This is a genomic window from Vibrio sp. TRT 1302 (genome assembly GCF_050113875.1).
In the GTDB taxonomy this organism is placed as follows: Bacteria; Pseudomonadota; Gammaproteobacteria; order Enterobacterales; family Vibrionaceae; genus Vibrio.
The window spans coordinates 1-51940 of sequence record NZ_JBNJOF010000027.1; the positions used below are offsets into that span (position 1 = coordinate 1).

The window sequence follows — 51940 nt, forward strand, 5'->3', positions numbered from 1 at the left end:
ATGAGTTATTGCGGGGTGACGGCTATCTCGTTGTAAGCGTCCGTATCGACATAGGCAAGAAAGTTATTCTCCCATAGTCGATACAGCTCTTTGGCATCATGGCTACCTTGCATTGGTAGCCAGCCACGATAAGCAACAAAGAACTGTCCAACTCGAAAATCAAAATCCAAGTTGCGCTCTAGCTCTGGGTAGTAGTTGCCCATATAAGCAAAGTCAGTGATGTACTCAATACTCCATTCCCCTGTTGAAGTTTGGCAAATCGCCATCTCAACCGGATGGAAGCCGCCTTCTTCCGCGCTGTAACTTTTATCACGAAAGTTAAACACCAGATAACGGCTGGTGGTCAGTGCTTCATTACTCAGCAAATGAGCGGTGAATCGCTCGCTTAGCAGCTTATGCAGTTTCTTCGATACAGGTAGTGTGGATGTTGTGAAGGTTAATTTGGACATAGTGAGTCCTCCTTGTTTCAGGATTCAAATAAGAAATGAGACAGATAGAATTATTGGAATGTGCCGACCATCGTCAGTTGCACATCATCAAAGACGTTTCGAGATAGGTGACGAGCAAAGGCTTTCATCCATACCGAGAGCAGTTCTTGTACCTCTGGGTGGGATAAATCCGTGCTCCCCACATCAGGTTGATAGCACCAGCGATTAGCAAGGTGAAAGTACAATTCAGGCTCAACAGTTGTGCTGTTGTCATCGGGATAAGAGAAGCTGGCAAAGAACACCACCAGCCAAGGGCTTGAGGCTGACTCTCGTTTAAACTGTACCTCTATAGGATGCAAACCTTGTCGATGTCGGTAGTAACTCATTTGGCGGCAGTTCAGCACGAGTCGTTCAGCGTTCTCTGGGAGAGTGTATCGATTCAAAAGTGCTTCCAGTGACACATGTAATGCATCATCAATAGAAAGCTCATCATAATGTTGCTCAATCATAGCCATCCCCTTTCAGCAAATGAGGTGCAGGTATCACCTGTCACGATATGGTCGAGAACGCGAACATCCACCAGCGCTAAAGCGTCCTTGAGTCTTTCTGTTATGCGTCTATCGGCTTGAGACGGCGTTGAGTCACCGGATGGATGATTATGGGCAAAGATTACCGCTGCGGCATTCACTTCTAATACCGCTTTCACCACTTCTCGCGGGTAGACGCTGGCTGCATCCACCGTTCCTTGAAACAGCTCTTTAAACTCAATCAGTCGGTTTTGGTTATCCAGTAGCAATAAGGCAAACACTTCACGTTCATAGCTGCCTAGCTTACAGCGCACATACTCTTTGGTGGCATCAGGATTGGTTAGGGCATCGCCACGCACGTAGCGGTTAGCTAGTATCTCAGCGGCATGCTCTAGGATTTCATTTTCCTGATAGCGTTGCTGCTTTTGGTAATCGGAAGTTTTGGGATTCATTTTAGGCTCCTGTCGGAATCAATGATGGGGTTTCACATTGATGACATATGCCTGAAGATTTTTGGATTGTGGGGAGGTATGAGTATGTAGATCTAACATTCCCATGTCGCTAGTGAAGCTAAGCTGTCGTTTGCTGTTTGAATGGAATAGGTTGCATACAGGGGTTGCTCCTCTTTGTATATTACAGACAAACGCTTTTCTATCTATAACGATAAATTGCGCATCTGGTTTCATTTGGATTGGAACTGATAACACATTAGTATTAGAGTGGTTAAAAAATTGCGAGAGAAAGACGGAACTTTCAATGTGTTGCTGTGATTTAGTTAGTGGTTAGATACTGATGGATACGATAGAGAAACATAGTCTTTGGGAGTTGGAGGTTGAGAATTTTGATCGAGTAGTACTTGCGAGTGAGCTCATAGATTTCATGAGTTCTGATACTTCCGATGCAGATGTTTCTCAATCGATTTTGAAGAGCTTTATTGCCAAGAGTCTTGCTGAAAGTGGTGTTTACGCAAAGTGTAGCAATTGTGGGTGTCCTGTACATTTTATTGCTCGTAATGCGACCACAGAAGCGTATTTCCGGCATATACCCAGTCGTGCTCCATCTATAGAAAAAATGCAGCGATGCTCTTTCTATTCAAACTCGGAGACTTTTTTTGGCAAAGGTCAAATTTACAAGGGTGAAGGGAAGTGGCACTTCGAGACAAAGCACTTCCTTGCGGAACACTTAAAAGCGATTGGCTACAAACACGTTTATGTCGAGAAGTTTATTTTTTCTAAAGATCCTGAAACTGATAAAAGACGCAAACCCGATATCAGCTTTGTGGATATAGACGGAAATCGTTTTGTCATTGAGTTAACCCGCTGGTGGATGAGCCCTGAAGTTGTTTACGAGCGAGAAAAATTCTTTAGAACTGAAGGGTATAATCTCATTTGGTTATTCAGTCCCAATTGTGAAGACGCCAATCCCGTAACGTTAAATATGATCCTGTATGGCTCCGCAGCATCTAGAGAAGAAGCATCTGCCGATGTGCTATCAAAGGTTGAATGCAATGCTTTTGTACTGTCCGATGAAGCAATACGTAGAATGATAGTGCATCGTAATCTGACATTCGAAGTGATGTATCCTGTTCCTACGTATAACTCAACCCTGCAACGCATTGATATTCATAAACACAGTCAGTGGGCTCTTTTGGAAGAGCTTAATCTAGATCCTAAACACAGGCTTCCATTTGCTGTGAAAACGTCCAAGAGCTTTAAAGATGCCATGGATGAAAAACGGTTTAGTGAACGTCGTGCTCTCGCAGGAAAAATAAGACAACTAAGACAATGGGCACTCGCCGAGCCGACGTTTGTAAGCGAAGGTGAGCATGACGATAAGATGCAGCAAGTTCGTAGTATGTCGAGTTATAACGGTAATATACGATGTGCTCGGCGTTTAATGGCTTATGAGCAAATGGCGATTAAGAATCTTGATAACGCTTACGCGAAATTCATGGCAAGTAAAACGCGTAGGCAGGCGGCAAAAGAGATTCGTTTTGTTCGCAGCGCAATCAGGGAGCACTTGCTTGATATCGAACGACTTCAATCGGAGAATTTTCTTCAAGCTCGATATAGTCGCATAACAAAGATTGCGGATAGCGTGAAGCAATATCAATCTTTGCAGTTGGTTACGTTTATCAATAAATCTCTTACTAAAGTAGAAAAACAGTTACAGGAGATCAGAGCAAAACGCACGGCAGTTACGCGAGCCGAACAAGCCAGTAAGCAAAAATCACTTGATAATCACATAAAAGAACGGGAGACATTTATAGAGGAATTGAGACGCGGTTTTTCTGATATACCGGAAGATTTGTCGGTGCTTCAAATGAAAAAAGAACGCATTGTACGCAAGGCGAAGGAGTACGGATTTCTTGGCAGAGCCGATGAACTAGAGCTGATATTCAATACAGCAGTCAAAAATGCTTACCACGATTATGAGATTAAGAATTACCCCAACTTGTCAAAGGGGTGGTCGCCAGAGTTGAGATACAAAACTGAGCTAGATGCGGCTTTTACGTTATGTGCGAAGACTCTACATAAACGAGATCCCCAAAAGAAAAAAGTGGACTCATATCAGCAAGCAACACGAAGGCTACTTTCTCAGTTTCGAGTCAGTTTGAATGAGCAAATAGGGCGTTTTTATCAAGATTTACAATATGCTGATCAACCTACCTTTTCTGCATTATTGCGAAAGAACGCAGCAACCGTGAATAGGATGAGAGAGTGCTTCTTTTACATGCAGTCTCATGGATACCGAAACAACAGTGATATACATACACAGTTGGAAATTATGGGTGGATCTATAGAGCAGTTTCATCGAGGAGTGGATCTTCGTACGATAGTGAGACTTTTTTCTGACGAAAACCGCAGGCATTTTGGTTTGGATGAACAGACTGGACAATCTGTTTAGTCGATGTGTGTACAAAAACTAGGAAGCGAAACATGACTGAGAGATTTTATGTACCAGCGGAAGGGCCAGATGTTGAAGCCTTAAATATTGCCCTATATAGCGCATCGATTTTGGCGAGTGAGCGTGATTCGGAAATTATCTTAGTTGTGCCTGCCTTGAAGTACGCAAGTGGAACGATTCTAAATCAATGTATCACAGAAGCGGCGTTAAAAAAGCTCACTAAAGGTGAAGTTCTTCAGTATCAAAAAGTACCCATTCGAATGACGTCTTTGAAAACGCTGAATCCTTATCGTGATAACGGTGTGATATTGGCACTGTGGGCTGGCGATAAAATGCTTTCTAAGATAGATGAAAGTCCGGATACGATTGGTGTTATAGCATTGCGATGGGTAGGAGACGATGTTGAAAAGTGGGCAAAGAAACATGGTGCCAGACAACTGCCAACCAAGATGCGTTCCTAGAGAGTGAGATGGTAATTAATTATATTAATCTCAGTGAGTTATTTTAATGAATTCTCATGTTTAAATTTAGTTAAAAATAATGGTAAGTAATCAGAATGAGTAATGATGTATCAATAGCGGAGATAGTGGTTGGCGAGGCAAGAATTCGCTTTGAAGTCCCGACCAACCTTTACGAGATTATCTCTGAGCACGCGAAGTCACAAGAGCTTAAGTTATATAGTTACAATGCAGAATCAATCATCGATATGTTGAGAAGCTTTGTTCCTAACGACAAAAAGCCCCCAACCCATCGCCAAGAGTCTTACGCAAAAACCATCGCGAACGCATTGAACATCGAGCTTACTGATGAGGTATTGATTTCAAGTGAATCTTGTAGCGAATTCCTAGATAAGTATTCAGTTCAATATCAGGAGCATAAGTCAAGGATTGCCGAGTTTCGTTCTAGAAACAAATACCTAATTTCTACGGCCAACAGTGTTGGTCGTTGGCAATCGGCCAAAATATTATTGGATCAAGGCACACCGATCGACCAAGTCGCTGATAAGTTTAAAGTGAAGCCTCCAACGATCGAAAAATACGTACATCAATTTTTCGAATGGCAACAAAACGCTTTGGAGGATGGGACTTATGAAACCGTTCAAAAGCTAATACAAAGACAGAAAAATGGTGAAGACATCTATGCGTTATATGATGAGCCTTTAGCGTAATGACCGTGAGTGTCTCACTGTTGGAATGAACCTTTTAAATTTGGCTGTATGAATCTTATAGCGTTCATACATGATGTGTAAGGAGTTATGAGATTTGGATTTTTCTCGGCACAAACAAAAAAATGGTGTGGTTAAGTGTTATGCCTACTATGAGTATGAAACGCTTCCTGAATCAAAAAGAAATAAGCAGAAAGGTGAGTTGTACTGCTATGGCTGTCATGCTCCGACCAAGTTTTCTAAATCCTCTATAGATGGTAAACAGGCATGCTTTGGGTTAATGCCTGGCAGAAAACATGAAAAGCATTGTGAAGAAATAAAAAAAACACATGCAGGAGCGACGAAAAGAAGAAAGCTTGAAGAAAAACACTATGTTGAAGCCGTAGAGAAAATTCAAAATTCGACCGATGAAATTGAAATTGATTCATCATCATTAGCGCTTTTTGAAAAAATAGAAACCAAAGAGGTCAAAACTGGCGAAAGTAAAAGCCCTCGTCAGAATTCGTCAAAAGCCGTGGGGTCAAGCAAAAGGCACGTTATCGATAGTGAGCAAATTAGCAGTTCACGTAAGAACTTAGTTCAGTTGCTGAAGTTTTGCCTTTACTCATCCCGCTTCCTCAAAGGGAAAGGTCTTACTTTAAAGTTTAAGGGGCGGAGCTATATATCAGTTGATAGGATTAAACAGTTTTTTCAAGCGAGTAGTATTTCAAATACAAAAATACCGTACTTCTTTTATGGTTCGATCCGATGGATTGATGATTCTTTAACGTTCATTCACGTTGGCGCAGAAAAAGTTCAAGTCATTATCGATGAATCTATACGAGCTCATTTTTGGAATGCTTTGGAGGTTGATAAATATTGGCAACTTCTAGATGCTCAAATGATTTGTTTTGGGTGGCTGAGCCGCAGGGAAAATGGAAACTGTTTCATCAAGATTAAAGATATATGTGATATCGCAATTATTGATGTCAAAGTGAATCCTGATTTTAAGCCACATAGCATTGTTGCTAGCCCAAATGTTGAAGTTGTTAGTAAGCTTACCGTTACACCGGAAACATCGGTCCAAGACGATGTGCAGGATGAACGAAATAAGCTAGTGTCTGAAGATGTTGTTGGGGAAGCGAAGAATATCAAATATCCTAAAACTACCATGATAGATTCGGTGCAAGATGAAAGCGACATTCCTTTAAAACAGCAGCTGTCTATGCCATCTCAACAGTTGAATCAGAAGGAATCGCCCAAAAGATCATGGTTGGAGACAATACTATCATTTTTCAAAAATTAGTAAGCAGCTCTTGCGTTGCATCGAGTAAGCATAGTTCTCAATATGAAGATTTTTGATTGAAACTTTTCTTTAGTTTTAGTTATTTCAAAGACACTTTGAATGGCTTAAGAGTATGAAATTTTTACTTTTTATCTTGGTAGGATAGAAAGTGTAACCTGATAGATATATCTATGTTTAAAGACACCGTAACGAATCCTATATTTTCGCATTTGACTGGAGAGCAAGTCCGCGAATGCTATGAAATGTACCGTAACAATGAACTCAAAAACTCTGAAATAATAGAGTTATACGATCTTGGTGATTTAGCGCCAAATGCACTTGTCAGCCAGTTTCCATTGCTCCAAACGGGTATTGCATGCCAGCTTTGCTCAAATGATGTGTTAGAAAGGCCTACATCTAAGTCGGGTAGATTACGAGAGTATGTATGTCCTAAATGTAGTCATCAGGCCAGTGAAACAAGAGCTGACCCAATGTGCCCTTGTGATCACTGTGAATCTGGAAGGCAGGAAACAAGGCGTAAAGAAAGAGAAGCGCTTGAACTGCGATACAAAGAGAATTTAGGCAAACTGAAAGAGATGTACCCAGCACCATCGGTTAAGTTGCCTTACGATGCTTTATCTTTACTTGATAAAGTTTATCTTGCGAGTTTAATCCCGTTAGGGAACCGTGAGTTCTTGCCGTCACAAATAGTAGCTAGTGCCAATTCAATACTTTCACCTGCTGGGGTTCTTGATAAAGCAATCTATTCGCACTTGCTTGATAAGGGGATAATTTTTCCTGTCTTAGAACGTTTGCCAACTGAAGTTGTTTTGAACCCTTCTGAGAGAATGATTACGAGTAGTCAGGTTTATCAAGCAAATATAGACTTAAACGCCTCTGAGCCTTTTACTAATGCAGTGATTTACCGCCATATTCTTTCTGATTTTGAGCAGATTATGAATGGTAAAATCGATGTGCAAAAAAATGATATTGAACAACTATGTAGTCTAGTGGAGCATATTGAAGTAGCAGAAGCTATGGTCTTTTTAAGCTATTTTTGTCAAGAAGCTGATTTGGCAGAGCCTCCCCAAAAAACATATGATGTAATACGTAAAATGCTAACTCAGATGAGTGTTGCTCAGTTAGCCCCTCATATCAGAAAAAGCGTAAAAGATGCTGCGTACTTTTATATGACAGGAAAGTCTCAAGGGAAATCACACGCAACGAATACAATCCCTTCTAAAATCGAATCATCAGTCGCTTACTACCAGAAGCAAGGGTGGGAAGTAAATAAATGGGATCGGCCATACAATACAGAAAAATCAAACTTGTCAAACGTCGTATACGATAAACTGTTGGTACACTTGAACTTAGGCTTTTACCAGTCAGTTGGTGACATTGTTCAGACTATAGTGCAGTTTTTTGATCAGCTACTCATGCTTGATAAGCAGAGTGTCAGTGCTATCCCAGATAAAACAGGATTAAATGTAAAACGTTGCGCAAAGTGTGACAGCCACAACATAGAGTTACTTGAATCACGTAAAGGGATATTAGCACTCTGCCTTGATTGCAATGAATCGTTACTTCTTCAACCCGCTGTGGAGAACTAGTTCATTGTGCATGTAGCAAAATTAGGGCTAGCCATAGCAAGAATCTTTTGAGTTGTTTCGGTGTAATTTGAGCGGCGATTAAGTCATACAACCAAATCAAAATTGTCAGATCGTATATGAACAGCACATTTACAAAGAGGATGCCACTGGCATCCTCTTTTTTTGCTTATGTGTATGTCTAAATGACAATGTGATTCTTAACCAGATCGGTGACTTTTTCCAGTGCTTCTTTGCGCTCTTCCAAATAGTCATACCGATCATAGATACCCTCGACTCCTTTCAGCTTATGATTTAAACAGCGCTCTGCGATATGGCTAGGAACTTTTACCGAAGCGAGTAGGCTACGGCAGGTGCGGCGTAGATCGTGAACCGCAAAATGTTTGATATCGCCCATTTTATTTGGTGGTTGTACCTTACGACCGGGCTCTCGACCAAATAGCTTTGAAATAGCTCTGTTCAGTGTGTCTTTGCCCATGTGCGGTACTTTGCTTTCCCTTCTGTTTGGGAAGACGTACTCTGAACGACAAGCTCGCATATGCAGTTCTTTAAACCACTCTACGCACAGCTCCGGAAGCGGAATAGTGAAACCTGTCCCAGATTTGCTTCGCTCCGCTGGTAGGTGCCATAAAGCATTATCTAGATCGAATTCAGCCCACTTTGCTTCTGTTAGCTCTGATTTACGAACGCCAAGACAAAGAAGCAGTGCACAAGCTAGGTAGTTGTCTCGATTGAAACTATAAATGTTTTGGTTGAAAACGGAAAAAACATGTTTAATCTCTTCAAGCTCTAAGACCCGATCTCGGCTCTCTTCAATGCCACCAGCATCATAGTTAGAAAATGCTAGTGCAGGGTTAGACTCAATAACACCTATCTTCATACCGTGTTTAAAAAGCTGCTTACAATACATTAGCGTGTCGTTAGCTGTGGTTGGACGGCCACTGTCAGCGACTATTTGGATGATGTTACGAATATCTAAAGGTGTGACACGTTTCAACGTGTATTGACCAATTTGCGGAGAGATCTCTTTCTGGTAGATACGCTTAGGTATATTGGGGTGCTTGAGCCTTTTGGACAAATCCTTGTACCAGTCTTCGAAGAGATCATCGATTATTTGTATATCGGCTTGCTTACTCCGTTTTCTTTCTGCAATTGGGTTAATCCCTTCGCTTATTTGCTTTCGAAGCTCAGATGCTTTCAACCTTGCATCTGCAAGAGAAATCTCATCGACCTTGCCAATAGTCACCTCCTTTCTTTTCTTAAAAAGGGTGTACCTTAGCATCCAGTATGGTCGACCTATTCTAGGAATCATTAGATAGAAACCATCACCATCGGCATGACGACCCGTTTTTTGATCTTTTACTATCGCCTTAACTTGGTTGACGGTGAGATTCCCCATCTCTATCTCCTTGAATTTATAGCTCTAATCGAAGTTATCATTACATCACCCTCCAGAAGTGGGGAGTATGTTGTGATATTTATACTACGGTGGGGAGTAAATAGCAAAGTGCTACCCACGATACTCCCCGTTTGTTCATGGCTGTTGATGAATTTGATGGATGTATAGGGATGGAAAAAATAACAAAGCCCTTATCAATAAGGGCTTTGTGGAAGTGTGTGGAGGAGGGGGGAATCTATTCGATATTCTGGATCTGTTCGCGCATCTGTTCGATAAGCACTTTAAGTTCAACACCAGAAGCAGTGATATCGGTACTGATAGACTTCGACGCTAGCGTGTTTGATTCACGGTTAAACTCTTGCATCATAAAGTCTAAACGACGACCACAAGCGCCCCCTTTCTTAAGGATGTTTGTTGCTTCTTTTACGTGAGAATCCAGGCGATCGAGTTCTTCTGCGACATCTGATTTTTGCGCAAGTAAAATCAGTTCTTGTTCAACGCGAGAGGCATCAAGTTCGATTTTGGCTTCTTCAAATTTTGACAGCAGGCGTTCGCGTTGCCATTCAAGGATCTCAGGCATGCGAGCGCGTACTTTGACCACTTCTTCTGTGATAGCATCTAAGCGCTGAACTATCAGGTCTTTCATGTTTTCGCCTTCGCGCCCACGAGCCTCGATAAACTCGTCCACAGCCCCATCAAATCCAGCAAGTAGGTCTTTGTTTACGGCATCCATATCTTGTTCAGATGTTTCCATCACACCTGGCCAGTTCATAATCTGGAAAGGGTTCAGACGGCTATCTTCGCCGGTCATTTTCATCACTTGGTTAGCGGCGTCGATTACTTGCTTTGCCAAGCTTTCATTGATGCTCAGTTCGCCTTTTGCTGAAGGGTTTGCTTCAAAGCGTAAAGCACACTCTACTTTGCCGCGAGCAAGACGTTTACGGAAGCGTTCACGAAGTACTGGCTCTAAGCCACGGAACTGTTCTGGTAAGCGGAAGTAGGTTTCCAAGTAGCGTTGGTTAACACTGCGGATTTCCCATACGGCTGTACCCCAATCGCCTTTCACTTCTTGGCGTGCGTAGGCTGTCATACTATAGATCATCGAATTTTCCTGTTTAATCATCTTTGAAAATAACGCGAGGCAATAGTAGCACAAATCCTAGCTGCGATAGGCGAATAGCTTGCTGGTTGAGCTTCTCGTTACTCGAAACTATGAGCTTGCGACTAACTATGCTATCATCCTGCCCCAACCTAAAACGTCTCCCCCTTCATATAAGGTAGATGCCCATGCGTCCAAACGATCGCAAGGCGGATCAAGTTCGCCCAATCAAAATTACTCGTAACTACACAGCTTATGCAGAAGGTTCTGTATTGGTTGAATTCGGCAATACAAAAGTGCTTTGTAATGCGACCGTTGAAGAGAACGTTCCACGCTGGCTAAAAGGTCAGGGTAAAGGCTGGGTAACGGCTGAATACGGCATGCTGCCACGCTCAACACACTCACGTATGCGTCGTGAAGCAACGAGTGGCAAGCAAGGTGGTCGTACGATGGAAATCCAACGTCTGATTGCACGTAGCTTGCGTGCCGTTGTTGATCTAGAGGCGATGGGTGAAATCATGGTCACTGTTGACTGTGACGTTATTCAGGCTGATGGCGGTACACGTACGGCGTCTATTTCTGGTGCAAGTGTAGCGATGGCAGATGCATTTCAACACTTGGTTGAAAAGGGCAAGCTAAAAGCGAATCCAATGAAAGGCCATGTAGCGGCTGTTTCTGTGGGCATACTGGGTGAGGATATTCTTTGTGACCTTGAGTACACGGAAGATTCAGCAGCAGATACGGATATGAACGTTGTAATGACCGAAGATGGTCGTATGATTGAAGTTCAAGGTACCGCAGAGGGCGAACCGTTCACCCATGCAGAGCTGATGAAGTTACTCGAGTCGGCAACCAAAGGTATTACCGAGATCGTAGCGGCGCAGAAGGCGGCGTTAGAAAATTGATTTTATTAAATAGCTTCCATTTGGAAGCTATTTTTTTATCAAAATTTGGCCGAGGCTAAGTTTTGAACTGTTTATAAACCGTCTAGAAAACTAGACCTTTTATTTAGAGAGAAAGTAATGAAAGCATACCAGCGTGAATTTATTGAGTTTGCATTAGAAAAGGAAGTACTGAAGTTTGGTGAGTTTACTCTGAAGTCCGGTCGTAAGAGCCCATACTTCTTTAACGCTGGTCTTTTCAATACAGGTCGTGACTTAGCACGTTTAGGCCGTTTCTACGCAGCTGCGTTGGCAGATTCTGGTATTGAGTTTGACGTACTGTTTGGTCCAGCATACAAAGGTATCCCGATTGCAACAACAACCGCGGTAGCACTAGCGGATCACCATGACGTGGATACGCCATATTGTTTCAACCGTAAAGAAGCAAAAGATCACGGTGAAGGTGGCAATCTAGTGGGTAGTGCACTAGAAGGCCGTATCATGTTAGTTGACGATGTCATTACGGCAGGTACTGCAATTCGTGAGTCGATGGAAATCATTCAGGCAAATGGCGCTGATCTTGCGGGTGTTCTTGTGGCCATTGACCGCCAAGAGAAAGGGAAAGGTGAATTGTCTGCGATTCAGGAAGTGGAGCGTGACTTTGGTTGTGCAATTATCTCTATCGTTAGCCTAACTGACCTAGTGACATTCCTAGAAGAGAAAGGTACCGATGCAGAGCACCTTGAAGCAGTGAAAGCGTACCGAGCTGAATACGGAATTTAGCCACGGGATTTGAGTCTTTGTCTCGACGTTGCTTTAGTTGGACATTGTGTCACTCATTGTTAGCTTATAAAAAAGGGTTGACGTTTGTTCGTCAACCCTTAGCTATTTTTGCTCGCTTATGAATTATCGTAGATTCCGACGCCATCACGTCGTGTCTTTAGCAGTGATAAGTTCCACATATATTGCTCAGGGCGAGGGCGAACCAAATCTTCAATCGCTTGATTCATGGCGCGCGCATCCGTCTCTTCATCACCAGTCGGGAAGTTTTCGAGAGCGGGTAGGATATGGACTTCGTATTTACCTGTTTTATCGTTGTAAGCAGGTAGAATAGGAACGACTTTGGCTTTTGACAGGCGAGCCATTTTGCCAAATCCTTTAAGTGTTGCTTTTTCAGTACCAAAGAAAGGGACAAATACTGAGTTGGTAGGACCAAAATCTTCATCGGGTAGCCAGTAACCCAAATATCCATCCTTTATTGAACGGACAAATGGTTTAACCCCAGCTTCACGTGCAAAAATTCGACCACCATACTGCATACGTTGAACTTGCATTAGCCAATCACCAATCGGGTTTCGCTGCGGCTTCATAATCGTTGTGACTTTGTAGCCTTTTGCAGCAAGCATCACCGCTGGGTAGTCAACGGCCCATGCGTGAGGTGCAAGGATAATGACATTCTCACCGGCGTCCAGCAGAGGTAGGATATTCTCTTCACCAATCATCACACCGCGGTCTTGGTTGTGTTTGGTTGAACGAACCAAAAACTCCGAGTAGCCCAATAGATACTGAGCGGCTTTTACAAACGTTTCTTCAAGGATTGCTTGGCGCTCTTGCTCCGATTTTTCTGGGAAGCAATACTCGAGGTTAACTCGAGTACGTCGAACCACTCGGCCATTTTTTCGTACGGCAAATACAGAGAGTTTACGTGCTAGGTTGTCTCGCCAGCGGTACGGCATAAAAGCAAAGAGTGCGGCGAAGAAGATACCCAGCCAAGTCCCCCAATGTTTTGGGTGGAGAAAAGACCACTCAAAAGTCGGGTTATGTAGATGTTTATCAATGCTGTTTTTTTCGTTGGTGCTCATTCAGCGACGCCTTTATTATTTATAACGTGAGTTAGTCAGGGCATGATCTGGCAGCGATTTATAGCGCTTGTGTAACCACATCCACTGTTCTGGTGCGCGCATGATAATCTCTTCAACAAATTTATTCATGTAGGCTGCGGCAGCAACTTCATTTTTTTCCGGGTAATCAGCCGAAATATCACGATCAGCGATGATCTCATATTTACCGTCAGAATTTCGGAAACCTGAACCAGGCACGATGGCACATTTACTTGTGTAAGCAAGAATGCTCGTTCCTGTGGTTGTGCACGCCTCTTCTACGGCAAAGAAAGGAACAAATACCGATTTGTTATGACCATAGTCTTGGTCGGGTAAATAGAATAACCGGTGCCCATCGCGCAAGACGCGAATCATCTGTTTAATGTCACGTCGATAAACCAATTGATTACCGTTATGGCTGCGACCACGGTACTGAATAAATTCATAGGCTGGATTACTGTGTGGACGGTAAACCCCATAGCCTTGTAGACCAAGTACACCAAAAGCACGTGCGGTAATTTCAAGGTTGAGAGCATGAACACAGCAAAGTAGAGCCCCTTTACCTTCTTTATCTAGGCGTTTTAGCTCTTCGATATCTTTAGCAACAAGAAGGCGTTTAAAGCGCCATGTGGGCCAGAACCAAGTGATACCCGTTTCAATCAGAGCCATGCCGGTGTTTTTAAAGTTCTCTACCACCATGTTATCGATTTCTGCTTCTGATAGTTCAGGGAAGGAGAGCTCCAGATTGCGTTTGGCGATATGAACACGCGACTTACCGACTCGCATGCCAAGTTGTCCAATACCACGTCCTATGCGAAATAGCACAGAATAGGGGAGGATATTAACGATTAGGGCCAGTAATCCAAAGCCAAACCAAACCCCCCAGTATTTAGGGTGCATTAAGGCAATAGAAAACTTAGGTTTTTCAACGGTGGTTCTGTTACTCATAGTTATTACTTTATTTGTGCGCTCAGTAGCGCCCAGTATTCCTCGAAATTAGCGGTTGGCTGATATTTAAAGTCACTGCGAACAAATCGGTTCAAGCTTCCCTCAACTTGTCCCAATAGCTGGGCCGCCAATATTTTTTCATCCACTGGAAAGGCTTTTCCTTCGCGCAGCATACGCTCGCGTAGAATTTGACGAAGTGAGGTTTCAATGCGTTCAAACAGCTGGTTGATTCGATCACGTAGGCGCTCATTTTCAAACATCAGAGCGTGGCCTGACAAAATTCGGCTCAGACCTGGGTTACGTTCGGCAAAGGCCAAGATTAATTGTAATACTAGGCGAATTCGCGTCAGAGTGTCTTTCTCTTCATCGAGAATTCGGTTAATGCGTGACATTAAAGACTCTTCGATAAACTCGATTAAGCCTTCAAACATTCGCGCTTTGCTTGGAAAGTGACGATATAGCGCAGCTTCTGAAACGCCAACTTGTTTAGCGAGTTTTGCGGTTGTAATGCGTGAAGCACCTTCATTGGACTCCAGCATTTCGGCTAATGCTTGCAAAATTTCATCTCGGCGGTTGGTTTTTCGTGTTCCGGCCATGAAGCTTTCCTTATTTTGTTACCATTCTGAATAAAAAAGGGTTTGAACCTCTTCGTGCTCAAACCTGACAACCTATGACATATCCTTGTTCTGCGGTATTTCCATCTCTAGAGATGAATGCGCTTTAAGCGTCGATTTTTTCCGCGATTGTCATCATTATTTGATGTGCTATCTGTTGTTTTGATGCAAGAGTAAGTGACTGCTTACCATCTTTCCAGTATACGGTGATTGCATTGTTGTTGCTATTAAAGCCTTGACCTTCAACCGAGACATCATTGGCACAAATGAGATCTAAATTCTTTTTGACCAATTTCCCACGAGCATAGCTCTCAACATCTTGAGTCTCAGCAGCGAAGCCAACAGTAAAGGGTCTATTTTCAGTCAGAGCGGCAACGGAGGCGATGATGTCCGGGTTCTTAACCATGCTGATAGTCATTTGATCGCTATCATCGGTTTTCTTAATTTTTTGCTCTGCAACAGTCGCTGGTCGGTAATCTGCTACGGCAGCGCAGCCAATAAATACATCGTTTGTTGTTGCATGCTGCATGGCTGCGTCATACATGCTTTGCGCGCTATCGACGTCAATACGTTCAACACCTGTAGGGGTTGTCAGTGAAACAGGGCCAGCAATTAGAGTGACCTTTGCACCAAGCGTGTGTGCCGCTTGTGCTAGAGCAAAGCCCATTTTTCCTGAGCTGTGATTGGAAATATAGCGGACAGGGTCGATTGCTTCACGTGTTGGGCCTGCGGTGATAACTACTGATTGGCCCTTCAATGGTTTTTCAGCGAAGAATTGCTCACAGAGTCCGACGAGTTGCATTGGTTCAAGCATGCGGCCAGGACCTACATCGCCACAAGCTTGTTCACCCGCAGCAGGGCCCCAGATGTGCATTCCGCGTCGCTCTAGCGTAGCGATGTTCTCTTGTGTCGCGATATTTCGGTACATTTGCTGATTCATCGCCGGTGAAACTGCAATCGGAGAGTCTGTTGCCAATACTAAGGTGGTTAGTAAGTCGTTTCCCATACCCGCACTCATACGGGCAATAAGATCTGCCGTAGCTGGAGCAAGTAGTACTAAGTCAGCCCATTTAGCGAGTTCAATATGGCCCATCGATGCTTCAGCTGCTGGATCTAACAGGCTATCGGATACTGGTCTGCCAGAGACGGCCTGCATGGTTAGTGGGGTAATGAATTCTTTGGCTGCGTTTGTCATCACAACCTGAACTTGTGCGCCACGTTCAATCAGTCGGCGTGTTAATTCGGCGCATTTATAAGCAGCAATACCGCCACTAATACCTAAAAGGATCTTTTTGCCTGCGAGTGTTTGCATGATGATCTTCCTTAAAATTTCTGCCAGTAAGATAACATGGCTAACAATTGCGTGCCTAGAGTCGCTATCTGAGTTATTGAATTTGGATGTGGAGCAAAGCATCTCCTACTTAATTGACTTGGGTGTTGCTAAAGAACGTTTGAAGTGTCGCGGTTAGAGTATTTCATTTCGTGCTCAGAGCGTCTTTTGAATGATACTAGCCTTGCTTGGTTGATCACTATGATAGGAACACAATGAAAGCCATACCGAAATCGTCGATGCCACGTGAGAAGCTATTGTCACACGGACCACAAGCACTGACCGATGCTGAGTTATTAGCGATTTTTCTTCGAACGGGTACGCAAGGAATGAATGTACTGGCTTTATCTGATCACTTGATCAGCGAGTTTGGTTCATTACGTCGGCTTTTTTCTGCGGAACTTGAGCAGTTTTGTCACTACAGAGGCTTAGGAGTTGCCAAATATGTTCAACTGCAAGCCGTGTTGGAAATGACTCAACGTTATTTGTCTGAGTCCTTGCAGCGAGGTGATGCTTTAACCAGTCCACAGCAGACGAAACTTTACTTATCTGGTCTACTAAGAGATAAGCAGAGAGAAGAATTCTACGTATTGTTTTTAGACAATCAGCATCGAGTGATACATGGCGAGTCATTATTTCAAGGTACGATCGATAGTGCATCAGTTTATCCGAGAGAGGTGGTAAAACGCGCATTAGAACTCAATTCAGCAGCACTTATTCTCGCCCACAATCACCCATCAGGCATTGCTGAGCCTAGCCAAAGCGATAGAAGAATTACCCGCCGAATCAGCGATGCGTTGGCGCTGGTGGACATTCGTGTGCTTGACCATTTTGTTATCGGAGACGGTGAGATAGTGTCTTTCGCGGAACGTGGCTGGATTTAAATCACATTTTTAGTTGTGAGTTCGTCGATTTCTGCTACAATCGCCCGACATTTTTTAGCACATAAATCAGCTCTGCCTAAAAAAGATCAGGAAAACCTGTAAAAAGGATCTGTTCGGGTCTTGAGCAATGCTACGCAAGTTAGTATAATGCGCGACCTTTGATAGCCTTGTATGGGTTTCCATAGCGGTATAAGACCTCAAACTTCTAACTTTAGAAACTGAGAGGTTCGGCCACCAAGGTTGATATCGAGCTGAAACGATTTTGGAGAAGACATTCATGTCACGAGTATGCCAAGTAACTGGTAAGCGTCCAGTAACGGGTAACAACCGTTCACACGCACGCAATGCTACTAAGCGTCGTTTTCTGCCGAACCTACAAACTCATCGTTTCTGGGTAGAGAGCGAAAAACGTTTTGTTAAACTACGTCTATCTGCTAAAGGTATGCGTATCATCGACAAGAAAGGCATCGATGCTGTTCTTGTTGATATCCGTGCAAACGGCGTAAACGTTTAAGAGGAAATAGACAATGGCAAAGAAAGGCGTACGTGAGAAAATCCGTCTAGTATCTTCTGCAGGTACTGGTCACTTCTACACGACTGATAAGAACAAACGTAACATGCCAGGCAAATTCGAGATCAAAAAATTTGATCCTGTAGTTCGCCAGCACGTTATGTACAAAGAAGCTAAAATCAAGTAATTGATTCTTCTTTGAACTTCCTTCGGGAAGCGTGAATTAGAAACCCAATCATAGAAATATGGTTGGGTTTTTTATTGCTCTTTTTTCTGCTATTTTTTAACGAGTTAATAGCAGTGAAAAGACTGAATCATGCGAGTTTCCCCATCGCGCCGCAGGCGTTGGAACAACATCCTTATCTTGGGCATTATTGCGTTTATTGGCCTGCTGAACTTGCCGACATTGATCAAAACCTATTTGATTGATGAGCCGGTGATGGAAAGCCTGCACCCATATTTGCTCAATCCCAATGCTGAGTTGCAAGCATTGCATTTCTCAAACTGGTCACTGGAAAAGAACCAAGGTCGTTGGCGCAGCACGATTGCTACTTCAATTGCTGAACAAGAACTTGCTGAGCGTTGGCAGGGGCTAGTAGGAACTGAGGTATCAACAGAAAATTTTGCCAGTTTGAAGCCACAATTAACCTCACCACAATCTATAGAAGCTTGGTATTTGGATCAGGAAGAGCCGCAAAGGATCACTTACTATCAACTCCCTCAGTTTTGGCTGTTAAAAAACTGGCAGGATAAGTGGATAGCGATTTCGGTACAAAGTGAGTATCTTGTCCCGAGCGAGTTTTGATTGCCTTAATTTGCTGTGTTCCCCTAGGAACCATCTCCAGAAACTCGAAACTAGGAACGATACATGCCTGAATTACCAGAAGTCGAAGTTAGCCGTATGGGAATCACCCCTCACCTAGTTGGTGAGACGGTGGCCAAAATTACTGTTCGTACGCCTAAGTTGCGTTGGGATATCCCGTCAGAACTAGAACTGATGGAAGGGCAGGTGATTCGTAATATTTCGCGACGGGCTAAATATTTGATTATTGAAACCGATGTTGGCTGCGCTATTGTGCATTTAGGCATGTCCGGTTCTTTGCGGATACTTGACGCAGAAATTGATCCAGCTAAACACGATCACGTTGATCTCAAACTGACTAACGGCAAGGTACTGCGTTATAACGATCCAAGGCGTTTTGGGGCATGGCTATGGACCGAAGATGGTACTCATACTGCACTGGGCACTATGGGACCGGAACCACTGACTGAAGACTTTAATTTCGACTATATTGCTGAAAAAGCTAAAGGTAAGCGTGTTGCGGTGAAGCAATTCATTATGGATAACAAAGTGGTTGTCGGTGTGGGTAATATCTATGCCAATGAGTCTCTGTTTAGTGCGCGAATCCACCCGACCCGACCAGCAGGCAAGCTGACTAATAAAGAGTGGGCTTTACTTGTCGATGAGATTAAACAGGTACTGGCTACCGCCATTAAGCAAGGCGGTACGACGCTGAAGGATTTTGCTCAAGCGGATGGCAAGCCCGGATATTTTGCTCAGGAGCTTCAGGTTTACGGTAAAGCGGGAGAGCCATGCCCAAGCTGTGGAGAGCCACTTGAAGAGCTTAAAATCGGCCAACGTAATACGTTTTTTTGTGGAGAATGTCAGTTTTAGTTTTGAGTTCCTGGCGTCAAGTTGCTAGGAACTCACTTCTCACTTGTTAGACCTTCGCTTTTTCCTTCAGTGCCTTAGCAACGATCTGAGGAACGAAGTTAGATACGTCTCCTCCATGAATAGCAACTTCACGAACTATCGTTGATGAGATAAAGGCGTGCTCTTCAGCTGGCGTTAGGAACACACTTTCCAAACCAGGCATGAGGCGACGATACATGTTGGTCAGGCCGAACTCATATTCAAAGTCGACAGTAGTTCGAAGGCCGCGAATAAGGACATTGGCTTGCTCTTGTTTGGCAAAATCCACCATCAGCCCAGAAAAGCCCTTTGAGGTAACATTATCTAGGTGCTTTGTGACCTCTTGAGCAAAGTGGACTCGTTCATCGAGAGTGAACATGGTGTTTTTGCTTGGGCTGGCTGCAACGGCAATAATGACTTCATCAAACATATCAGCAGCGCGCTCTATAAGATCTAAATGTCCATTAGTAATAGGATCAAAAGTGCCCGGATAAATTACTCGGGAAAGGCGTTTTTGGCTCACGATTAAGATACTCAATTCATTCCATCTGCTTCAATCTTAACAAAAAGGCTCACAATTACCCACTGAAGCCGCTATCATTGGGACAAATTAGACAATTGGATGGGACGATGAAAAAGATACTGGTTGTGCGTAACGATAAAATTGGTGACTTCATGCTAGCTTGGCCAAGCTTTGCTATGTTGAAAGCCTCACTACCAGATTGTCACATCACAGCGCTAGTCCCTAACTACACGGTGGCATTGGCCGAGCTATGTCCTTGGATTGATAGTGTGTTGGTTGACCCAACAGAGAAAAGTGACAAAGCCAAACAAATCGAATTGATAAAGCAGATCCGTGCCGAGCAGTTCGACGCCTCAATCAATCTATTCTCAACCACTTATAATGCTAAGTTAGTCTGGAAAGGTAAGATCCCTTATCGTCTCGCTCCAGCAACTAAGCTGGCGCAGATTTTTTACAATAAACGCATCAAGCAGAAACGTTCTCAATCCGCTAAACCTGAGTTTGAATATAACCTCGATCTTATTCGTGCCTTCCTTAGCGATAATGGCGTAAGGATTGTTGAGCCTAGTGCTCCGTATCTTGAGTTTACCGCTGCGCAGTTGTTACAACAGAAGGCCAAACTTACTGAACAGTTGGCACTGCAAGCGGATAAACCATGGATCTATGTTCATGCAGGAAGTGGCGGTAGTGCAAATAACTTATCACTACAGCAATACACCCAGCTAGTATCTGGCTTAGAGGGCGATTTTGAGGTGGTGCTGACTGCAGGCCCAGGGGAAGAGCAAAAAGCGGCGGAGTTACAAAAACTGATGGCCGAGAGTGGGCGTCACGCAGTGCTTTACGACAAGAATGATGGCTTAGTAGATTTCTCTTGTTCAATCGCATGCGCAGATATGTTTATTGCCGGTTCTACAGGACCACTGCATATTGCGGCTGCGATTGACGTGCCTACTGTCGGCTTTTTCCCAAGTAAACGTTCTGCGACGCCATTGCGTTGGAAACCAATCAACTCAGAAGGCAACCATATCGCCTTCTGCCCACCCAAAGCGGATGATAAAGCGAGTCAGGAAGATATGTCGAGGGTTGATATTGCTCAGGTTTTAGTAGAACTGAAACCTTGGGTTAAGAAAATACTGAAATGATAAAGGGCTCTAATGAGCCCTTTTTGATGCGATCACGGTGACTTATTTTTTGTAGTGCGGGTCGTTATCACGTGCCCATAAGTCTGCGTACTTAACAAAGGTAGAGTGAGCAGAAAGCACGGCGATAAGGAAGCCTTGTTTACCATCGAGAAAACCGCGTTTGAGTAAGTACATCTTCATGAAGCAGCCTAGCGCATGAATAATCCCTTGCGATAGAGATGCCTTCTTACCGCGCGCTTGGCGTTGATCTGCCCACGCTTTGGCGTAGCCTGCTGACTTAACCAAGTAATGGTTTAGGTTCTGATAAGAGTAGTGAAGAATATCGCCATCTAACTCTGCTACCTGACAGCCTTGTGGGATAATCACAGATTCGTGAACAAGGTTGTCGTTGTACTTTGTCAGTTTATTTGGGTAGAGGCGCACATGGCGATAATACCAACCAGAGTGCTTGAGGAAACGACCAAATACCCAAGTGAGCTCGTTAAGATTGTAAACGGTATTTTCTGGTGGATTTTCTAGCATAGTAAGAATGTTTTGGCTCAAAGTTTCGTCAATACGCTCATCGGCATCAACCGCTAAAATCCAATCACTGGTGGCATAACTTTGTGCCAACTGCTTCTGCTTACCAAATCCTGGCCACTCGGCATTAACATAAAAATGCTCGGTATACTCACGGGCGATAGCTTCAGTATTATCTGTACTCCCTGAGTCAACGATGATGATCTCATCCACCCAACGTAAACTCTCTAGGCAATCGCGCAGACTGTCCTGCTCATTTTTTGTGATAATAACGGCGGCTATCGTCGCTCGGTTTTGACTGGCTTGATTCATAATAATGACTCTTTTTCACAGACCAAGTCGAACATGGCGATGACTTGATCAGAAGTAATTCTGTTCATGGCTTGTTTGTCTTTAACTCGTGAGCGCCAACTCAGTTGTTCGGCAGTTTGCCCCGTTTGTTCTTCGATCGCCTGTTGCCAAACGCTGACCACATAGTCGAGGTATTGATAGGGACCAGTGCGCTGAGGGTTATGGTGTGCGTACAAGCCGATCACTGGTGTGTTCATCGCATTTGCCATGTGGGCTGGCCCGGTATCAGGAGCAATAACCAAGTCACACTGATCGAGTAAAGCAAGCATTTGCATCAGAGAGCTTTGCCCAACAAGGTTGGTCACTTCACTTTGGCATAGCTCAACAACTTGTTCAGCCAAGTCTGTCTCAACTTTTGCCGGACTGCCAGCTAAGATGATGTTCCAGCCTTTACTTTGCGCATGCTTGATGAGCTCGCTGTAGCCCAGCGCATGCCAGTTTTTATATGACTTGCTCGCTCCGGGTACCAACACAAGATTTCGTTTTATTGTATTGAGTTGACCCTTAGCCCACGCGCTATCTTGGTCTGAGTAACTTAAACGCCATTTCGGCGTTATGTCATCGATACCAATTTGTTCAGCAAACGCCATTAAACCATCGAGGACATGAGGTTTGTCTGGCGAGGGCACTTTGATATTAGTAAATAGGGTTTGGAAATCTTGGCTACGTTTTGCGTCAAAGCCTAGTTTGTATCTCGCTTTGATACCTAAAGTCGCGATGCTAGCTCGAAATGCATACTGCATATGTAGCAGAGCATCGAATTGGCGGTCTTTTAGTTTGGACCAAAGTTGTTGATAGGCGCGCCAGCCTTGCTTCTTATCAAAAACAATCAGCTCAACCCCATCGATACTCTCAAGCAACTTTGCTTCTAGTGCTCCCGTTATCCAAGTTATTTTGGTATTTGGCCACTGATGTTGGATCGCCTGCACGGTAGCGATGGTATTACAGACATCACCAATTGCAGACAAGCGCAATATGCATAAAGAGTGTGGTGCGGTATCAAATAAGGCCATGGTGTTGAGTAACTCATTGTTCGTGATATCGAATTATGCAGAGCTAACGAATAAATGTAAAATAGAACCGATTTTCGCCACTTTTAGGGTACGTTGCCAAGTACAATGAAGACTGCTACTCATAACAACCATACGTTTTGGTATGATGAACAATTGTTGAAAGAGCCGATAGAAAAGGCCTTCGATGCCGACTACTGGCAGAAGGAAGGCAAGGTTATTGGTAGCGCGACTGGTCGAGGTACAACATGGTTTGTACAGACTGAGACCGTTGCTGCAGCACTACGTCATTATCGTCGTGGTGGACTGTTTGGCAAATTGGTTGCAGACAGTTACTGGTTTAATGGCTGGCAAAATACTCGTAGTTATCAGGAGTTTCAGCTTTTAAAACAGCTGAGAGAGGCGGGTGTCAACGTACCACGACCGATTGCCGCATGCGCGATTCGCACCGGCCTGACTTATCGTGCAGACTTATTGAGTGAAAAAGTCGCCAACGCGAGAGATTTAGTGGCTATCTTGCAAGAAGCTCCGCTCAGTGTAGAGATGTACCAAAAAATTGGCCGAGAAATCAGAAAAATGCATGATGCTCAAGTCAATCACACTGATCTCAATATTCACAACATCTTGATTGATGATCAACAGCAGGTTTGGATCATCGATTTTGATAAGTGTTACCAGCAATCCGGTGATGACTGGAAGCAAGGTAATTTGGAACGACTGAAGCGATCGTTTGTGAAGGAAGTGGGTAAGCGTGATATAAAATTCAATGAAAGAGAGTTTGATTCTCTCTATAACTATTATTTAGGTGGGAGTTGATGAGATTTATCATCAGTAAGTTGCAGTTATTTAGGGATATTGTTCGTCGTGAGCTTGGGCTGTTACTACTGGATGCCAACAAGCCTGTACCGAATGATATCCATAAATCTCAAAGTATTTTGTTTTTACGTAATGATGCGAAGCTTGGCGATGCGATCGTATCGTCGGCTGTAATCAAGAAGATACGTAAGTATCGTCCAGATATTCGAATTAAAGTGTTAACAACAGAATCCATGGCTACCTTGTTTAAGGAGCACTTTGGGGTTGATGAAGTCTACATCATGAGTAAGCGCCCTTCTTATTCTGAAATGCGGACAGTGTGTCGAGAGGTGGGAGATATAGATATCGTTTGGACTTTAAACCGGGCGATGAAAATGAAAGATATATACTTTCTAAAACACCTACGCTCTAAGTTTAATGTAGGCATTGATGACAAAGTTAAGCTGATTAATGTCAATATTGAACAGCAAACGTCCGGAAAGCATTTTTCTCACAAGTTCGATTATTTGTCCACACTGCTAAGAATTGACAAGCCTCAAGAGAGCTATATGGTACCGTTAGTCGATGACTCTTTAGCTCATGCCAAAAAATTCTTGGATAGCCGAGAGATTGATAAGTTTATTTTATTCAATCCTTTTGGTAGCGGAAGTGAACGAAAACTCAACGAGACTAATATTCGCAAAGTTATCACAACTTTAGGAAAAATTTTTCCTGATAGAAAAGTAGTTGTTCTGTCGTCTCCAGAAACGAAAGTTATGCTAGATGAAATGAATATAGATTGTCCCAACTACATTCATTTTGACCAAAGTCGCTCGATCTATGATGCCATTGCAGCAGTAAACCTGTCTAAAATGGTTGTTTCTGTAGATACTTCTATAGTGCATATTGCATCAGGTCTAAGTAAACAACAAATTGCAATTTATAGCGAAGATAACGTTAATTTTTCCAATTGGCATCCAAATTCAACTCTATCAGAAGTAGTCATTGCCAAGGGAAGGGTAAATAGTTTTGATTTAAATGACTTTGTAATTAGAGCTAACAACCTCAAGGAAAGCGAAGCAATATGAAGAACATCCTATTCATCTGTCCAAACTGGGCAGGGTTAGCTGAGCCTATTGTAAGAGAAATGAGACGGCAAGGGCATGAAGTTGTGCACCTTGACCACAGTGACTTTTCTAGTTTCAAGTACTTTGGTACATTTCATCGAGTTATGGCGAAAATATATCAGCTAGCAACTAAGGATAATTACAAGCATAGACTTACGAATGCTGAAGTTTCGAGGACGATTGAGTCTTTTTTTATTGCGAGGAAAAAATTTGATGCAATAATCTTAACAGAGCCCAATTTTTTTCAGCGCGAACACTTAAAGTTATTTAAAAGGTACTGTGAAAATTTGGTTGCTACATTTTGGGATAGTTTGACAAAATCACCCGAAAATACAAATAATTTAGATATTTTTGATATAGTGTTTAGCTATGATGATGAAGACTGTGATACTTACAATCTGATCAAAATTAATAACTATCTTGATCCTGTTTGGATGACTGATGTGGCATTTGACAATGCAAAGTATGATGTTTTTTCTATAATGAGTTATACTAAAGAACGTTATAAACAAGTTGTTAAGTTCTTAGATGCAAACCCAAATATTTTGCCTAATATTTATTTCTATATTGATCATCCAAGAAAGCGACAAGCAATTAAAGACAAACGGATTAAAGTTACCGAACGACTAATCTTAGGTGAAGAATTAAAAATAAACATCGAACAATCAAAATCTATTCTTGATTTACTGCAAGGATATCAGTCGGGTTTGTCTTTTAGGGTTTATGAGTCAATAGGTTACAAGAGGAAAATTATCACTACAAATCAGAATATAAGAAATTATGATATATTTTCTAGTGAGAATATGATGGTGTTGCATGATAGTTATCATGTGCCAGAAAAATTTTTTCTTAGATCTTATGTCGATCTTGAACCACGATTATTGAAGCCTTACCTAATTAGCTCTTGGGTGAAGAATGTTCTGGATAAGTTGTGAACTTGCGAAATTAGTTTAATCAATGATTAGGCCTAGAGTTTTGGATAACGAACCTTGGTTGTCAGTGACGCATTTAGCCCCATTCTTTCCTTGGTTTGACATTCGTTCAGGACTGCCAAATAGTTCTTTTAGAATATTGCTTAGTGCTTGCTCTGAATCGACAATAATAATTGCATCTTTAGTTAAGAGTCTTTGCACAATTTCTGTGAAATTAAAATAGCTTGACCCAGAGATTATTGGTTTTCCTAAAGCGGCTGGTTCTAAAACGTTATGTCCACCAGCCTTGCTACCTATTAAACTGCCTCCCATAAAACATACATCTGCTGCTTGGATTAATGTTAGCATCTCACCCATTGTATCTCCTAAATACACTTCGGAGTTATTGAGCTCGTTTAGATTGTGTTGAGTCCTGCGTTGAGCAACAAAACCTAAATCAGTACAAAGCTCAAATACAGAATTGAACCTTTCAGGATGTCTAGGTACAAGGATAAGAAGCGCTGTTGGGTATGTACCAAGAAGTATTCTGTGAGTATTTAAGATTTGTTCATCTTCTCCTTTATGTGTGCTTGCTGCAATCCATACGGGGCGCGATCTGCCAATTTTATTTCGAAGCTTGTTGCCTCGCTCTAGAGTTTCATTATTGATATTGACATCGAACTTTATAGAGCCAGTAATGAACACTTTGTCTAACGGAACTCCTAGTTTAACAAAGCGTTTTGCGTCATCGTCATACTGGCAAAGAACTTGACTTAAATTACGTATTAAAAGATTAAATAATGGCTGTACTCTTGAATACCGTTTATAAGAACGCTCAGAAAGTCTAGCGTTAATTACACTTATAGGGATATTGTTTTTTGCAACTATGTGTAAGGTATTCGGCCATAATTCCGTTTCCATTATAATCAGTTTGCAAGGGTTTATTGTTCTAATGAAACGCTGCACTGCAAATGGGAAGTCTAGTGGCATATAGCGATGAGTAACTAAACTACCAAGTTTACCTGCTTGTTCGGCACCTGTCGGAGTTGTTGTTGTAAGGACGATATCGACCTCAGGGTACTTCAATTTAAGCTGCATAATTAAGGGAGTAACTGCGAGAGTTTCACCAACAGAAACAGCGTGAATCCAAATAGGATTTGTGGTGGAGTGTAAGCCCTGAGTGAAACCAAAGTGCTCTTTCCAGCGTTTACCAACGCTCGGCTTACCATCTTTTTTCTTATACAAACTAAGTAAAAGAAACGGCGATACAATAGCAAGTAACAGGGTGTAGAACCAACGAATGAGCACTTTATTTATTCCCTAATATTACTTCTTGACAAGTTTGTTTGAATCTTGATGTATCCATTTTCCACGAGGTTTATCCATATATTGAAAATACTCATTGGTAAATGAGCCTTGGATGCAAGCAAACTTTCTGTCAATAGTATTAACAGAGTATTTTTTTAAAATCATATTAAGTACAGCAGGTCCAGTGGTGTTATAGACACCATTCTTTGGGTCATAGTTATTAATATTTTTAACTACTTGATACACACAGTCTTTTAATTCTTTGTTCTTGGGCTTGGAAGCAATAAAGTAATTAGTAATTTCAGTATTTTTACTGACCTTGACATATAAGGCTTTTTTTTCAGCACCAAGGACTCTATCTAATGGCCAAACTAAGGTCGCATCAATATCCATATATACTCCACCTTCGGTATACAGAACAAACAGCCTCCACATGTCGGCTTGAGCTGCACCATCGGTAAGGCGAGAGTAGGCGTCATAAATCTCTAGCGAAGCATGTTTCTTTAGGTAAATATCTCGCTCTTCTGTACTTACATATCTGTAGTCACAGTTGAGTGACATCAGCCTATTAAACAGATAGTTAAGATACATAGGCAGTGTGCATTTGTTGGTGAAATTAGTTTGCCATATCACTCTTGGAATAGCAGCTTCGCCGTCACGTTTGACTTTTGCTGGGGAATAGCTAGGAATCTCAAATCTGACGTTAGGCAATACCCAGTGGAAAGGATATGAAAGAATTTTGAATAGGTTGCCTGTCAATCGAATGAAGCGATTGGAGATTAAAATTGGTAGCTGATTCATTCTGAACTTCCTTTACCTTTTGTTGAAGTTTTTACCGCTAGCGCTTTGGTTATTTCTGAGATGATTTGGTCGTTACTTGGAATGCTCCCTGAAGGGTTCATTACAATATAGTGACGGCCATCTTGGGGCGTATACCTAAATGGTACAGTTGAGTAGAAGATACCCACTGTGGGCGTATGGGTAGAAATGGCAACATTTCTTACACCAGTATCTGGTGATACGACCAGTCTTGCTTTGGCCGTCAATTCTAACAGCGAATCCAACGGTAAACATGGTTGAATTTTAAAGTTACCCTCTGATCTTAAATGTTTCAAAAAATCGCCTTTTTCAAAGTCATTTTTACCTTCAAGAAAAACATGTTCGTAGTCAGGGAACGTTTTTATTGCTTTCTCGATTAGCGTTCTCATCTGCTCTGAGGATAGAATTTTAGACTTAGTTGAGGCGCCATTGAAATAAAGGATGCGAGGTTTTTCTTCGTCATCTTTATTGTAAAGTTCAAAGTGGCTTGGATACGCATAATCAAGAGGTCTGGTAGGGTTGTGTCCTAGCATCTTTAGCATATCTAGCATGACTTCCAACTCTGGCTGATAATCTGAGCGAAAAACTGCAACATTGTAAAGTGACCCGCATAGATATGACTTGTAAGGAAAGCCAAACTTTAGCTTGGCTTTGCTCAGCAATGTCATCCAGTAAGAACGACTTGTGCCAGCAACATCAAAAATGATGTCTTGTTCTTTAAGTTGACGGAACTGACCAACCCGTTCTTTCCATGAGAGTTCGTGTTTTCGATGGCGACCTATCATAAAGATAGTTTCATCGGCTAAGTCAGACGGTGCTCCGTACTGGTAGTTTGATACACCTACTAAGGTTATCTTAGCATTTGGAAAAAACTTTCTAGCTTCCACAAGCATTGGCCTGGCAATCACCTGATCGCCTAACGCGGCATGCCTAATTATTGCAATGTTTTTTATAGACTTCGGGTCGAACTCAGTTTCCAGATATTGCTTCGCAGATTTTGAGGCGTAGGCTCCACGCTCAAACCACAAATGATTCATTTGTCTGATCCTATAAATGTGTCTAATGCAGTAATAACTTTGTTTGGAGTTAGTTTGGTCAAGCAATCAAGGTGACCGTAGGGGCACTCACGCTTAAAGCAAGGGCGACACTCGATATCTGTGTGTACCATTGCAAGATTTTTTGTTAATGGGGGAGTATACTTCGGTGAACTTGAGCCGTAGATAGCTACGATATTGCAGCCCACGGCGGCAGATACGTGCATTAATCCAGAGTCATTGGTAACCACAGTGTGGCAGGCTGCTAATAGGTCGACTGCTTCAATTAGTGAGGTTTGACCTGCGAGGTTACGTGCATACTTTTGCTCGTCTGAATTTAACGCCGAGCGGATAAGTTCGCAGATTGGCTGATCTTTTGCTGAACCAAACAGCCATACTTGATAACCATTAGTGATAGCGTGCATCGCTACTTCTGCATAATACTGATCGGGCCACCTCTTTGCTGGGCCAAATTCAGCCCCAGGACATAAGCCTATGATAGGTCGACTAGACTTTAGGTTAAGTCGCGTTTTAGCGTCCAACTGCTTCTCAGAATCAACTTCTAGTGCTGGTATTGGACAGTTTTCTAGGTGGACTTCTTCTTTCATGGTTTGTTTGCTAGAAGATAATGCCACATAACGCTCGACCATATACTGGAAGATATGTTTGTCTGGCCTTAAATCTGTAAGCAAACCATAGCGAAATTCACCTTTCCAACCGGTTCTGTTTGGAATATCCGCAAACAGTGGGATTAATGCGGATTTCGCCGAATTTGGCAATACAAATGCGTGGGTGTAATGGTTTTTCTGCAGATCTTTGCCAATTTTTCTTCTTGCAAACAAGTCAAACTTACCATGTCCAATTGGCATTTCGATTGCGCAAGAGACTTGAGGCATACGCTCAAGAATCGGCTTGCACCAAGCTGGAGCTAATACATCAATCTCTGCTTGTGGGTACTGGTTTTTTAGCGATATAAAAAGGCTTTGAGACATGACCATGTCTCCCACCCATGAGGGACCAATAATGAGGATTCTCATTGAACTTTTTCCTCTTTGGATGCACTGGAATATTTTTCGACTCTGACAATGGAGAAAAATAAGGCTAGTATAAAACCATAGAAGGTACCTATAAGGTTCGCTTGTAATGGGGCTTCAGTTAAGCCATAAATCATAAATCCTGCAACAAATACTGTCGCGGTGAAGGCGGTAGTGCTATCTGTTTTGAGATAGTGGCGTCCAAAAATTACTAAAGGAATCAGATAAATCGCAACAATTGAAGAAAGCCCCCAGATACCATTGCTTGCAATCATCTCGAAATATTGGCTATGAGCATGCCCTCTGCCAACAGATAATACCCAATCTGAAACTATCCCTTTAGCATGAAGCTCACGATTCAAAGCTTCTCGTTGCTCGTATGGAAGGCCTGTTAAAGGAGCAGAAGCGAATGCATAACTGGCAGCTTTCCATAGCTGAAGTCGTCCTCCAGAAGATATAGATTGATCTACGTTGCCATGTGCGATGGCAGTAAGCTCTTGTATTGTAAAATCAATTCTCTCTTGCATATTATGTGATGTTAGATAAGAAATGCTTGCACCAAAAAACAGACAGCTGGTTACAACGATTATCTTCAATCCGCTAAGTTTTCTAAAATTAAGAACAGCTATAAGGATAAAAAGTAATGGGATGGCGAAAATCGCCCCTCGGGTGAAAGTGAGTAAAGTTGCAATTACCGATGCAAATGCAGCAGCATTAAGCCAAATCCTCAACCAGCCAAATTGCGTGAGACAGATAGCGAGAAACGTGAGCGCACAGGCAAGGTAACCAAAATTAATGCTGAATAAAAAACCATCAACCCGTTCCATTCCAAGTATAAAATATTGGTAAATTGCTATTATCAAAGAACCAAAACAACCAATGATTACTCCTATAGTCAATGACTGGATATACTTGTCAAGATGAGGTTTTTTATAGGTACGTAAAAATAGGTAAATAGGTACACAGAACAATAATCTAACACCTCCTTGAAAATATCGAGCAGTTGAGCCATCTACCATTGCAACAGGTATTGCCCCTATAAAGTAGGCACACATACAAGCGACAACTAATTTGTCAAAGTTATTCAATCTCACCCATGGTTTCTGAACTAAATTATATATTGAGTAGATAACGAGGAGGACTACAGATGCAACACTAAAATTATTGGTAGTGAGTAATAAGGCTGGGGTCAACATAATTACTGACAACAAAACAAGAGTAGTTATATCCGTTTCTTGAGCTTGTTTGTTAATATTCATAGTTTTTATTTTTTGTAAAAAGATAGTTACCACGTATTTTGCGCCATAAACCAAACACAGTAGTTTTAGGAAAAATCGCAATACGACGTATTTGGTATAAGTCCTGATGAAAAGCGAGAGGGCCACTATTTGTCGCAACCGCGAAATCAAACTCGAGCTCTCTAGCAATTTCCTTTGAGTTTTCGTTTAGGTCACCGTATGGATACGCAAATGAAGTTAACGGTTTGCCAGTGATTGACTCTAATTCCAGTTTGTTCTGTTCAATTTCATGCTTTTGTTCTTTATACGACAGCTTACTTAGGAATGGGTGAGAAAGAGTATGTCCACCAATTTCTATATAGCCAGACTCAGCCATTGCTTTAATCTGCTCGTTACTCATAAGAGGGAAGGGCTTGTCTGGGTTCTCGCTTGCCTCAACATCCCAGCGGTTATAAGTTTCGCCGGTAACCACATAGACAACTGCTTTGAAACCATACTTTTTCAAAAGAGGTAACATCAGTTCATAGTTGTCGACGAAGCCATCATCCACCGTGAGCATAAAGTAACGCTTATTTGGATTTAGTCTTTCGATAGTCCCTTTGTTTGCGAAATCTTCAAAAGTAAGGCTCTCAAAGCCCAAGCGTTTTAGCAGTTGAAGGTGCTTTTCAAACAACTTAATATCGAGGTATGGACCGCGAGTTCCTTTTTTTGACTCGTTGTCGATAAAGCGGTGATACATCAAGATAGGCATCTCTTTTTGCAGTTTGCTGATCACCACATCTTGATAAACTGATTCAACTTGGGAAACAATATTTTCGAGGTCGTAGTTATTACGTATGGCTTCTGTGACTGCAGGATTACACGACGACTGACTAAGACCTTTTTCTACCTCGTGAGCAATAGCGCTAAAATCGATATCGAGAATATTTGGGCCGATATCACCAAAGTTTGTCGCCATCGCGTGCGATAAGTTATTCTGATCGATAACACCGATAGAAATCGCCTCGCCAACAGCAAGCGTTGGTCTGCCACACAGTAGAGATTCCATGGCGACTCGACCTGCACCTATTACCAGGTCTGACTGTCGTAGAACTTGAGCAACATCGTTGGTATAGCCTGGGAATGATGCTTTGTTTGCGAACTTCTCAAATCTAGTTTCCATGGCTGACCCGGTTAGTACTCGAACATCGTATTGTTCAAGGTCTAAACATTCATCCAGTAACCTAAAGCACAGATCTCCCTTAGGGCCAGTTAAACGACCGACAATCGTGATAATGGGTTTATTGTTATTCGGGGGCTCAGTAGGCGAAAATGCCTGAGTCTCTATGCCATTTCGGCTTACTGTTAACTGAGATGCGGGCACATCCAGTTCTTCAATTAGTTGCTGCTCAATCGCTTCACACACCGGAAGAGCTTTATCACCCATGGCATGAAAAGCTTTACGTGAACTGTGCACGGGTTGGCGGCCATGCACCGTTGTAACCATGGGAGTGCCAGTGATTTTACAGGCTACGTGGCAGCTCCAACTTGATGCACGCGAGTGGGCATGTACCAGTTGAATATGGTGCTTTTTGATGAGATAGACAAGATAAGCAACGTGCCAAAAGCGGCGCGGAATACTGCGTTTATTGAAACGAAGTTTAAAAAACTGACCAATGAAAGGCTTGGTCAGTGTGTCAGACACATAATGAACAGTATGACCGCGTTTGGTTAGCTGATTGCCTACAGTTGTCGCATACACTTCTGCTCCAGTTACTTCTAACTGGGACAGTGCCATTAAAATATTCATCAGTTAACCCACGAGACTCTTATAAACGCTGTATTCTAATCTGCAAATATCCAGAGTTCAAAGCAGGAACTCTGGATATTTGAAGTCGTGGAGTTACTTATTGATAATCGACATATACTCAGCAACACCTTCTGCAACAGTTTTAAACTGATGGTTGCAGCCTGCTGCACGCAGGTTAGTTAGGTCGGCCTGAGTATATTCTTGGTAGGCACCTTTCAAGTGCTCAGGGAACGGGATAGTTTCTACAGCGCCTTGGCCGTGGTACTTGATTACCGCTTTGGCAACTTCTTCAAAAGACTCAGCATTTCCTGTGCCTAGGTTGAAAATACCTGATACGCCATTCTGCATAAACCAAAGGTTAACTGCGGCAACATCACCCACATAGACAAAGTCACGTTTGAACTTTTCGCTACCTGCAAACAACTTCGGGTTTTCTCCCGCATTCATTTGGTTGTTTAGATGGAATGCAACAGAAGCCATTGACCCTTTATGTTGTTCACGAGGGCCGTAAACATTGAAGTAACGGAATCCAGTTACTTGAGATAGTTTTTCTCCGTCCTCTTCTGCGTCTTGCCAGACACGGCGAACGTAATTATCAAATTGCTGTTTTGAATAACCATAAACATTTAGTGCGCCTTCATACTCTTTCTCTTCGATGAAGGTATCTGTCTCACCGTAAGTCGCCGCAGAAGAAGCGTAAAGGAAAGGGATCTCACGCTCAAGGCAGTAATGAAGTAACTCTTTTGAGTACTCATAGTTGTTAAGCATCATGTACTTGCCATCCCACTCAGTTGTCGCAGAGCATGCGCCTTCGTGGAATATGGCTTCGATAGGACCAAAGTCATCACCAGCCATGATTTGAGTTAGGAAATCATCACGATCCATGTAATCAGCAATATCGAGGTTGACGAGATTTTGGAACTTCTTACCGTTTTTTAAGTTATCGACAACTAAGATGTCATTAATGCCTTGCTCGTTAAGTGCTTTGATGATGTTGCTGCCAATCATGCCAGCACCGCCAGTTACGATGATCATAGTTATTTTCCAATCGATAGTGAAACTAAGAGAAGTATACCATGCTATGCGGCTGAGTCGTATTTCGAATCTATCATTTACAAAATCGTGACTGATAGTTGACGTTGATTACAGAGTTCAAGTCGATTTGAGCATTGTAATGTAGTAGCATAGCGCAAGTTTAAATATAGAGTCTGATAATAGTAGAAGCAGCATTGCTTTACTTGCGAGGTGTTCTGTGGAATGCCCCCTTTAAGACTGACGAGTAAGGATAATCAGTATTATGGCTATCACGCAAGAGCGTATGACCCATCTTAAGCAGCTAGAAGCTGAGTCTATTCATATCATGCGCGAAGTCGCTGCTGAGTTTGATAACCCAGTGATGCTTTACTCTGTAGGTAAAGACTCTTCGGTTATGTTACATCTTGCAAAGAAAGCTTTCGCACCAGGTATTCCTCCATTCCCGTTAATGCATGTTGATACAACATGGAAGTTCAAGGAAATGATCCAGTTCCGTGATTACATGGCTGAGAAGCTTGGCATGAAGTTGATTGTTCACCAAAACCCAGAAGGTTTAGCGATGAACATTAGCCCTTTTGTACATGGCAGTTCAAAGCACACTGATATCATGAAAACACAGGGTCTAAAGCAGGCTCTAGATAAGCATGGTTTTGATGCTGCATTTGGTGGTGCTCGTCGTGATGAAGAAAAATCTCGTGCTAAAGAACGTGTTTATTCTTTCCGAGATGAACACCATCGCTGGGATCCAAAAAATCAACGCCCCGAGCTTTGGAATATTTACAATGGAAAAGTAAACCAAGGTGAAAGTATTCGCGTCTTTCCTCTATCTAATTGGACAGAACTTGATATCTGGCAGTACATTTACCTAGAGAATATTGAGATCCCAAGCCTTTACCTAGCGAAGAAGCGTCCTGTGGTTGAGCGTGATGGAATGCTTATTATGGTTGATGACGAGCGAATGGATCTTAAAGAGGGTGAAGTGGTCGAAGAGAAAATGGTTCGCTTCCGCACGCTTGGTTGTTACCCGCTGACTGGTGCTGTGGAATCAGAAGCAACAACGTTGCCTGAAATTATCCAAGAGATGTTGCTAACCACTACTTCAGAACGTCAAGGCCGTGCAATCGACCATGATAGCTCTGGTTCTATGGAGAAGAAAAAGCGTGAAGGCTACTTCTAAGTGGTCTTGTCTTTATCTTTTGTGATATAGCTCCGTGTTAGTTACAGCATTTACGATTATAGGACTACTTCTCTGCCTGATATTTACTCAATATCGGGCAGTGTCGCTTTTTGTTGCCGCAACAATAATACTGTATCTGTTTGGTCAAGTAGAACAAAATGAACTACTTTCCAATGTGATTAATAGTGCTGTTTTGACTTTAGTTGGTTTGATGATAGCGTCATTGGCATTAGAGAGAAGCCATTTGTTGACTTGGCTATCGAGCAAAATTTTCCATACTAGTTACCCCAAAACCCTATTTAACTTGGCGGTGTCCACGGCTTTCAGTTCCGCTTTCCTTAATAATACCGCTGTTGTCGCGGCATTAATGGGGGGAGTGAAAAGAAATCAAGAGCATGTGCCGAACCGCTTGCTGATTCCCTTATCCTACTTCGCTATATTAGGCGGGACCATTACTTTAATTGGTACTGCCACTAACTTGGTGGTTAATGCGCTACTCGTCGATATGGGGCTACCCGAGCTAGTTTTTTTTGATTTTGCACCTGTTGGTTTAATTCTTTTAGTGAGTGTTGGTAGTGTGATTGCATTGAGTTGTCGTCACCTCAAGCGTGATACCGCAAGATCCGAGCCTAATCATGGTTATTTCATTGATGCAGAGGTGAACGACTCCAGTAAGTTAGTGGGTAGAACGGTTAAAGAGAATCAGTTGCGCTCTCTAGATGGCTTATTCTTAGCGGAAATTGTGAGAGGTAAACAGCTTATTACTCCTGTTACGCCTGAGACGATTATTGAAGCAAAAGATAAATTAGTATTTACTGGCGACGTTGAAAATATCAAACAATTAAAGCTGCTAGATGGTGTAGAGATCTTTGCTGATAATAGCCAATTACTAAGTAGTAATTTAACAGAAGTTATCGTTAGTCCAGAATCAGTATTGATTGGAAAAACACTGAAAAGCAGTGGCTTCCGTTCTCGCTTTGATGCTGCAGTAGTCGCGATTAACCGAGAGGGGCAGCGCTTATCTGGTAAACTGGGTGACCAAACAATACAGTCAGGGGATAAGTTGGTTCTCGCAGTAGGGCCAGATTTTAACAAAAGACAAAACTTAACACGCAACTTTTTTATACTCAGCGGGATCGAGCTTAATAATACCCTGACTTCTGCGCAGAACTTGTGTGCCATTGTTGGTTTCGTTTCTGCCATAGCAATTTCGGCATTAACTTCGGTTAGCTTGCTTGAGTCTATCGGAGCTTACGTTGTAGTAATGCTAGGTATTAAGGTTATCGATAGCACGACAATCCGCCGCCGTTTTCCTTTTGAACTGTGGCTGATCTTAGTTTGTGCGCTTTCTATTGCCCAAGCTTTTAGTGACTCAGGGTTAGCTGATAGTATAACCCTGACACTTTATCAGCTATTGGGGGAAGCATCCCCTTATATAGCTCTTGCAGTGATTTTTCTGGTAACTGTACTTATGACTGAAGTCATTACGAACACCGCAGCGGCGGCTATCATGTTGCCAATAGGTTTGTCATTAGCGAATGCATACCAAGTCAGCACAATGCCTTTTATCATGGGTGTGGTTTATGCCGCCAGCGCCTGCTTTATCAGCCCGTACGGCTACCAAACAAATTTGATGGTGATGAATGCAGGGGGGTATAGCTTTAAAGATTTTATTCGAGTGGGGTGGAAAGTCTCACTGAGCTATATCGTCGTAGCACTTATTGCTATTCCACTAATATTTCCCTTTTAATGAATTATGAATCCATACAATAAAAAGCAAAATGAGTCAGTGAGTGATGATATTGTTTGGCACAATGCGACTGTATCCCCTCAAGAGCGTTCTGAATTAAAGCAACAGCAACCTGTAGTGCTTTGGTTTACCGGGTTAAGTGGATCTGGTAAGTCAACGGTTGCCAATGCAGTTGAAAAGAAACTGCTTGAGCTTGGCAAACATAGCTACCTACTTGATGGTGATAATGTACGACACGGGCTCAACAAAGATTTGGGCTTTAGTGATGAAGACCGAGTCGAGAACATCCGCCGCATTGGTGAAGTCGCCAAATTATTCGTTGATTCCGGTGCGATTGTGCTGACTGCATTTATTTCTCCGTTTATCTCAGATCGAACTCAAGTCCGAGAGCTGTTAGATGACGAGCAGTTTTTGGAGGTGTTTGTCGATACGCCGCTAGAGATTTGTGAGCAGCGTGATCCTAAAGGTTTATATAAAAAAGCGCGTGCGGGTGAAATCAAACACTTTACGGGTATTGATTCTGAATACGAAGCGCCAACTTCTGCTGAGATACATGTCAAAACTGCGGACGCGACGATTGAAGCGTGTGCACAGCAGATTATCGATATACTGACTGAAAAAGAATATATTTAATATGCATTACGATGTTTTTAATGGTGATGCAGATGGCATCTTGTCTCTTATCCAACTGCGTAAGTATGAGCCAAAAAGTTCTACCCTAATCACTGGGGTTAAGAGAGATATCAAACTATTGAAAAAGGTTGCTACCGAAAAAAATGTTAGTGGCGTAACGGCTCTAGATATTTCGATGGAAAAGAACCTAGATGCTTTGCATGAGTTATTAGACAGAGATATTCCCGTTTTCTATTGTGATCACCATCGTACAGGGGAAGTGCCTCAAGCCGATAACTTTACGGCTCTGGTTAATATTGATGCTCAAATCTGTACAAGTTTATTGATCAATAAACATATCGGTGGTTGTTACGTTCATTGGGCTATTACAGGAGCTTTTGGCGATAACTTAAATGCTCAAGCAGAAGCACTGGCTCAAGAATGTGATCTACAAGTTGAACAAACTGAGTTTTTAAAAGAACTTGGTGTACTGATCAATTACAATGGTTATGGTGCAAGTTTGTCTGATTTGCATATTGAACCTGCAGAGCTGTTTGTTCAACTGATGCAGTATGAGTCACCATTTGATTTGTTAGCAGATACGAGTTCGCCATATTACTTGCTTCAGCAAGGTTATGAAAGTGATGCAAGCAATCTAGAAACGCTGGAAGCAAGCTTTTCAACCTTGTCTACAGAAGTGTATGTATTACCTAGTGAAGCATGGGCTAGAAGGATTAGCGGTGTGTTTGGTAACCAATTGGCCAACCAATCACCGAGTAAAGCACATGCAGTGTTAACCCTGAATGCGAACGGAGAAGATTATACCGTCAGTGTAAGAGCACCTTTAGAAAATAGAATGGGTGCCGATGAAGTGTGTAGTCAATTTGCAACAGGTGGAGGCCGAAAAGCCGCTGCAGGTATTAACCAATTACCAAAGTCTGAAGTGGAAAACTTCGTTCAGGCTTTAAATAAATTTTATAAGAAGTAGGAATAGGACATGTCACATTCTTCGGAGCTTATTGCTAAAGATATCGAAGCATATCTAAAAGTACATGAAAACAAGGATCTATTGCGTTTTCTAACGTGTGGTAATGTGGATGATGGTAAATCAACACTCATTGGTCGCCTACTTTACGATTCAAAGCTGATCTATGAAGATCAAATGGCCGCGATCGAGAAAGACTCCCAAAAGTTTAATACCACCGATGAAGCATTCGACTTAGCGCTTCTTGTTGATGGCCTTCAATCTGAACGTGAGCAAGGTATTACCATTGATGTGGCTTACCGCTACTTCTCTACTGATAAGCGTAAGTTCATTATTGCTGACACTCCTGGGCATGAGCAGTACACGCGTAATATGGTGACGGGTGCTTCAACCTGTGACTTGGCTATTGTAATGGTAGATGCGCGTCGTGGTATTCAAACTCAAACTCGTCGCCATAGCTATATTTGCTCTCTACTGGGTATTAAGCACATTATTGTTGCGATCAACAAAATGGATTTAATGGACTATAGCCAAGAGGTATACCAGCAGATCAAAGCGAATTACCGCGAAATAGCAAAGAACTTCAATATTGATGATATCCGCTTTGTTCCTATCTCTGCACTGAAAGGTGATAACGTGGTAACACCAAGTGAAAAAATGGATTGGTACCCGGGCGCGACATTAATGAAGCTGCTTGAAACGGTTAAAGTCGATAAAGACAAGAACCTAGAACATATGCGCTTCCCTGTGCAGTATGTTAACCGACCAAACCTAGATTTTCGTGGTTTCTGCGGCACGCTAGCTTCTGGCCTAATTCAGGTGGGTGATGACATAACAGCACTGCCGTCAGGCAAATCATCTAAAGTGAAGTCAGTATTCACACATGACGGTGAGCTAGAAATCGCGCAGCCAGGTCAAGCCATTACCATCACACTTGAAGATGAAATTGATATCTCTCGCGGTGACATGATTGTACACACGGGACACGAGCCTAAAGTCACCAACGAGTGTGAAGCTCATCTAGTTTGGATGGGGGAACAGCCAATGCTGACGCACAAAGAGTACCTGTTTAAATTCGCGACTAAGAGCTGCTCAGGCAAGGTTGCAAGCATTACCCATAAAGTGGATGTAAACACACTTAAAAAACATGCTGAAAAGGCTGAAAGTTTAGAGCTTAATGAGATAGCGCTAACTAGCATCAAGCTTACTGATAATGTAGCTATGGATGAATATCAGCAATTACCGCAAACAGGCGCATTTATTGTGATTGACCGTATCAACAATGTGACGGTTGGTGCGGGCATGATAAGTGCTATTTCTGATAAAGAAGGCAGTGTTGGTAGTCGTGTATATACTGAATCTGAAAAAGCACTAAATGTACTGATTCGAGAGCAATTCCCTGAATGGGGCTGTAAAATCATCTAAAAGTTAAAGGTAGGAAAAACGAAGTTATACTCTTCGTTTAAAAATATTATATGCATTCTATTGACATAAAAAGAACATTAGAGCTGATCTGGGTTAAAGCTAGTTTAAACCTTCGTTCAGAAGCTTCGGTAAACTACTTAAGTTACGCATGGTGGATTATAGAACCATTACTGCATATGGTCGTTTATTATTTGGTTTTTGCCTTTTTATTAGCTAGAGGAAGTGATAATTATGTCGCTTTTTTATTAACGGGACTTATCCCATGGCTATGGTTTTCAAAAACAGTTAGCCATACGATGGGAAGTATTTTAGCTGGTAAAGAGTTAATGAACCAGTTATATGTGGCAAAAGTGTTTTTTCCATTAACATGCTTAGTACAAAATACAGTGAAGCAAGGAGTTGTGTTTCTATTATTACTTGTTTTTTTATGGGTTTATGGAATTGAGCCAGAATTAAATTGGTTTTATACAATACCGATTATCTTTATACAATTAATGTTAATTTCAGCAATTTCATTATTAGCCGCACTGGTTGTTCCTTTTATTAGAGATATGACTTTTGTTATTCCGACAGCATTACAGTTTTTGATGTTTTGTTCAGGTATCTTCTTTAGTCATCATGATATTCCTGCTGGTGCTCAGGACCTTTTCTTTTTAAATCCGATGGCAGTGATTTTAGCAGCATTTCGTGATGTCTTAGTGGATGGTATAGCCCCAAACTGGGGGCTTTTAGGTTATGTCTTTATTTTTAGCTTTGTATTGATTGTCGTAGCTGCATGGTTATATAAGCGTCTGGAATATGTATTGCCTCGGGTGGTATTGGAGTAAATATCATGAAAAATGAAGTTATGAACAAAGAACATTTACAATTACATCAGCCAGAAAAAATCATTGAATTAAAAAATGTTGCTGTGAGTTATAAAGAGCGTAAATCTTTCTTTAAATCAACAGAGTACAAAGCCTTAAAAGATATAAGTTTTGATGTATATAAGGGTGAAGTGTTAGGTGTTATTGGGCGTAACGGTGCAGGTAAATCAACGTTACTACGACTTTTAGCAGGCATTATTAAGCCTGATAATGGTAAAGTTATTCACCACACTCGAAGTGTCTCTTTAATGGCACTGGCAGCAGGCTTTGACCCTAACTTATCAGGTCGTCAGAATGCAATTATCAGTGGAATGTTGATGGGATATAGTAAAAAGTATATCTACACTCAATTAGAAGAAATAAAGACCTTTTCTGAACTACAAGTTTTTTTTGAAAAACCAGCAAAAACCTATTCATCTGGTATGAGAGCACGATTAGCCTTTTCTATTGCTATGTATATATCGCCTGATGTGTTGTTAATTGATGAAGTTCTCGGAGTTGGTGATGTTAGCTTTAAAAATAAAGCTAACAAAACACTGCAAGAAAAAATTTATTCAGATGTCACAGTTGTTATGGTTTCACATTCTGAGTCTGAAGTGTCCAAACTATCTGATCGTCTTGTCTGGATTGATGGCGGTAAAGTTCGTAAGGAAGGTATCCCTAGTGATATTTTTCCTGAATATAATTTAAATGTCAAATTTTCAACATTTGGCCTAAAAGTAGATGAATACATACTCCATGATGATTTTATTATTCACTTTGACTATATAAAAATAGAAGGTGAAAAGTTGAATTTTAATTGTGTTCTTATAGATAAAAAAAGTCGATCTTTTGATTCTATTTATTCAATGACTTTAGGTGTTAGTAATCATATTACAGGACCTACCCCAAGTAAAATATATGAAAAAGATTATCCGGAATATAAACTTTCAGGGATGAGTAGATATCATGGATGCATATCGACATGCAACCCTAATAAGATAGTAGTTCAGTTAGAAGATAAAATGGTAGAAGTTTTAAATATAAGTTTCTCTGAAGTTTAGTGTGTCGTGGATATGATTAAAATGTTTAAGAAGAAAGTAAAAAAAATAATTTCAATTGTTATGCCAGCATATAATACAGAAGGTTATATTGAAGAGGCTATTAACTCAGTATTGAAACAAACATATAAAAATATAGAGCTTATCATTGTTAATGATGGTTCTAAAGATAATACGCTAGAAAAAGTTAAGAGATTCAAAGATCCAAGACTTGTTGTAATTGATCTTCCTAAGAATAAAGGTCTTGGAAATGCTCTAAATGTAGGTTTCTCAAGAGCAAGTGGTGACTATATTACAATAATGGACTCAGATGATCGTTACTCTGACAAACGAGTATTAGCTAGGTTATCGAAAGAAATAAGATTAAACAGTGATCTTATCCGTGGACGCATGAGACTGTGGACTTTTGTTGATGATAATGAGTCTTTATCATTCCATGAAAGTGAAAGTTTAATTGAAAGTGATAAAACAGTCACGCTTGAAAGTTATCTACCCTTAATTCACCATGTTTCAAGCAATCAGTTTCTTATAAAAAAAGAATTTTTTGATAAATATAAATTTAGTTTTAGGTTTGAAAAGTTTGAAGATGCCCCTTTCTTGTCGGAAATGTTATTGAATGCAGAGTCTGTCAGACTTACAAATGTAACAATGTATGATTATAGGAGAAGGTTAGATAATTCTAGCATAACTAGTTCTCCATTAAAGTTGTCGGATATTGATATATATTCAAAGCATGTTGATTTTATGCTTGAACTTTTTTCTTCAGCTTCCAAAGAATTGGAAATCCTAAATATCGATAGATATTTGAATCGCTGTATTTTTGCTATGTTCTATAGGATTCAGACGGGTTCTGATAGAGAAGTGTTGGAAAAGTTTGTGTCATCAATTGCAACTGTGTTTGAAAAGCATGGTTTGAATAACAAACTAATAGAACAAAAAAATTGTAATGAGTTTTGTCATCAAGATATTTTCCAAAACTATAAGCTATTCCTATTTTTGTTAGAAAATGGTGAAGTTGAGTCCATCTGTAATGTTAATTTTAGAGAAAAAATAACGCCATCGGTAATGGATTGTGTGGTTTCCAATTTGAACGATAGATCATTAGCAGTAGGTATGTACAACATACTTTCTGAATATATGGATGAATTTAAGCCAATAGACGGTATTAGCAATAAACAAGTTTATCTTCATATGGGAAGTACAAAAACAGGTTCAACCGCACTACAAAACTTCTTTAGCTTAAATAGAGATGTATTGCTTAGTAAAGGGGTTTATTATCCTGACTTTGGAATATTTAAAGAAGATGGTCGAGATGTGAGAACAGCAGGACATAGGGGAGTGATTAGTGAACCTTATGATTTTTTGATAAAAGTCTCATTAGAATCATCATCTTACGATAAAGTTTTGATTAGTTGTGAAACATTATCTGCTTTATTAAAGAGCAATCCAGGACGATGGCACTATATCTGCCATTTGTTATCGCTATCCAGCATTTTCCCCATTATTTGCTTAAGAGAACAGGCTCAATGGGTCGATTCAATGTATAAAGAATTCGTTTGTGGAACTCATCGTAGGTATATAAAAGGGATTTCTAGTTTTTTAGAAGAGCAGAATGTATTAGAGTTGAATTACTTGTCTTTAATTAAAACACTATCTACTAGTGAGTCGGTTAGTGATGTAAAAGTTATCCCATATACAAGGAAACTTAAAGGAAATAATTTATTCTTTGCAGTGATTAATATTGTAGTTGGTGAGTATGTAGAAGATGAATGGAATGAAATTCCTTATGAACAAACGAACCCATCAATTCCAGGTGGTTTGATTGATGTTATTAAAGCTCTCAATTCATCTGCTTTAAATGATGAGGAGTATAAAACATCATTTCGGAAGTTTTATAATAATTATTTTTATAAATCAGATCTTTCGGTTTATCGATGTTCTGTTTTGAATGAGGATGAGATTCTCGCTATTAGAAACGCTTATAGAGAGTCATGGACAGCTGTTTTACAGTCTGAATCGGAAAGTGAGCTATATGAGTCTCTTAAACCTAAAGGTGAGATTAAAGAAATTCCATATGATGTTATTACAAGCTTAATTAACTCTCTGAAAATAAGTGATTAATTTTTTGATGCAATATTAATATATCAAGCTGAGGTTTTATGAAATTATTAGTAACAGGCGGTGCAGGATTTATAGGTTCTGCAGTTGTGCGTCATATCATTGAAAATACCAATGATGAAGTCGTGAATATTGATAAGTTAACTTATGCGGGCAATTTAGAATCATTAATTTCAGTTGCTGATAATTCTCGTTATGCGTTTGAACATGCTGATATTTGTGATGCCGCTGCAATGGCTCGTATTTTTGCTGAGCATAAGCCAGATGCTGTGATGCACCTCGCGGCAGAGTCTCATGTAGATCGCTCTATTACAGGGCCTGCTGCGTTTATTGAAACAAATGTCGTCGGTACTTATACATTACTTGAAGCAACACGAGCATATTGGAATACGTTAAGCGAAGAAGAGCAACAAGCATTCCGCTTTCATCATATCTCGACTGATGAAGTATACGGTGATCTTCCTCACCCTGATGAAGTTACAGAAGGTTCTGAACTTCCAATGTTCTTGGAAACCACCTCGTATGAGCCATCAAGCCCATACTCAGCATCAAAAGCATCAAGCGATCACCTTGTGCGAGCATGGCTGCGTACCTACGGTCTGCCGACAATTGTAACTAACTGTTCAAATAACTATGGCCCTTACCACTTCCCTGAAAAATTGATTCCTCTTGTTATTCTTAATGCCTTAGAAGGTAAGGATTTACCCATTTATGGTAAAGGTGATCAAATTCGAGATTGGCTATTTGTAGAAGATCATGCACGTGCTCTTTACAGGGTCGTTACGGAAGGCAAAGTAGGTGAAACCTATAACATAGGTGGTCATAACGAAAAGAAAAATATTGAAGTTGTTGAAACGATTTGTGCAATTTTAGATGCATTAGTGCCTAAAGAGAGCGCTTACTCTGAACAGATTACCTATGTGCAAGACCGTCCAGGTCATGATCGTCGCTATGCGATTGATTCTTCAAAGATGCAGCGAGAGCTTGGCTGGACTCCCGAAGAGACATTTGAAACAGGTTTACGTAAAACCGTGCAGTGGTATTTAGATAATTTAGCATGGTGTAAAAATGTTCAAGATGGCAGTTATCAGCGTGAACGCTTAGGTGTCGTTGCAGAGGAAGAAAAATAATGAAAGGGATTGTTCTTGCAGGTGGTTCAGGCACTCGTCTTTACCCATTAACTCGTGGCGTATCTAAGCAGTTATTGCCGATTTACGACAAGCCGATGGTGTTTTACCCGATATCAACTCTGATGCTCGCTGGTATTAAAGATATTTTAATTATCACTACACCAGAAGATAATGCAGGCTTTAAGCGTTTATTAGGTGATGGTAGCGATTTTGGTATCAACCTTGAATATGCGATCCAACCAAGCCCAGATGGTTTAGCACAAGCATTTATTATCGGTGAAGAATTTATTGGTGATGATTCAGTATGCTTGGTGCTAGGGGATAATATTTTCTACGGTCAATCATTTAGTGAACAGCTTAAGAGTGCATGTGAGTATACAGATAAAGGTTTAGCAACTGTATTTGGTTACCAAGTTAAAGATCCAGAGCGCTTTGGTGTGGTTGAATTTGATAACAACATGAAAGCGGTTTCTATTGAAGAAAAACCGATTGAACCTAAATCGAATTACGCTGTTACGGGTCTATATTTCTATGATAATCGAGTCGTTGAGCTTGCTAAACAGGTAAAACCGTCAGAACGTGGTGAATTAGAGATCACTTCGATTAATGATATGTACCTACAAGATGGCTCTTTAAATGTAGAGCTTCTTGGTCGTGGTTTTGCTTGGTTAGATACCGGTACTCATGAAAGCCTGCATGAAGCTTCTTCATTCGTACAAACTATTGAACATGTGCAGGGCTTAAAAGTGGCTTGCCTAGAAGAAATTGCATGGCGTCAAGGCTGGTTAAGTGATGCTCAAATTGAACAATTAGGAAAGCCAATGCTGAAAAATGATTATGGCAAGTATCTAATGTCACTAATACAAGGAAAGTAATCCTATGAAAATTATGATTACCGGTTGTAATGGTCAAGTCGGTAGAAGTCTTGTAAAGCAGTTAACAGGAAAAGCAGAATTGTTAGCGGTAGATTATCAAGATCTTGATATTACCCAACAGCAAGCTGTAATGCAGAGCGTCACTAAGTTTAAGCCTGACTTTATTATCAATGCAGCAGCACATACTGCGGTTGATAAAGCAGAGCAAGAAATAGAAGCCTCTTATGCTATAAATCGTGACGGGCCTAAATACCTAGCAGAAGCAGCACAGCAATGTGATGCAGTGATGCTACATATCTCCACTGATTATGTGTTTGATGGTGAGGGTTCTCAGGCTTATAACGAGAGTGATCTTACTGGACCACAAGGTGTTTATGGCGAGAGTAAGTTAGCAGGTGAACAAGCTGTTGCACAAGCGTGTGATAAACATCTAATTCTCCGTACCGCTTGGGTTTTTGGTGAACAAGGTAATAACTTTGTTAAAACCATGCTGCGTTTAGCTGAAAGTAGAGATGAACTAAACATTGTTGATGACCAGTTTGGTGGTCCAACTTATGCTAGTGATATCGCAGCTGCACTGATTAAGATGGCAGAAAAAGTTAATTCTGGTGCTGAAGTTGACTGGGGTATATATCATTTCTCTGGCATGCCTTACGCAAGCTGGTTTGATTTTGCTAAAGCTATTTTTTCAGCAGCAGAAAACCAAGGTGTTTTAGAAAAACAACCAACGGTTTCAGCTATCCCTACATCTGCATACCCAACACCAGCAAAGCGTCCTGCCAATTCACGTATGAATTGCAGCAAAATCTCACAGCAGTTTGGTATTCAGCCAAGTGACTGGCAACAAGCCTTACAAAATATTGCAGCTTATAAGTAAGTATTATGAAAGTTATCGATACTAATATCCCAGATGTAAAGATCATTGAACCAACTGTGTTTGGTGATGAGCGTGGTTTCTTTATGGAAACTTGGCAGCAAGAGAAGTTTGAAGAACTGGTAACGGGTAAACCAACTCAGTTTGTACAAGATAACCATTCAAAATCGAAACAAGGCATCTTACGAGGACTGCATTACCAAACTGAAAAAACACAAGGCAAGTTAGTGCGTGTTGTTTCTGGTGAGGTGTTTGACGTCGCTGTAGATATTCGCAAAGACTCAGCTACTTTTGGTGAATGGGTCGGGGTGTATTTATCTGCAGAAAACAAGCGGCAGCTATGGGTTCCTGAGGGTTTTGCTCATGGTTTTTATGTAACCAGTAAAGAAGCTGAGTTTGTTTATAAATGTACGGATTATTACAACCCAGCGGCTGAAGTATCAATTGCATGGGATGACGAAATATTAGATATTGAATGGCCATTAAAAGAAAATCCGAAATTATCGAAAAAGGACAGCCAAGCTTTATCATTATTAAGCATTAAAAAAATATTAAATGGGACACGTTAATACTTCACGTTTTTATTATTCAGGAAATAAAAAGTAACTTGTATAAACTGCCAAATAATAGAAATTTAAAGCTTTCTTATGCTATTAATGAGAAATATAATGGAAAAACAAATTGTAGTAGTCCTTGGTATGCACCGGAGCGGAACTAGCCTGATTACTAAAGGTTTAGAGAGCCTTGGTGTTGAACTAAGTGAATCTATGATTCCCCAAGCTAATGATAATGTAAAAGGCTTTTGGGAAGATGCCGACATATTGGATTTTAATGAAAGGTTACTAAATACCTTTGGTAGCTATTGGTACACTACTCGACCTTTCAAAATTTCTGATATTAATAGCAACCAGTTAAATGATTTAATATCTGAAGCATATGAACTAATTAGCTTAAAGCTAGAAAAGCATGACGTTTGGGGGTTTAAAGATCCCAGAACATGTGTGTTATTGGATTTTTGGAACTTAGTTTTTCAGAAGTTATCATCTGTTGAAGTTAAATATTTAGTCTGTTTGCGCAACCCAGTAGAAGTTGCTGGATCTCTTCAAAAGCGAGATGCCATACTAGAGCATCATGCATACTATCTTTGGCTATATTATGTGACTCGATCTTTATCTTGTTTAAATAGTGGCGCTAAAAGTTACATCGTGGATTACAATGAAATTATCTCTGATCCAGTATCGACGTTGGTAAATATTGCATCAAACTTGTCGCTTGATATTGACAAGCCGAAGTTTGACTATTTTTGTCAGGAATATCTGGACATTAGCTTACGTCACAACGTATTTGATGAGTGCAATGACTTAAGCCCTGTCTCTCAATTTATATATGACTTTTATAACGACCTTAGAGCTGATGCTAGCTTGGTTGATGCTGTATCTATCATAGAAAAGTATAATTTAGAGTTTTCAGTTTATCTTGAAAAAGAAATTGATTATTTTCATAAAGAGCAACTATTAATATCAAGTAAATTGATTAGAAATCAAAAAAACAAACTCGATAGAGATGAATATGATTTTAGAAAAGAGATAGATAGACTTACAACAGAAAATCAAGCAATACTAGATGATCTAAATAGTGTACTCAATAGTTTTTCATGGAAGGTTACAAGGCCAATACGCTTACTTTCTACACCGAAAGCTTATCTTCCTGCATTAAAGTTAAAGCTCAAAGAAAGTCCATTCGAGCCAGTATTGAGAAAGTTCTACTATGGTTATTTAAATTCTAAACGATTTATCGCAACAATTCCTTATTCTGGGCAAAACTTGTCAGCGATACAGAGCATGTCTTTGAAAAGGGCTGATATCTTGTGCTCCGAACAGCATGTTCGCTCTATAACTCATAAAACTCCGCACGAAGCATTGCCAGAAATAGACCTAACGATTGTTACATATAATAATGGGCAGTGGCTTGATAAATTCTTAGGAAGCCTACTATCACAAAATTATCCAGTACATAAACTTAATCTGCACTTTGTAGATAATGGCTCTACAAATAATACCTTTGAGCAATTGTTAGATGCAAAGGAAAAGCTAGGAGGTCAGTTTGCAGGTTTCTCTGTGTATCAAAGAGAAAATTTGGGTTTTGGTGCTGGTCATGATTATGCGGTCAGTCAATCTACTAATGAGCTTTTCTTAGTAACTAATATTGATTTAGAGTTTGCACCCGAGTCAATTGAAACGGTAGTCGTAAATGCACTCTCTGATGATGAGAAAATAGCATCATGGGAGCTTAAACAGCTACCTTATGAACACCCTAAATATTATGATCCTGTTACATTTGAAACTAATTGGTCTTCACATGCCTGTATTTTAATTAGGCGTTCCGCATATGTAGAGGTCGGTGGGTATGAAGAACGAATATTCATGTATGGTGAAGATGTTGAATTATCTTATCGTTTCCGATCATATGGATATTCATTGAAATATGTGCCTTCTGCATTTGTATACCATTATACTTATGATGAGGTGAACCAAGTTAAACCTATACAGTTCTCAGGTAGCACACTTGCAAATGCATATCTGCGTTTAAGATATGGTAACACCATTGATAAGTTAGTAGGGCTGGCACTACAGTTTGCTTTACTAGTGAGAGGCGGGGGCTTCGAGGGCAGCCGTAAACTGGTGCTAAATAATCTAAAGTTGATATTCAAGAATGCGAGTTATTTTGTGTCTACAGCAAATAAAAATTCGCGAGTTAACTTTCCGTTCAGATATTTTGATTACGAACTGATTAGAGATGGTGCTTTTTATGAGGTAAGTACTCCGATAAACACACACGAGCAACCTTTAGTGACAATTATTACACGTACCTATCAGGGACGAGAGTTTTGGCTAAAAGAATGCATGGCTTCTGTCATTAACCAAACTTACTCAAATATTCAGCATATAATCGTTGAAGATGGTGGCGATACTCATAGCTCCCTTGTTTCTAAAGCCAAGCAATCCTATAGCTCAGACTATAATGTTGAGTTTTATGGTTTTGAAAAGAAGGGTCGATCGTATACTGGTAACCAGGGTTTGGCTAGAGCGCAAGGGCAGTATTGCTTATTTTTGGATGACGATGATCTGATTTTTCCTGATCATGTAGAGGTGCTGGTTAATGAACTAATAAGTACCCCTGATGCCTCAGCTGTGTATTCACTAGCTTGGGATGTTCACACAAAAGTGGATAAGGAAGCACAGCGTTATAAAGAATCTGTATTTGAAACTTTGCCATTGTTTTATCAGGAATTTGATTACTTAACTCTTTTGGATCATAACTATATCCCAATTCAGTCAATCCTATTTGAGAGAGCTCTATACGAACAGCATGGTGGTTTTGAAGAGGACATGGATCAGTTGGAAGATTGGAATCTTTGGACGCGCTATGCCTCTGGTACGCAGTTTAAGTTTGTAGAGAAAACAACATCTCTTTTTAGAACTCCGGCAGACCAGGCAGAGCGCCTTCGCAGAGCGAGTGCTCTGAATGAAGCGTTTTCAGATGCAGTGAAGAGGCAATCATGACTAAGTTATCAGAACATCTAAATACTCGGGATAATAATTTTAATCTCATCCGAATGTTAGCTGCGCTAGCTGTGATTTTTAGCCATAGCTTTATTCTAGCAAACGGACCTAAAAATGGGGCTGACCCTCTAGCTAGTTTTATTGGTATGCCTGTCTCAGGCTTAGCCGTTAATATTTTTTTCATCACTAGTGGGATGTTAGTTACCAAAAGTTTGCTCGATAGAGATAGTGTAGTATATTTTCTAGTCGCTCGTGCTTTGAGAATATTTCCCGGCCTAATTGTTGCGGTTCTTTTTTCTGCTTTTATTGTAGGAAGTATCGCAACAAAACTTAACTTGCAAGATTACTTACTTCACAGTGATACACTTTCATTTGTTAGTCGAAATATCTGGCTATTTGATAATGTAATTCAATATTCTTTACCTGCTGTTTTTGACAACATTCCATATAAGCATGCTGTCAATGGTTCTTTGTGGACGTTACCTTGGGAAATATACGCATATGCATCAATACTGATAGTTTATATTGTGGCAAGACAGTATAAACAGTTAGTGCTATATATTGTGGCTCTATTTCTTTTTTCTCTTAATGTTAATAATGCATATGGTTTTTTTGATGTTGAACTACTTCATCCAGTTTATTTAAAATTGTTAGTGATGTTTTATACGGGTGTAATATTCTATCTTTTGAAAGATTGGGTGATTGTATCTTGGCCTGTTCTTTTTATTAGTGTTATCCTGTGCTTTATTATTTCAGATTATAAAATTTATAAGGTAATTTCTCCATTTTTTTTAACGTACTGGACGATTTGTTTTGCCTACCTAATTAAAGGTTGGGTCCTTAGATATAATCGGCTTGGGGATCTGTCATACGGTGCATATATATATGCATTCCCGATTCAACAGATCCTTGTATATTTCTTTTCCCCTACGGGGTGGGATCTTTTCTTTGCGTCAACAGCTACTACGTTAGTCTTTGCATACTTTTCATGGAATGTTATTGAGAAGAGATGTATGAAGTATAGAGACAGTTGTATTGAACTGATAAGTGAGTATTGGGCTCCATTGTCTGACTATTTTTGTCGTATTAAAAGGAAAAATAATGCGCGTTGAATCACTTACTTTCTTTAGATTTTTAGCCGCCTGTTTAGTTGTTGTTTTCCGCTATGGCCATGGAACATATTTTAAGGATGTGCTTGGAAAGTTTGGAAGTATTTGTAAACCTCCCTTAAACTAGTGGCATACCATTTTAGAGATCTTCGGCTTAGACTGAGCATAGAAGGAGAACTCGCGATGAAAAAAGCACGTTACTCAGAAACACAAATTGTCAAAATCTTAAAAGAAGTGGAAGTTGGTCGTAAGGTCAATGAAGTGTGCCGTGAATACGGCATTTCAGATGCCACCTACTACAACTGGAAAGCAAAATACGGTGGGATGGAAGCCTCTGAAGTCAAACGCCTTAAAGACTTAGAAGAGGAGAATCGTCGCTTGAAAGCCATGTTTGCTGAGTTGAGCTTAGAGCATCGAATTCTCAAAGACATCGTAGAAAAAAAGCTGTAAAGCCAGCGATAAGACGCGAACTGGTTGAGTATGCCAGACAACGGCACAATGCCAGTTTACGTCTTGCTTGTCGCGCAGTTGGCATTAGTGATTCTGTTTATCGATACCAGCCTAAAACGAATAACGATCATGAAGTGATTGTTGAACTGCAAAAAGCGGTTGAGCGTTATCCAGCCTACGGTTTTAGCAAGTTG

At 41.0% G+C, this 51940-nt stretch carries 49 protein-coding genes and 1 pseudogene; 31 read left to right on the forward strand and 19 right to left on the reverse strand.

Annotated elements, in window-relative coordinates; translation table 11 throughout:
• Positions 1-5 precede the first annotated feature (5 nt).
• From ACQEXP_RS19520 to radC (ACQEXP_RS19530), 3 genes are read right to left on the reverse strand one after another with little or no spacing between them, the layout of a single operon-like run.
• Positions 6-449 (reverse strand): DUF2787 domain-containing protein, encoded by a 444-nt coding sequence (locus tag ACQEXP_RS19520; RefSeq protein WP_426971294.1) that lies wholly within the window; start codon positions 447-449, stop codon positions 6-8.
• Positions 450-499: 50 nt separating this feature from the next.
• Positions 500-937 (reverse strand): DUF2787 domain-containing protein, encoded by a 438-nt coding sequence (locus ACQEXP_RS19525; RefSeq protein WP_337166860.1) that lies wholly within the window; start codon positions 935-937, stop codon positions 500-502.
• Positions 934-1407 carry a RadC family protein gene (gene radC / locus ACQEXP_RS19530; protein WP_001068470.1) on the reverse strand — a complete coding sequence of 158 codons (474 nt, stop codon included), beginning with the start codon at positions 1405-1407 and terminating at the stop codon, positions 934-936. The genes ACQEXP_RS19525 and radC (ACQEXP_RS19530) overlap by 4 nt, the downstream gene beginning before the upstream one ends.
• A gap of 340 nt (positions 1408-1747) precedes the next feature.
• Between radC (ACQEXP_RS19530) and ACQEXP_RS19535 the strand changes: the two genes are divergently transcribed.
• The 5 genes from ACQEXP_RS19535 to ACQEXP_RS19555 all read left to right on the forward strand — a co-directional run bounded on the left by ACQEXP_RS19535 (position 1748) and on the right by ACQEXP_RS19555 (position 7901).
• Positions 1748-3862 carry a hypothetical protein gene (locus tag ACQEXP_RS19535; RefSeq protein ID WP_031428500.1) on the forward strand — a complete coding sequence of 705 codons (2115 nt, stop codon included), beginning with the start codon at positions 1748-1750 and terminating at the stop codon, positions 3860-3862.
• A gap of 32 nt (positions 3863-3894) precedes the next feature.
• Positions 3895-4323, forward strand: a complete 429-nt coding sequence (locus ACQEXP_RS19540; protein ID WP_031428502.1) for a hypothetical protein — start codon at positions 3895-3897, stop codon at positions 4321-4323.
• 95 nt (positions 4324-4418) lie between these two features.
• Positions 4419-5030 carry a hypothetical protein gene (locus tag ACQEXP_RS19545; protein WP_108257462.1) on the forward strand — a complete coding sequence of 204 codons (612 nt, stop codon included), beginning with the start codon at positions 4419-4421 and terminating at the stop codon, positions 5028-5030.
• A 94-nt stretch (positions 5031-5124) separates the two neighbouring features.
• A complete protein-coding gene (locus ACQEXP_RS19550) occupies positions 5125-6312 on the forward strand; it encodes a hypothetical protein (protein ID WP_031428506.1) in 1188 nt (395 codons plus the stop codon).
• Between the two features lie 170 nt (positions 6313-6482).
• Entirely contained in the window at positions 6483-7901 is a 1419-nt protein-coding gene (locus ACQEXP_RS19555) for a hypothetical protein (protein WP_031428508.1), read from the forward strand.
• Positions 7902-8079: 178 nt separating this feature from the next.
• Here the strand turns inward: ACQEXP_RS19555 and ACQEXP_RS19560 are convergent, their stop codons facing one another.
• Both ACQEXP_RS19560 and ACQEXP_RS19565 read right to left on the reverse strand, forming a co-directional pair.
• Positions 8080-9297 (reverse strand): tyrosine-type recombinase/integrase, encoded by a 1218-nt coding sequence (locus tag ACQEXP_RS19560; protein WP_031428510.1) that lies wholly within the window; start codon positions 9295-9297, stop codon positions 8080-8082.
• 235 nt (positions 9298-9532) lie between these two features.
• Positions 9533-10399: a YicC/YloC family endoribonuclease gene (locus tag ACQEXP_RS19565; protein WP_269376999.1), complete on the reverse strand. Its 867-nt coding sequence runs from the start codon at positions 10397-10399 to the stop codon at positions 9533-9535.
• Positions 10400-10584: 185 nt separating this feature from the next.
• Here ACQEXP_RS19565 and rph point away from each other — a divergent pair, with 185 nt between their 5' ends.
• A complete protein-coding gene (rph, locus tag ACQEXP_RS19570; RefSeq protein WP_138972938.1) occupies positions 10585-11301 on the forward strand; it encodes a ribonuclease PH in 717 nt (238 codons plus the stop codon).
• A 117-nt stretch (positions 11302-11418) separates the two neighbouring features.
• Positions 11419-12060, forward strand: coding sequence for an orotate phosphoribosyltransferase (pyrE, locus tag ACQEXP_RS19575; protein ID WP_005472617.1), 642 nt, complete (start codon positions 11419-11421; stop codon positions 12058-12060).
• Between the two features lie 116 nt (positions 12061-12176).
• Here the strand turns inward: pyrE and lpxM are convergent, their stop codons facing one another.
• From lpxM to coaBC, 4 genes are all read right to left on the reverse strand, one after another.
• Positions 12177-13139, reverse strand: coding sequence for a lauroyl-Kdo(2)-lipid IV(A) myristoyltransferase (gene lpxM / locus ACQEXP_RS19580; RefSeq protein WP_426971295.1), 963 nt, complete (start codon positions 13137-13139; stop codon positions 12177-12179).
• Positions 13140-13154: 15 nt separating this feature from the next.
• A complete protein-coding gene (locus ACQEXP_RS19585; RefSeq protein WP_426971296.1) occupies positions 13155-14105 on the reverse strand; it encodes a Kdo(2)-lipid IV(A) acyltransferase in 951 nt (316 codons plus the stop codon).
• A gap of 5 nt (positions 14106-14110) precedes the next feature.
• Positions 14111-14701 (reverse strand): nucleoid occlusion factor SlmA, encoded by a 591-nt coding sequence (gene slmA / locus ACQEXP_RS19590; RefSeq protein WP_426971297.1) that lies wholly within the window; start codon positions 14699-14701, stop codon positions 14111-14113.
• A 124-nt stretch (positions 14702-14825) separates the two neighbouring features.
• The gene (coaBC, locus tag ACQEXP_RS19595) at positions 14826-16031 is read right to left on the reverse strand and encodes a bifunctional phosphopantothenoylcysteine decarboxylase/phosphopantothenate--cysteine ligase CoaBC (RefSeq protein WP_426971298.1); all 1206 of its coding nucleotides are present in this window, start codon (positions 16029-16031) and stop codon (positions 14826-14828) included.
• Positions 16032-16264: 233 nt separating this feature from the next.
• Here coaBC and radC (ACQEXP_RS19600) point away from each other — a divergent pair, with 233 nt between their 5' ends.
• The 5 genes from radC (ACQEXP_RS19600) (at position 16265) to mutM (ending at position 19119) form a co-directional block, all read left to right on the forward strand.
• Entirely contained in the window at positions 16265-16933 is a 669-nt protein-coding gene (radC, locus tag ACQEXP_RS19600; RefSeq protein WP_269377004.1) for a RadC family protein, read from the forward strand.
• 277 nt (positions 16934-17210) lie between these two features.
• The gene (gene rpmB, locus ACQEXP_RS19605) at positions 17211-17447 is read left to right on the forward strand and encodes a 50S ribosomal protein L28 (protein WP_004743834.1); all 237 of its coding nucleotides are present in this window, start codon (positions 17211-17213) and stop codon (positions 17445-17447) included.
• Between the two features lie 13 nt (positions 17448-17460).
• Complete coding sequence (gene rpmG, locus ACQEXP_RS19610) at positions 17461-17631, forward strand: 50S ribosomal protein L33 (RefSeq protein ID WP_004410866.1); 171 nt, start codon at positions 17461-17463, stop codon at positions 17629-17631.
• A 129-nt stretch (positions 17632-17760) separates the two neighbouring features.
• Positions 17761-18249, forward strand: a complete 489-nt coding sequence (locus ACQEXP_RS19615; protein ID WP_426971299.1) for a hypothetical protein — start codon at positions 17761-17763, stop codon at positions 18247-18249.
• A 63-nt stretch (positions 18250-18312) separates the two neighbouring features.
• Positions 18313-19119, forward strand: a complete 807-nt coding sequence (mutM, locus tag ACQEXP_RS19620) for a bifunctional DNA-formamidopyrimidine glycosylase/DNA-(apurinic or apyrimidinic site) lyase (RefSeq protein WP_426971300.1) — start codon at positions 18313-18315, stop codon at positions 19117-19119.
• Between the two features lie 46 nt (positions 19120-19165).
• On the opposite strand, the gene coaD is transcribed toward mutM, so the two are convergent.
• A complete protein-coding gene (gene coaD, locus ACQEXP_RS19625; protein WP_269377007.1) occupies positions 19166-19660 on the reverse strand; it encodes a pantetheine-phosphate adenylyltransferase in 495 nt (164 codons plus the stop codon).
• A 107-nt stretch (positions 19661-19767) separates the two neighbouring features.
• Here coaD and ACQEXP_RS19630 point away from each other — a divergent pair, with 107 nt between their 5' ends.
• Entirely contained in the window at positions 19768-20802 is a 1035-nt protein-coding gene (locus ACQEXP_RS19630; protein ID WP_426971301.1) for a glycosyltransferase family 9 protein, read from the forward strand.
• A 42-nt stretch (positions 20803-20844) separates the two neighbouring features.
• Here ACQEXP_RS19630 and ACQEXP_RS19635 read toward each other — a convergent pair whose 3' ends face one another.
• Positions 20845-21633: a glycosyltransferase family 2 protein gene (locus ACQEXP_RS19635; RefSeq protein WP_426971302.1), complete on the reverse strand. Its 789-nt coding sequence runs from the start codon at positions 21631-21633 to the stop codon at positions 20845-20847.
• On the reverse strand, positions 21630-22685 hold the full coding sequence (locus tag ACQEXP_RS19640) for a glycosyltransferase family 9 protein (RefSeq protein ID WP_426971303.1): 1056 nt from the start codon (positions 22683-22685) through the stop codon (positions 21630-21632). Before ACQEXP_RS19640 ends, ACQEXP_RS19635 begins: the two co-directional genes overlap by 4 nt.
• Before the next feature lie 105 nt (positions 22686-22790).
• On the opposite strand from ACQEXP_RS19640, the gene ACQEXP_RS19645 reads away from it, so the two are divergent.
• Genes ACQEXP_RS19645 through ACQEXP_RS19655 form a run of 3 tightly spaced genes read left to right on the forward strand, consistent with a single transcriptional unit; the run spans position 22791 to position 25539 of the window.
• Positions 22791-23498 (forward strand): 3-deoxy-D-manno-octulosonic acid kinase, encoded by a 708-nt coding sequence (locus tag ACQEXP_RS19645; protein ID WP_426971304.1) that lies wholly within the window; start codon positions 22791-22793, stop codon positions 23496-23498.
• Positions 23498-24565: a glycosyltransferase family 9 protein gene (locus tag ACQEXP_RS19650; RefSeq protein ID WP_426971305.1), complete on the forward strand. Its 1068-nt coding sequence runs from the start codon at positions 23498-23500 to the stop codon at positions 24563-24565. The genes ACQEXP_RS19645 and ACQEXP_RS19650 overlap by 1 nt, the downstream gene beginning before the upstream one ends.
• Positions 24562-25539 (forward strand): hypothetical protein, encoded by a 978-nt coding sequence (locus ACQEXP_RS19655; RefSeq protein WP_426971306.1) that lies wholly within the window; start codon positions 24562-24564, stop codon positions 25537-25539. The genes ACQEXP_RS19650 and ACQEXP_RS19655 overlap by 4 nt, the downstream gene beginning before the upstream one ends.
• A 15-nt stretch (positions 25540-25554) precedes the next feature.
• Here the strand turns inward: ACQEXP_RS19655 and waaA are convergent, their stop codons facing one another.
• The 7 genes from waaA to rfaD all read right to left on the reverse strand — a co-directional run bounded on the left by waaA (position 25555) and on the right by rfaD (position 33772).
• Positions 25555-26823 carry a lipid IV(A) 3-deoxy-D-manno-octulosonic acid transferase gene (gene waaA, locus ACQEXP_RS19660; RefSeq protein ID WP_426971307.1) on the reverse strand — a complete coding sequence of 423 codons (1269 nt, stop codon included), beginning with the start codon at positions 26821-26823 and terminating at the stop codon, positions 25555-25557.
• Positions 26824-26841: 18 nt separating this feature from the next.
• Positions 26842-27624, reverse strand: coding sequence for a glycosyltransferase family 32 protein (locus tag ACQEXP_RS19665; RefSeq protein WP_426971308.1), 783 nt, complete (start codon positions 27622-27624; stop codon positions 26842-26844).
• Entirely contained in the window at positions 27621-28679 is a 1059-nt protein-coding gene (locus ACQEXP_RS19670) for a glycosyltransferase family 9 protein (RefSeq protein WP_426971309.1), read from the reverse strand. Before ACQEXP_RS19670 ends, ACQEXP_RS19665 begins: the two co-directional genes overlap by 4 nt.
• Positions 28676-29713 (reverse strand): lipopolysaccharide heptosyltransferase II, encoded by a 1038-nt coding sequence (gene waaF, locus ACQEXP_RS19675; RefSeq protein WP_426971310.1) that lies wholly within the window; start codon positions 29711-29713, stop codon positions 28676-28678. The genes ACQEXP_RS19670 and waaF overlap by 4 nt, the downstream gene beginning before the upstream one ends.
• Positions 29710-30969 carry an O-antigen ligase family protein gene (locus tag ACQEXP_RS19680; RefSeq protein ID WP_426971311.1) on the reverse strand — a complete coding sequence of 420 codons (1260 nt, stop codon included), beginning with the start codon at positions 30967-30969 and terminating at the stop codon, positions 29710-29712. The genes waaF and ACQEXP_RS19680 overlap by 4 nt, the downstream gene beginning before the upstream one ends.
• On the reverse strand, positions 30959-32737 hold the full coding sequence (locus ACQEXP_RS19685; RefSeq protein WP_426971312.1) for a polysaccharide deacetylase family protein: 1779 nt from the start codon (positions 32735-32737) through the stop codon (positions 30959-30961). The genes ACQEXP_RS19680 and ACQEXP_RS19685 overlap by 11 nt, the downstream gene beginning before the upstream one ends.
• A 93-nt stretch (positions 32738-32830) precedes the next feature.
• Positions 32831-33772 (reverse strand): ADP-glyceromanno-heptose 6-epimerase, encoded by a 942-nt coding sequence (gene rfaD / locus ACQEXP_RS19690; protein WP_426971313.1) that lies wholly within the window; start codon positions 33770-33772, stop codon positions 32831-32833.
• 262 nt (positions 33773-34034) lie between these two features.
• On the opposite strand from rfaD, the gene cysD reads away from it, so the two are divergent.
• The 15 genes and pseudogenes from cysD to ACQEXP_RS19765 all read left to right on the forward strand — a co-directional run.
• Positions 34035-34949, forward strand: coding sequence for a sulfate adenylyltransferase subunit CysD (cysD, locus tag ACQEXP_RS19695; RefSeq protein ID WP_426971314.1), 915 nt, complete (start codon positions 34035-34037; stop codon positions 34947-34949).
• Between the two features lie 34 nt (positions 34950-34983).
• Positions 34984-36699, forward strand: coding sequence for an SLC13 family permease (locus tag ACQEXP_RS19700; protein WP_426971315.1), 1716 nt, complete (start codon positions 34984-34986; stop codon positions 36697-36699).
• Positions 36700-36702: 3 nt separating this feature from the next.
• Positions 36703-37332 carry an adenylyl-sulfate kinase gene (gene cysC, locus ACQEXP_RS19705; protein ID WP_426971327.1) on the forward strand — a complete coding sequence of 210 codons (630 nt, stop codon included), beginning with the start codon at positions 36703-36705 and terminating at the stop codon, positions 37330-37332.
• A gap of 1 nt (position 37333) precedes the next feature.
• The gene (locus tag ACQEXP_RS19710; protein WP_426971316.1) at positions 37334-38299 is read left to right on the forward strand and encodes a DHH family phosphoesterase; all 966 of its coding nucleotides are present in this window, start codon (positions 37334-37336) and stop codon (positions 38297-38299) included.
• Positions 38300-38308: 9 nt separating this feature from the next.
• Positions 38309-39721 carry a sulfate adenylyltransferase subunit CysN gene (cysN, locus tag ACQEXP_RS19715; protein WP_426971317.1) on the forward strand — a complete coding sequence of 471 codons (1413 nt, stop codon included), beginning with the start codon at positions 38309-38311 and terminating at the stop codon, positions 39719-39721.
• 50 nt (positions 39722-39771) lie between these two features.
• Positions 39772-40548 carry an ABC transporter permease gene (locus ACQEXP_RS19720; RefSeq protein WP_426971318.1) on the forward strand — a complete coding sequence of 259 codons (777 nt, stop codon included), beginning with the start codon at positions 39772-39774 and terminating at the stop codon, positions 40546-40548.
• Positions 40549-40553: 5 nt separating this feature from the next.
• Positions 40554-41630 (forward strand): ABC transporter ATP-binding protein, encoded by a 1077-nt coding sequence (locus ACQEXP_RS19725; protein WP_426971319.1) that lies wholly within the window; start codon positions 40554-40556, stop codon positions 41628-41630.
• A gap of 12 nt (positions 41631-41642) precedes the next feature.
• A complete protein-coding gene (locus ACQEXP_RS19730) occupies positions 41643-43748 on the forward strand; it encodes a glycosyltransferase family 2 protein (RefSeq protein WP_426971320.1) in 2106 nt (701 codons plus the stop codon).
• Between the two features lie 38 nt (positions 43749-43786).
• The gene (gene rfbB / locus ACQEXP_RS19735) at positions 43787-44875 is read left to right on the forward strand and encodes a dTDP-glucose 4,6-dehydratase (protein ID WP_426971321.1); all 1089 of its coding nucleotides are present in this window, start codon (positions 43787-43789) and stop codon (positions 44873-44875) included.
• The gene (gene rfbA, locus ACQEXP_RS19740; RefSeq protein ID WP_426971322.1) at positions 44875-45750 is read left to right on the forward strand and encodes a glucose-1-phosphate thymidylyltransferase RfbA; all 876 of its coding nucleotides are present in this window, start codon (positions 44875-44877) and stop codon (positions 45748-45750) included. Before rfbB ends, rfbA begins: the two co-directional genes overlap by 1 nt.
• A gap of 4 nt (positions 45751-45754) precedes the next feature.
• Positions 45755-46627: a dTDP-4-dehydrorhamnose reductase gene (gene rfbD / locus ACQEXP_RS19745; protein WP_426971323.1), complete on the forward strand. Its 873-nt coding sequence runs from the start codon at positions 45755-45757 to the stop codon at positions 46625-46627.
• 5 nt (positions 46628-46632) lie between these two features.
• Positions 46633-47193: a dTDP-4-dehydrorhamnose 3,5-epimerase gene (gene rfbC / locus ACQEXP_RS19750; RefSeq protein WP_426971324.1), complete on the forward strand. Its 561-nt coding sequence runs from the start codon at positions 46633-46635 to the stop codon at positions 47191-47193.
• A 99-nt stretch (positions 47194-47292) separates the two neighbouring features.
• Positions 47293-50187 carry a glycosyltransferase gene (locus ACQEXP_RS19755; RefSeq protein ID WP_426971325.1) on the forward strand — a complete coding sequence of 965 codons (2895 nt, stop codon included), beginning with the start codon at positions 47293-47295 and terminating at the stop codon, positions 50185-50187.
• Positions 50184-51299: an acyltransferase family protein gene (locus tag ACQEXP_RS19760; protein ID WP_426971326.1), complete on the forward strand. Its 1116-nt coding sequence runs from the start codon at positions 50184-50186 to the stop codon at positions 51297-51299. The genes ACQEXP_RS19755 and ACQEXP_RS19760 overlap by 4 nt, the downstream gene beginning before the upstream one ends.
• A gap of 180 nt (positions 51300-51479) precedes the next feature.
• A pseudogene (locus ACQEXP_RS19765) lies at positions 51480-51940 on the forward strand (transposase); the annotation flags it as partial.

Excerpts from the sequence above, each read along its gene's own strand:
- rpmB (WP_004743834.1), top strand. The coding sequence starts at position 17,211 with ATGTCACGAGTATGCCAAGTAACTGGTAAGCGTCCAGTAACGGGTAAC.
- ACQEXP_RS19585 (WP_426971296.1), bottom strand. The coding sequence starts at position 14,105 with ATGAGTAACAGAACCACCGTTGAAAAACCTAAGTTTTCTATTGCCTTA.
- ACQEXP_RS19560 (WP_031428510.1), bottom strand. The coding sequence starts at position 9,297 with ATGGGGAATCTCACCGTCAACCAAGTTAAGGCGATAGTAAAAGATCAA.
- ACQEXP_RS19635 (WP_426971302.1), bottom strand. The coding sequence starts at position 21,633 with ATGAATCAAGCCAGTCAAAACCGAGCGACGATAGCCGCCGTTATTATC.
- ACQEXP_RS19525 (WP_337166860.1), bottom strand. The coding sequence starts at position 937 with ATGATTGAGCAACATTATGATGAGCTTTCTATTGATGATGCATTACAT.
- ACQEXP_RS19725 (WP_426971319.1), top strand. The coding sequence starts at position 40,554 with ATGAAAAATGAAGTTATGAACAAAGAACATTTACAATTACATCAGCCA.
- ACQEXP_RS19710 (WP_426971316.1), top strand. The coding sequence starts at position 37,334 with ATGCATTACGATGTTTTTAATGGTGATGCAGATGGCATCTTGTCTCTT.
- cysN (WP_426971317.1), top strand. The coding sequence starts at position 38,309 with ATGTCACATTCTTCGGAGCTTATTGCTAAAGATATCGAAGCATATCTA.
- ACQEXP_RS19565 (WP_269376999.1), bottom strand. The coding sequence starts at position 10,399 with ATGATCTATAGTATGACAGCCTACGCACGCCAAGAAGTGAAAGGCGAT.
- coaBC (WP_426971298.1), bottom strand. The coding sequence starts at position 16,031 with ATGCAAACACTCGCAGGCAAAAAGATCCTTTTAGGTATTAGTGGCGGT.
- rfbB (WP_426971321.1), top strand. The coding sequence starts at position 43,787 with ATGAAATTATTAGTAACAGGCGGTGCAGGATTTATAGGTTCTGCAGTT.
- ACQEXP_RS19555 (WP_031428508.1), top strand. The coding sequence starts at position 6,483 with ATGTTTAAAGACACCGTAACGAATCCTATATTTTCGCATTTGACTGGA.
- rfbD (WP_426971323.1), top strand. The coding sequence starts at position 45,755 with ATGAAAATTATGATTACCGGTTGTAATGGTCAAGTCGGTAGAAGTCTT.
- ACQEXP_RS19630 (WP_426971301.1), top strand. The coding sequence starts at position 19,768 with ATGAAAAAGATACTGGTTGTGCGTAACGATAAAATTGGTGACTTCATG.
- ACQEXP_RS19685 (WP_426971312.1), bottom strand. The coding sequence starts at position 32,737 with ATGAATATTTTAATGGCACTGTCCCAGTTAGAAGTAACTGGAGCAGAA.
- ACQEXP_RS19545 (WP_108257462.1), top strand. The coding sequence starts at position 4,419 with ATGAGTAATGATGTATCAATAGCGGAGATAGTGGTTGGCGAGGCAAGA.
- radC (WP_269377004.1), top strand. The coding sequence starts at position 16,265 with ATGAAAGCCATACCGAAATCGTCGATGCCACGTGAGAAGCTATTGTCA.
- radC (WP_001068470.1), bottom strand. The coding sequence starts at position 1,407 with ATGAATCCCAAAACTTCCGATTACCAAAAGCAGCAACGCTATCAGGAA.
- ACQEXP_RS19645 (WP_426971304.1), top strand. The coding sequence starts at position 22,791 with ATGAAGACTGCTACTCATAACAACCATACGTTTTGGTATGATGAACAA.
- rfaD (WP_426971313.1), bottom strand. The coding sequence starts at position 33,772 with ATGATCATCGTAACTGGCGGTGCTGGCATGATTGGCAGCAACATCATC.
- ACQEXP_RS19680 (WP_426971311.1), bottom strand. The coding sequence starts at position 30,969 with ATGAATATTAACAAACAAGCTCAAGAAACGGATATAACTACTCTTGTT.
- waaF (WP_426971310.1), bottom strand. The coding sequence starts at position 29,713 with ATGAGAATCCTCATTATTGGTCCCTCATGGGTGGGAGACATGGTCATG.
- mutM (WP_426971300.1), top strand. The coding sequence starts at position 18,313 with ATGCCTGAATTACCAGAAGTCGAAGTTAGCCGTATGGGAATCACCCCT.
- slmA (WP_426971297.1), bottom strand. The coding sequence starts at position 14,701 with ATGGCCGGAACACGAAAAACCAACCGCCGAGATGAAATTTTGCAAGCA.
- rfbC (WP_426971324.1), top strand. The coding sequence starts at position 46,633 with ATGAAAGTTATCGATACTAATATCCCAGATGTAAAGATCATTGAACCA.
- ACQEXP_RS19720 (WP_426971318.1), top strand. The coding sequence starts at position 39,772 with ATGCATTCTATTGACATAAAAAGAACATTAGAGCTGATCTGGGTTAAA.
- ACQEXP_RS19540 (WP_031428502.1), top strand. The coding sequence starts at position 3,895 with ATGACTGAGAGATTTTATGTACCAGCGGAAGGGCCAGATGTTGAAGCC.
- ACQEXP_RS19615 (WP_426971299.1), top strand. The coding sequence starts at position 17,761 with ATGCGAGTTTCCCCATCGCGCCGCAGGCGTTGGAACAACATCCTTATC.
- ACQEXP_RS19520 (WP_426971294.1), bottom strand. The coding sequence starts at position 449 with ATGTCCAAATTAACCTTCACAACATCCACACTACCTGTATCGAAGAAA.
- rfbA (WP_426971322.1), top strand. The coding sequence starts at position 44,875 with ATGAAAGGGATTGTTCTTGCAGGTGGTTCAGGCACTCGTCTTTACCCA.
- ACQEXP_RS19670 (WP_426971309.1), bottom strand. The coding sequence starts at position 28,679 with ATGAATCATTTGTGGTTTGAGCGTGGAGCCTACGCCTCAAAATCTGCG.
- ACQEXP_RS19535 (WP_031428500.1), top strand. The coding sequence starts at position 1,748 with ATGGATACGATAGAGAAACATAGTCTTTGGGAGTTGGAGGTTGAGAAT.
- rpmG (WP_004410866.1), top strand. The coding sequence starts at position 17,461 with ATGGCAAAGAAAGGCGTACGTGAGAAAATCCGTCTAGTATCTTCTGCA.
- ACQEXP_RS19655 (WP_426971306.1), top strand. The coding sequence starts at position 24,562 with ATGAAGAACATCCTATTCATCTGTCCAAACTGGGCAGGGTTAGCTGAG.
- pyrE (WP_005472617.1), top strand. The coding sequence starts at position 11,419 with ATGAAAGCATACCAGCGTGAATTTATTGAGTTTGCATTAGAAAAGGAA.
- rph (WP_138972938.1), top strand. The coding sequence starts at position 10,585 with ATGCGTCCAAACGATCGCAAGGCGGATCAAGTTCGCCCAATCAAAATT.
- ACQEXP_RS19755 (WP_426971325.1), top strand. The coding sequence starts at position 47,293 with ATGGAAAAACAAATTGTAGTAGTCCTTGGTATGCACCGGAGCGGAACT.
- ACQEXP_RS19665 (WP_426971308.1), bottom strand. The coding sequence starts at position 27,624 with ATGAATCAGCTACCAATTTTAATCTCCAATCGCTTCATTCGATTGACA.
- ACQEXP_RS19650 (WP_426971305.1), top strand. The coding sequence starts at position 23,498 with ATGAGATTTATCATCAGTAAGTTGCAGTTATTTAGGGATATTGTTCGT.
- ACQEXP_RS19730 (WP_426971320.1), top strand. The coding sequence starts at position 41,643 with ATGATTAAAATGTTTAAGAAGAAAGTAAAAAAAATAATTTCAATTGTT.
- lpxM (WP_426971295.1), bottom strand. The coding sequence starts at position 13,139 with ATGAGCACCAACGAAAAAAACAGCATTGATAAACATCTACATAACCCG.
- ACQEXP_RS19760 (WP_426971326.1), top strand. The coding sequence starts at position 50,184 with ATGACTAAGTTATCAGAACATCTAAATACTCGGGATAATAATTTTAAT.
- cysD (WP_426971314.1), top strand. The coding sequence starts at position 34,035 with ATGGCTATCACGCAAGAGCGTATGACCCATCTTAAGCAGCTAGAAGCT.
- ACQEXP_RS19640 (WP_426971303.1), bottom strand. The coding sequence starts at position 22,685 with ATGGCCTTATTTGATACCGCACCACACTCTTTATGCATATTGCGCTTG.